The sequence below is a fragment of the Ensifer meliloti genome (assembly GCF_030064585.1).
Lineage (GTDB): Bacteria > Pseudomonadota > Alphaproteobacteria > Rhizobiales > Rhizobiaceae > Sinorhizobium > Sinorhizobium meliloti.
This window is the reverse complement of record NZ_CP120365.1, coordinates 1461511-1519181: the sequence shown is the minus strand read 5'-3', so window position 1 is coordinate 1519181 and position 57671 is coordinate 1461511. Positions and strand designations below refer to the sequence as shown.

The 57671-nt window shown below is 62.1% G+C and carries 52 protein-coding genes and 2 pseudogenes (2 of these 54 only partly in view); 21 read left to right on the top strand and 33 right to left on the bottom strand.

What is annotated here, in order from left to right; genetic code table 11:
* Positions 1–419 carry the end of an FAD-dependent oxidoreductase gene (locus tag PZL22_RS14475; protein ID WP_004434224.1) on the top strand. It extends 1102 nt beyond the left edge of the window, so the window shows 419 of its 1521 coding nt (coding positions 1103–1521); its start codon lies beyond the left edge, outside the window; the stop codon is at positions 417–419.
* Positions 420–475: 56 nt separating this feature from the next.
* Here the strand turns inward: PZL22_RS14475 and PZL22_RS14470 are convergent, their stop codons facing one another.
* Together PZL22_RS14470 and PZL22_RS14465 are read right to left on the bottom strand one after the other, a co-directional pair.
* Positions 476–1201 (bottom strand): aspartate/glutamate racemase family protein, encoded by a 726-nt coding sequence (locus PZL22_RS14470; protein ID WP_004434222.1) that lies wholly within the window; start codon positions 1199–1201, stop codon positions 476–478.
* A gap of 31 nt (positions 1202–1232) precedes the next feature.
* Positions 1233–1859 carry a flavin reductase family protein gene (locus PZL22_RS14465; RefSeq protein ID WP_004434214.1) on the bottom strand — a complete coding sequence of 209 codons (627 nt, stop codon included), beginning with the start codon at positions 1857–1859 and terminating at the stop codon, positions 1233–1235.
* 134 nt (positions 1860–1993) lie between these two features.
* Between PZL22_RS14465 and PZL22_RS14460 the strand changes: the two genes are divergently transcribed.
* Positions 1994–2671, top strand: a complete 678-nt coding sequence (locus PZL22_RS14460) for a GntR family transcriptional regulator (RefSeq protein WP_004434209.1) — start codon at positions 1994–1996, stop codon at positions 2669–2671.
* Positions 2672–2751: 80 nt separating this feature from the next.
* On the opposite strand, the gene PZL22_RS14455 is transcribed toward PZL22_RS14460, so the two are convergent.
* The 9 genes from PZL22_RS14455 to PZL22_RS14415 all read right to left on the bottom strand — a co-directional run bounded on the left by PZL22_RS14455 (position 2752) and on the right by PZL22_RS14415 (position 14423).
* Positions 2752–3756: an ABC transporter ATP-binding protein gene (locus tag PZL22_RS14455; protein WP_004434204.1), complete on the bottom strand. Its 1005-nt coding sequence runs from the start codon at positions 3754–3756 to the stop codon at positions 2752–2754.
* A complete protein-coding gene (locus PZL22_RS14450) occupies positions 3753–4736 on the bottom strand; it encodes an ABC transporter ATP-binding protein (protein ID WP_004434201.1) in 984 nt (327 codons plus the stop codon). The genes PZL22_RS14455 and PZL22_RS14450 overlap by 4 nt, the downstream gene beginning before the upstream one ends.
* Positions 4729–6222 (bottom strand): amidohydrolase family protein, encoded by a 1494-nt coding sequence (locus PZL22_RS14445; RefSeq protein WP_004434197.1) that lies wholly within the window; start codon positions 6220–6222, stop codon positions 4729–4731. The genes PZL22_RS14450 and PZL22_RS14445 overlap by 8 nt, the downstream gene beginning before the upstream one ends.
* Positions 6222–7415, bottom strand: coding sequence for an amidohydrolase family protein (locus PZL22_RS14440; RefSeq protein WP_004434194.1), 1194 nt, complete (start codon positions 7413–7415; stop codon positions 6222–6224). The genes PZL22_RS14445 and PZL22_RS14440 overlap by 1 nt, the downstream gene beginning before the upstream one ends.
* A gap of 5 nt (positions 7416–7420) precedes the next feature.
* Entirely contained in the window at positions 7421–8371 is a 951-nt protein-coding gene (locus PZL22_RS14435; RefSeq protein ID WP_010970062.1) for an ABC transporter permease, read from the bottom strand.
* A gap of 34 nt (positions 8372–8405) precedes the next feature.
* Positions 8406–9374 carry an ABC transporter permease gene (locus PZL22_RS14430; RefSeq protein WP_004434190.1) on the bottom strand — a complete coding sequence of 323 codons (969 nt, stop codon included), beginning with the start codon at positions 9372–9374 and terminating at the stop codon, positions 8406–8408.
* 60 nt (positions 9375–9434) lie between these two features.
* Positions 9435–10997 carry an ABC transporter substrate-binding protein gene (locus PZL22_RS14425; RefSeq protein ID WP_284718698.1) on the bottom strand — a complete coding sequence of 521 codons (1563 nt, stop codon included), beginning with the start codon at positions 10995–10997 and terminating at the stop codon, positions 9435–9437.
* Between the two features lie 277 nt (positions 10998–11274).
* A complete protein-coding gene (locus PZL22_RS14420; RefSeq protein WP_033048147.1) occupies positions 11275–12765 on the bottom strand; it encodes an amidohydrolase family protein in 1491 nt (496 codons plus the stop codon).
* A gap of 77 nt (positions 12766–12842) precedes the next feature.
* Positions 12843–14423, bottom strand: a complete 1581-nt coding sequence (locus PZL22_RS14415) for an ABC transporter substrate-binding protein (protein ID WP_004434183.1) — start codon at positions 14421–14423, stop codon at positions 12843–12845.
* A gap of 188 nt (positions 14424–14611) precedes the next feature.
* On the opposite strand from PZL22_RS14415, the gene PZL22_RS14410 reads away from it, so the two are divergent.
* Complete coding sequence (locus PZL22_RS14410; protein WP_004434180.1) at positions 14612–16087, top strand: amidohydrolase family protein; 1476 nt, start codon at positions 14612–14614, stop codon at positions 16085–16087.
* Positions 16088–16145: 58 nt separating this feature from the next.
* Here PZL22_RS14410 and PZL22_RS14405 read toward each other — a convergent pair whose 3' ends face one another.
* The 9 genes from PZL22_RS14405 to PZL22_RS14365 form a co-directional block, all read right to left on the bottom strand.
* Complete coding sequence (locus PZL22_RS14405; RefSeq protein ID WP_004434178.1) at positions 16146–17459, bottom strand: aspartate aminotransferase family protein; 1314 nt, start codon at positions 17457–17459, stop codon at positions 16146–16148.
* Between the two features lie 14 nt (positions 17460–17473).
* Positions 17474–18142 carry a cysteine hydrolase family protein gene (locus PZL22_RS14400; protein WP_004434175.1) on the bottom strand — a complete coding sequence of 223 codons (669 nt, stop codon included), beginning with the start codon at positions 18140–18142 and terminating at the stop codon, positions 17474–17476.
* Positions 18139–19167, bottom strand: coding sequence for a branched-chain amino acid ABC transporter permease (locus PZL22_RS14395; protein ID WP_004434172.1), 1029 nt, complete (start codon positions 19165–19167; stop codon positions 18139–18141). The genes PZL22_RS14400 and PZL22_RS14395 overlap by 4 nt, the downstream gene beginning before the upstream one ends.
* Before the next feature lie 12 nt (positions 19168–19179).
* A complete protein-coding gene (locus PZL22_RS14390) occupies positions 19180–20070 on the bottom strand; it encodes a branched-chain amino acid ABC transporter permease (RefSeq protein WP_004434166.1) in 891 nt (296 codons plus the stop codon).
* Between the two features lie 3 nt (positions 20071–20073).
* A complete protein-coding gene (locus PZL22_RS14385) occupies positions 20074–20781 on the bottom strand; it encodes an ABC transporter ATP-binding protein (RefSeq protein ID WP_004434164.1) in 708 nt (235 codons plus the stop codon).
* The gene (locus PZL22_RS14380; RefSeq protein WP_004434161.1) at positions 20774–21508 is read right to left on the bottom strand and encodes an ABC transporter ATP-binding protein; all 735 of its coding nucleotides are present in this window, start codon (positions 21506–21508) and stop codon (positions 20774–20776) included. The genes PZL22_RS14385 and PZL22_RS14380 overlap by 8 nt, the downstream gene beginning before the upstream one ends.
* A 51-nt stretch (positions 21509–21559) precedes the next feature.
* Complete coding sequence (locus tag PZL22_RS14375; RefSeq protein WP_004434158.1) at positions 21560–22732, bottom strand: ABC transporter substrate-binding protein; 1173 nt, start codon at positions 22730–22732, stop codon at positions 21560–21562.
* A gap of 119 nt (positions 22733–22851) precedes the next feature.
* Complete coding sequence (locus PZL22_RS14370; protein WP_004434155.1) at positions 22852–23502, bottom strand: cysteine hydrolase family protein; 651 nt, start codon at positions 23500–23502, stop codon at positions 22852–22854.
* Complete coding sequence (locus PZL22_RS14365) at positions 23492–24307, bottom strand: N-formylglutamate amidohydrolase (RefSeq protein WP_004434152.1); 816 nt, start codon at positions 24305–24307, stop codon at positions 23492–23494. The genes PZL22_RS14370 and PZL22_RS14365 overlap by 11 nt, the downstream gene beginning before the upstream one ends.
* A 158-nt stretch (positions 24308–24465) precedes the next feature.
* On the opposite strand from PZL22_RS14365, the gene PZL22_RS14360 reads away from it, so the two are divergent.
* Positions 24466–25368 carry a MurR/RpiR family transcriptional regulator gene (locus PZL22_RS14360; RefSeq protein WP_004434149.1) on the top strand — a complete coding sequence of 301 codons (903 nt, stop codon included), beginning with the start codon at positions 24466–24468 and terminating at the stop codon, positions 25366–25368.
* Positions 25358–26671 (top strand): glutamine synthetase family protein, encoded by a 1314-nt coding sequence (locus PZL22_RS14355; RefSeq protein ID WP_004434142.1) that lies wholly within the window; start codon positions 25358–25360, stop codon positions 26669–26671. The genes PZL22_RS14360 and PZL22_RS14355 overlap by 11 nt, the downstream gene beginning before the upstream one ends.
* 100 nt (positions 26672–26771) lie before the next feature.
* On the opposite strand, the gene PZL22_RS14350 is transcribed toward PZL22_RS14355, so the two are convergent.
* Entirely contained in the window at positions 26772–28985 is a 2214-nt protein-coding gene (locus PZL22_RS14350; RefSeq protein ID WP_284718697.1) for a TonB-dependent receptor, read from the bottom strand.
* Between the two features lie 403 nt (positions 28986–29388).
* Here PZL22_RS14350 and PZL22_RS14345 point away from each other — a divergent pair, with 403 nt between their 5' ends.
* The 15 genes and pseudogenes from PZL22_RS14345 to PZL22_RS14275 all read left to right on the top strand — a co-directional run bounded on the left by PZL22_RS14345 (position 29389) and on the right by PZL22_RS14275 (position 44839).
* Positions 29389–29856, top strand: coding sequence for a group III truncated hemoglobin (locus PZL22_RS14345; protein WP_004434138.1), 468 nt, complete (start codon positions 29389–29391; stop codon positions 29854–29856).
* A gap of 327 nt (positions 29857–30183) precedes the next feature.
* Positions 30184–31089 carry a LysR family transcriptional regulator gene (locus tag PZL22_RS14340; protein WP_004434136.1) on the top strand — a complete coding sequence of 302 codons (906 nt, stop codon included), beginning with the start codon at positions 30184–30186 and terminating at the stop codon, positions 31087–31089.
* 178 nt (positions 31090–31267) lie between these two features.
* Positions 31268–32212 (top strand): ABC transporter permease, encoded by a 945-nt coding sequence (locus PZL22_RS14335; RefSeq protein WP_004434133.1) that lies wholly within the window; start codon positions 31268–31270, stop codon positions 32210–32212.
* The gene (locus tag PZL22_RS14330) at positions 32209–33027 is read left to right on the top strand and encodes an ABC transporter permease (RefSeq protein WP_127516436.1); all 819 of its coding nucleotides are present in this window, start codon (positions 32209–32211) and stop codon (positions 33025–33027) included. Before PZL22_RS14335 ends, PZL22_RS14330 begins: the two co-directional genes overlap by 4 nt.
* Positions 33024–34652, top strand: a complete 1629-nt coding sequence (locus PZL22_RS14325) for an ABC transporter ATP-binding protein (protein ID WP_004434129.1) — start codon at positions 33024–33026, stop codon at positions 34650–34652. Before PZL22_RS14330 ends, PZL22_RS14325 begins: the two co-directional genes overlap by 4 nt.
* A gap of 1 nt (position 34653) precedes the next feature.
* Positions 34654–35517, top strand: coding sequence for a serine hydrolase (locus PZL22_RS14320; RefSeq protein ID WP_004434126.1), 864 nt, complete (start codon positions 34654–34656; stop codon positions 35515–35517).
* Positions 35518–35540: 23 nt separating this feature from the next.
* On the top strand, positions 35541–37085 hold the full coding sequence (locus PZL22_RS14315) for an ABC transporter substrate-binding protein (protein ID WP_127516434.1): 1545 nt from the start codon (positions 35541–35543) through the stop codon (positions 37083–37085).
* A gap of 160 nt (positions 37086–37245) precedes the next feature.
* On the top strand, positions 37246–38706 hold the full coding sequence (locus tag PZL22_RS14310; protein WP_284718696.1) for a M20 family metallopeptidase: 1461 nt from the start codon (positions 37246–37248) through the stop codon (positions 38704–38706).
* A gap of 212 nt (positions 38707–38918) precedes the next feature.
* A complete protein-coding gene (locus tag PZL22_RS14305) occupies positions 38919–39149 on the top strand; it encodes a DUF6429 family protein (protein ID WP_027993412.1) in 231 nt (76 codons plus the stop codon).
* Between the two features lie 124 nt (positions 39150–39273).
* Positions 39274–40266: a LacI family DNA-binding transcriptional regulator gene (locus tag PZL22_RS14300; RefSeq protein ID WP_004434113.1), complete on the top strand. Its 993-nt coding sequence runs from the start codon at positions 39274–39276 to the stop codon at positions 40264–40266.
* Positions 40267–40302: 36 nt separating this feature from the next.
* Positions 40303–41172: pseudogene (locus PZL22_RS14295) on the top strand (NAD(P)/FAD-dependent oxidoreductase); the annotation flags it as partial.
* Between the two features lie 66 nt (positions 41173–41238).
* On the top strand, positions 41239–41568 hold the full coding sequence (locus PZL22_RS14290; protein WP_004434108.1) for a MocE family 2Fe-2S type ferredoxin: 330 nt from the start codon (positions 41239–41241) through the stop codon (positions 41566–41568).
* Positions 41569–41630: 62 nt separating this feature from the next.
* On the top strand, positions 41631–42671 hold the full coding sequence (locus PZL22_RS14285; RefSeq protein WP_004434105.1) for an NAD(P)-dependent alcohol dehydrogenase: 1041 nt from the start codon (positions 41631–41633) through the stop codon (positions 42669–42671).
* A gap of 81 nt (positions 42672–42752) precedes the next feature.
* Complete coding sequence (locus PZL22_RS14280; protein WP_004434102.1) at positions 42753–43478, top strand: SDR family oxidoreductase; 726 nt, start codon at positions 42753–42755, stop codon at positions 43476–43478.
* A gap of 131 nt (positions 43479–43609) precedes the next feature.
* Complete coding sequence (locus tag PZL22_RS14275) at positions 43610–44839, top strand: NAD(P)/FAD-dependent oxidoreductase (RefSeq protein ID WP_004434099.1); 1230 nt, start codon at positions 43610–43612, stop codon at positions 44837–44839.
* Positions 44840–44941: 102 nt separating this feature from the next.
* Here PZL22_RS14275 and PZL22_RS14270 read toward each other — a convergent pair.
* Positions 44942–45341: pseudogene (locus PZL22_RS14270) on the bottom strand (VOC family protein).
* Between the two features lie 252 nt (positions 45342–45593).
* Here PZL22_RS14270 and PZL22_RS14265 point away from each other — a divergent pair.
* A complete protein-coding gene (locus PZL22_RS14265; RefSeq protein ID WP_004434094.1) occupies positions 45594–46436 on the top strand; it encodes a DUF7986 domain-containing protein in 843 nt (280 codons plus the stop codon).
* An 87-nt stretch (positions 46437–46523) separates the two neighbouring features.
* Here PZL22_RS14265 and PZL22_RS14260 read toward each other — a convergent pair whose 3' ends face one another.
* The 11 genes from PZL22_RS14260 to PZL22_RS14210 all read right to left on the bottom strand — a co-directional run.
* Positions 46524–49085 (bottom strand): GcvT family protein, encoded by a 2562-nt coding sequence (locus PZL22_RS14260; RefSeq protein WP_004434092.1) that lies wholly within the window; start codon positions 49083–49085, stop codon positions 46524–46526.
* Between the two features lie 260 nt (positions 49086–49345).
* Positions 49346–49705, bottom strand: a complete 360-nt coding sequence (locus PZL22_RS14255; RefSeq protein ID WP_004434089.1) for a cytochrome C oxidase subunit IV family protein — start codon at positions 49703–49705, stop codon at positions 49346–49348.
* Between the two features lie 11 nt (positions 49706–49716).
* Complete coding sequence (locus PZL22_RS14250) at positions 49717–50439, bottom strand: heme-copper oxidase subunit III family protein (RefSeq protein ID WP_284718695.1); 723 nt, start codon at positions 50437–50439, stop codon at positions 49717–49719.
* A 12-nt stretch (positions 50440–50451) separates the two neighbouring features.
* Positions 50452–51150 carry a cytochrome c oxidase subunit 3 gene (locus PZL22_RS14245; RefSeq protein WP_107608265.1) on the bottom strand — a complete coding sequence of 233 codons (699 nt, stop codon included), beginning with the start codon at positions 51148–51150 and terminating at the stop codon, positions 50452–50454.
* A complete protein-coding gene (gene ctaD, locus PZL22_RS14240; RefSeq protein ID WP_010969991.1) occupies positions 51147–52928 on the bottom strand; it encodes a cytochrome c oxidase subunit I in 1782 nt (593 codons plus the stop codon). The genes PZL22_RS14245 and ctaD overlap by 4 nt, the downstream gene beginning before the upstream one ends.
* A gap of 33 nt (positions 52929–52961) precedes the next feature.
* On the bottom strand, positions 52962–53906 hold the full coding sequence (locus tag PZL22_RS14235) for a cytochrome c oxidase subunit II (RefSeq protein WP_004434077.1): 945 nt from the start codon (positions 53904–53906) through the stop codon (positions 52962–52964).
* 137 nt (positions 53907–54043) lie between these two features.
* Positions 54044–54430 (bottom strand): c-type cytochrome, encoded by a 387-nt coding sequence (locus PZL22_RS14230; protein ID WP_004434074.1) that lies wholly within the window; start codon positions 54428–54430, stop codon positions 54044–54046.
* 200 nt (positions 54431–54630) lie between these two features.
* Positions 54631–55698, bottom strand: a complete 1068-nt coding sequence (locus PZL22_RS14225; RefSeq protein WP_004434070.1) for an ABC transporter ATP-binding protein — start codon at positions 55696–55698, stop codon at positions 54631–54633.
* 6 nt (positions 55699–55704) lie between these two features.
* Entirely contained in the window at positions 55705–56538 is an 834-nt protein-coding gene (locus tag PZL22_RS14220; protein ID WP_004434067.1) for a carbohydrate ABC transporter permease, read from the bottom strand.
* A gap of 4 nt (positions 56539–56542) precedes the next feature.
* Complete coding sequence (locus tag PZL22_RS14215) at positions 56543–57478, bottom strand: carbohydrate ABC transporter permease (protein WP_004434064.1); 936 nt, start codon at positions 57476–57478, stop codon at positions 56543–56545.
* Between the two features lie 97 nt (positions 57479–57575).
* A protein-coding gene (locus PZL22_RS14210) for an ABC transporter substrate-binding protein (RefSeq protein WP_004434060.1) crosses the window boundary here: on the bottom strand, positions 57576–57671 show its end. It continues 1167 nt past the right edge of the window; 96 of the gene's 1263 nt are visible here — the last part of the coding sequence; its start codon lies beyond the right edge, outside the window — the gene reads right to left on this strand; its stop codon occupies positions 57576–57578.

Below are 57671 nucleotides of genomic sequence, written 5' to 3'. Positions count from 1 at the left end.
ATGGCGTTGCAGCCTCGCTGTTGATCCGTGCCCTCGTTCTCGACGGCGACAGCGGGTGGCGGGGGCTTTACGAGCCATCGCGGAAGACCCTAAGGGCGATCGGCGACTACCTGTCGGAGAATTCGACGGCAATCAAGAACTTCTCCGAATATGTCGCGCCGGGCGAAATCGAATCCATCGACGCATTGCGGCCGGGGGAAGGGGCCATTGTCCGCGAAGGCTTGACCAAGGTTGCCGCCTTCCGAGATGAAGATGGCACGCTTTACCGGCGCTCAGCGTCATGCACGCATGTGGGCTGCCACGTGCACTGGAATTCCCTCGAGCGCTGCTGGAACTGCCCCTGCCACGGCTCCCACTTCGCCGTTGACGGCACCGTTCTGAATGGACCGGCTGTGTCGCCGTTGGCGGATCTCGGCTAAGCAAGCCAAGGCGAACGTCAATCACCTCAAAATAATGTCAGCAATGGTGCTGTTCTCTAAGCGCAAACCTTGTGACCGGCCGCGGCTTTGATCCGCGGATAGGCGTAAGTGTTGACCTTGGAGGTCGCGTATCCTGCGCCAAGCAGCGCTTCGGCCATCTTTACAGCAGCAGTCACTCCATCGATCACCGGCACTCCTGTCGCCTTCTGGAGGCGGTCACACAAGGATGACATTCCCGCGCAGCCAAGGACGATCGCTTCGGCACCATCCTCGGCCTTGGCAATCTCGATTTCCTTGAGCAATAGCCGCTCGGCTCTTTGCGGATCTTCCTCGAGGGCAAGGACCGGAAGATCGATAGCACGTACTTTCCGGCAATGACGCTCGGCGCCGTAATCGCTTACCAGATCCTCAATGATCGGAACCGAGCGCGGAAGCGTCGTTATGACGGAGAAGCGACGGCTGATCGTCATGGCCACCTGTACCGCCGCCTGGCAAATGCCGATCACGGGGCCTTTGGCGACTTCGCGGGCCGCGTGCAGTCCCGGGTCGTCGAAACAGGCTATGACATAGGCGTCGACGCCCTGCGCCTCGCCCTGGCGGATCTCCGCCAGCATTCCCGGAACCGACATGGCTTCATCTGCACCACCTTCGATACTGGCCGGCGTATCGGTCGGATTGGAGGCGGAGACGTGAGTGTGGGCATGTTTGACCAGCAAGGCGCTTTCGAGTGCTTGCGCAGTCATGGAGGCTGTGGAATTGGGATTGATGAGATGAATATGCATGATGAAATTCTCGGTTGCCTCCCGTTGATGCCTATTTCGTCGGCTTGACGAAATCGGCGATCGGCGGGGCCTTCAAAACGAACTGGCGGTCTGACGTGATGTAATTGTCGGCATGAAGCCGGGCGATGGGCTGGTAACGTTCCGGGTCCACATAATGACCTTCGGCGTCGAGGCAATCGCGGCGCACATGCATGTGCACCACCTCGCCCAGCACCAGCGTGCGGCGCGGATAGTCGATCAGGCGCTCGACCCGGCATTCGAAGATGCACGGCGCCTCCTCGGCATAGGCAACATCGATCTTGCGGCACCGGGCGGCTTTCAATCCGGCCATTTCCAGCTCGTCGACCTCGCTGTCGAAGCCAAGGCCGCAGATCAACATCTGTTGAGACAACGCCATGTCGACCATGCTGATGGCAAATTCACCGGAACGGCGAATATTGACCATCGTGTCCTTTGGCTCGCCGGTCAAACGCGGCTGGATACCCAGGACGACGATGGCCGGATCATGTGAAAACACGTTGAAGAAACTCATCGGCGCAGCGTTGCTGTGCCCGCTCTCGGAGCGGGTCGTCACGAGCGCGATCGGGCGCGGGCCGATGAAATTCGTCAGCAGCCGATAGCGGCTTTGCGGCTCAATTTCTTCAAAGTCGAATTCCATCGCGGTTCCAAAATGTAGGTCTTATAATCTACAATAAGCTTTCATATTGTAGACAATATTGCAAGCCATTTGAATCCGCGAGTTGACTTTTTCACGCGCTTGGCGATTGTCTGTTTCAGCAAGGAGAACAGGGTATGCGCGAACAAGCCGCGATGTCGGTCGAGCAGATTGTCGAAAGGGTATGGCTTTCCATCGCTGAACGGCGATTGCGTCCTGGCGTGCAACTCAAAGAAGAACAGCTCGCCTCGATTTTTCACGTCAGTCGCGCACGTGTTCGTCAGGCGCTGACCGTTCTCGCACGCGACGGGCTCGTAACGATCATTCCCAATCGCGGTGCTTTTGTTTGCAAGCCATCCGTGGAAGAGGCTCGCGACGTGTTTTTCGTTCGCCAGGCGGTGGAGCGATGCGTCGTGGAGCGTCTCTGCAGTTCGATGTCGAAGGATGGCGTGAAGCGGCTCCGCGATCATGTCAAGAATGAGCGGATCGCCAATGCCGAGGACAGCACCACGGATATCATCAAGCTTTCCGGCGGCTTCCATCTTTTGCTGGCCGAACTGACCGGGTCGGATTTCCTGTTTACGACAATGCGCGACCTTATCGCCCGCAGTTCGCTGATTACGGCCGTTTACCGGAACACCACGCGCTTCAATTGCGGTCCGGACGAGCATGCCGACATCGTTAAGGCGATTGCGGCGAAAGAGGCCCAAAGAGCCGTACATCTCATGTCGCATCATCTGGAACATGTGGAATCCGAGCTCGACTTGAGCGAGATACGCGACTTTTCGCACGATCTTCGCGCAGCACTGGCTTGAAACGGCGGAAAGCCCGCATCGTGATCTATTCCAAGATGTTGAGACGCGGGATGCGGGCGGAAAACCGCACATACTTTCCCTCATCCCGCTTCAGGTAAACGTTCCGCTATCACGTCCTCGGCCAGATGACAGGCTACCCGGGTACCGTTCTGCAAGACCCGCACCTCAGGCACTTCCTTGGAGCAGCGCGCCGTGGCGACCGGGCAACGCGGGTGGAAAGCGCAGCCGGAAGGCGGCTTCAGCGGGCTCGGCACTTCGCCGCTGGCGGGCTCGCGGTTGCGGTTCGGTGCCTCGATGTTCGGAATCGTCTGCAGCAGGAGCCGCGTGTAGGGATGGCGCGGCTGCGCGAACAGCTCTTCCGTGTCGCCTTCCTCCACGATACGGCCCAGATACATCACCGCGATGCGGTCCGACATTTGACGAACGACGCTCAAGTCATGGCTGATGAAGAGATAGGTAAGCCCCAACTCGTCCTGCAGACGGCGCATCAGGTTCAGGACCTGCGCCTGCACCGACACGTCGAGGGCCGAGGTCGGCTCGTCGCAGACCAGAAATTCGGGCTCGCTCGCCAGCGCGCGGGCGATCGAGATACGCTGGCGCTGCCCGCCTGAAAATTCGTGCGGGAACTTCTCGCCATCGGATGGCGAGAGCCCGACAATGCCCAGAAGCTCTTCGACGCGCTCCGTCACCTCGGCCGCGGTCTTGCGCAGCTTCAGTTCGCGCAGCGGTTCGGCGATGATGTTCTTCACCCGCCACCGAGGATTGAGCGAGGCGTAAGGGTCCTGAAAGATCATCTGCGCCGAGAGGGGCGCGCCGCTCTTGCCCGGCGCGAAGCGTATCCCGCCGCTCGTCGGACGATGCAGGCCGGTGACAAGGCGCGCAACGGTGGATTTTCCGCATCCGCTCTCGCCGACAATGCTGAGACAGCCGCCGGCGGGAACGGTGAAGCTGATATCGTTCACGGCCTGCAGATACTGCCGCGGCTTGCGCTCCACTACCCGGTTGAGCCAGGGAGCGGACACGTCGAAAGTCTTGATCAGCCGGTCGACGGTTAAAGCCGGGGTCTTTTGCAACGGTTTGGTCATGCGGTGCCTCCTGCGCTCAGCCAGCAGGCGCTTGCGCTCGGGCCGGCAAATATGAGTTCCGGGCGTTCGCGCCGGCAGCGCGGCCCCGCCATCTTGCAGCGCGGATTGAAGGCGCAGCCGTTGGGTATCGCGTCCAGACGCGGCATGGAGCCGTCGATCTGGTTGAGCCTCTCGACACGCGCGCCGAGCGACGGAATCGAACCCATCAGACCCTGCGTATAGGGATGGCGCGGCTGGTGCAGCACCTGTTCGACAGCCCCGATCTCGATCAGCCTTCCGGCATACATGACTGCGATGCGGTCGGCAGCTTCCGCGATCACGCCCATGTCGTGCGTGACGAGCATGACGGCGGTCTGCTTCTCCTTGCACAATTTGCGCAGGAGCGAGATGATCTGCGCCTGGATCGAGACGTCGAGCGCCGTCGTCGGTTCGTCGGCGATGACGAGTTTCGGCGACGCTGCAAGCGCCAGCGCGATCACGACACGCTGGCGCATGCCGCCCGAGAACTGATGCGGATATTGATTGACCCGCTCCTCCGGCGAAGGAATGCCGACATCACGCAGCAATTGCACGGCGCGGGCGCGGGCTTCGGCCTTGCCGAGACCGAGGTGCCGGCGAATGGTTTCGACGAGCTGTGCGCCAACCGAGAACAGCGGATTGAGCGAGGTAAGCGGATCCTGGAAAATCGCACCGATCTCGCGGCCGCGGATCTTTTCCATGGCGCGGTCATCGAGCGTATCGATGCGACGTTTGCCGAGCCAGACCTCGCCGCCGGCGATATGGCCCGGCGCTTCGAGCAGGCCCTGAATGGCGAGCCCGGTCATGGACTTGCCCGCGCCGGATTCGCCGACGACGCCGAGAATCTCACCCGGCCGGATCGACAGGCTGACATCCGACAGCGCGGTTACCGTGCCGCGACGGCTCGGAAAATCCACACGCAGGTTGCGAACTTCAATGACTGGTTCGTGGATGTCACCCATTTGCGTCCCCCTCTATCGGATAGCTGGGCGGGAAGATTGCGGCGACCGGAGGATTGTTCCAGCTCCGCTCGGGATATTTGGCGATCAGCCCGTCATATTGGGCCTGCGCCCGAATGCGCGCCTCTTGCATGTCGAAGCCGGCCAGCCGGCGATCCAGCATGGAGACGCGGCCATCGACGAAGACCGCATGCGTGATCTTGCCGGATCCCCCGGTGACGATCGTGGTGATCGGATCGATGGACGGAGCCATGACGGTGTCGTCGAGGCGGAAGACCGCGATGTCTGCACGGGCCCCCGGTGACAGATGGCCGAGATCGGAACGGCCCAGTGCCTTGGCGCCGCCGGTCGTCGCCGCATCGAACAGGTCGGCAGATCGCAGGCGGTCCGGTGCGCCGTCGGCGATGCGGCCCGTGATAAGACCCGCAAGCAGGTTCATCAGCATGTCGGCCGGCGTCGTATCCGTCCCCATGGCAATATTGATCCCGCGCCTGATGCAGGCGGAGAAGGAGTTGAGGATCGAGCCGCCACGACCCGAAACCAGCGGACAATGGACGATGGAAACGCCGTTCGCCGCGTAAAGACCGAGATCCTCTTCCGTGGCGTTGGTGGCATGCGGCGCGATGAGGCGGTCGCTCAACAGACCGTGCTTTGCAAGCCAGACCGGCGCGGTCGAGCCGTGCAGCATCCGCACCGTGTCCACCTCCATCGCGCCCTGTGCCATGTGCAGCCGGAATTTGCAGCCGAGATCGCGTGCGGCGGCATCGGTGCGCTGCAAAAGCCTGATCGTCGAGGTCTCGACACGGTCCGGTGCCAGCATGCCGCGCACCAGATCGCCATGGCTGCCATTCTGGCGCTCGATATTGGCAATGGCGTCGTTCAGACCCTGGAAGCCGCGTTCCTCATCGAAGACAGGCACCATCTTGCCCGGTGCTTCCAGCACCATGCCGCCCGAGCGGTAGGCGGGGCTGAGATAGACACGCAGACCCAGTTCGCCCGCGGCCTGTGCAGCGGCATCGAACTCGGCGACCGTTTCACCCCATTCACGGTAAAACAGCGAGGCAATGGGAGCGGCAGTGGTGATACCGTTCAACAAAAGCTGGCCGAAAGCGAACCGCTTCTGAAAGGCCAGCTCCTCCTGCGTGTACATTTCATAAGGACCGGCTTCGACATAGGAGCGCGGCCAGACGCGGCCCTTTGCCCAACCGGGATGATTGTCGATGCCGAGGATGGTGGTATCGAGATCCGACAGTGCATCGAGATCGATCAGGCCGGGGCTGATCAAGGCATTGCCGAAATCGATTCGGCGGGCCACTTCCCCGGAGAAACGGTACCCGACGAACAGAATCTCGCCGTTTTCGAAAACGACTTCGCCGTTGCGGAGAAGCCGATGGCTGCCGTCCTTATGTCCGACCACCCAGCTGGCGGTGATCAGTGTGCGCCCTTCCGGACGACGGCCGAGCGGAAGAGTATCGAAAGCTTCGCTCATTACGGCATCTCCACCACGGCGACGCCCTGACGGGCTGTGACGCGACCGCCCTTGACGACCAGCGGACGCGGAGCGACATCCACCACCGCATGCGCCAGCGTTTCACCGGTCAGCAGGGTGAGATCGGCATTGCAGCCGACTTCGAGGCCGTAATTTTCCAGGCGCATGACATCCGCACCGCCCTGCGAGACGATGTGCAGCACATGTTCCAGATCGTGATCCGAGCGCACGCCGTTCTTCATGCCGATGATCCTGGCGCGGTCGAGCATATCCGGCTGACCCCACGGGCCCCAGGTGTCACGGATGCCGTCGCAGCCGCCGCCGATGCGCACGCCGGCTTCCTTCAGGCGCTTGATCGACGGCACCGTGGCCGAAGGCGCACCTGTCGTGAGGATGGCGACATCCAGAATGGCGAGCTGTTCGATCAGCTGTCCGACGCGCAGATAATCGTTCATGCCGAGCGCAAAGGCATGGCTGATCGCCACCTTGCCTTCCATGCCGTTGGAGCGGATGCGCTCGAAGATGAGCTCCATGGTGAAGGCGCCGAGATCGCCCGTCTCATGCAGGTGAATGTCGATCGGCACGCCATGCTTGGTGGCGAGCGCGAACAGAATGTCGAGCTGGCCCTTCGGATCGCGGTCGATGCCGCACGGATCGATGCCGCCCAGCACTTCGCAGCCTTGACGCAGCGCCTCGTCGAGCAATTCCTTCGTGCCGGGCATGACCATCAGGCCCGACTGCGGAAACGCGACGATTTCGATGTCGATGACGCCTCTGAGCTTTTCGCGCGTTTGCCAGACGCCCTCGACCAGCGACAGGCCGTGAACCGGGTCGATGTCGACATGGCTGCGGATATGCGTCGCGCCATGAGCCGCCAGACCGATCGCATGGCGCATCGACTGGCGATGCGGATCGATGCCGATCTCGAGACGGTGCTCGCGTTCGAAATCGATGCGCTCGCGCAGGATCGCGGCGCGGTTGTTGACATGCCACGGCATGCCCCAGGTCGTCTTGTCGAGATGGGTATGCGCATCGATCAGGCCGGGGACGACGATAGCGTTGCCGCCGTCTTCCACGGCCATGCCCGGCTCTGCTTCAAAACGCCCGAAACCGGCAATCTTTCCGTCCCTGATCAGGACATCGCAGGTTTCGCCTGCCATGGGCCGGACGTTGCGGAGCAAAAGGTCGTTCATATGGCTTACCTCAGTTTCGGATTGAGAGCATCGCGCAGCCAGTCGCCGAGCATGTTGACGGCCACGACCAGCAGGCAGAGCTGAATGACGGGGAAGAGCACGATCCACCAGGATCCGGAAAACAGGAACTGGTTGCCGATGCGGATCAGCGTTCCCAGAGACGGCTGGCTCGGCGGCATGCCGATGCCCAGGAACGAAAGCGTGGCTTCGGTGAGGATCGCCATGCCGAAGTTGAGCGTCGCCGCCACCATGATCGGCGTCAGCGTATTGGGCAGGATATGGTTGGCCATGATGCGCCGGGCAGGCACGCCGATCAGCCGTGCCGCCGACACGTAGTCCTTGCCGGTTTCGACGATGGCCTGCGCGCGCACCGTGCGCGCATATTGCACCCAGGCGGATAGCGAGATGGCCAGGATGAGCACCGCCGACGCGCCGACCTCTCGCAGGCTGACGGGCAGCATCTGACGCACGACCGTCGAGACCAGAATGGCGACGAGGATGGTCGGAATGGACAGCGTGACGTCGCCGAAGCGCATCAGCAGATTGTCGATGAACCCGCCGAAGTAGCCGGCGATCAGCCCCGCGCTCATGCCGATCAGCAGGGAGAGCGCCACCGAGGCGATGCCGATGACGATGGAAATGCGCGTACCGTAGAGAATGGCCGACAGCATGTCGCGGCCCTGCGTATCGGTGCCGAGAAGATAGGGCCATTCTCCACCTTCCTCCCATACCGGCGGCAGTTCGGCCTTCCACATGTCGAGCGCTGCGCCGTCATAGGGGTTCTGCGGTGCGATCAGCGGTGCGAACAGTGCCGTCAGGATCAGGATCGCCAGAAGCGCGGCGCTGAACATCGCCGTCTTGCTATGCGTGAACGACCACCACACATCGCTTTGGCGCAGACGCTGGAAAAGCGAAGGACGCGTGACGGGCGGAGTTTGAGAGGTCTGGATGCTCATCGGTCTTGGCCCCACAGTCGGTTCAACGGGCATTTCAGCGGGCTGTACGCAAGCGGGGATCGATTACCGCATAGGCAATGTCCACCAGCGTGTTGAGCACGACGAAGATGAAGGAAATGATGCAGAGATAGGCCGCCATCACCGGGATATCGAGGAAGGTGACGGCCTGGATGAACAGCATGCCCATGCCCGGCCACTGGAATACGGTTTCGGTGATGAGCGCGAAGGCAATCAGCGAACCGACATTCATCGCGGTCATGGTCACGACCGGCATCAGGCAGTTGCGCAGCGCGTGGCGGAAATAGATGCGCCAGCGCGGAATGCCGCGCGCCCGGGCAAACTTCACGTAATCCGATCGCAGCACTTCCAGCATTTCAGCGCGCACCAGACGCATGACCAGCGTGACCTGATAAAGCGAAAGCGCGACGGACGGCAGCAGGATCGCCGCGCGGCCCGAAGGCGTCAGGAGCCCCGTCGACCACCAGCCAAGCTGCACGACATCGCCGCGACCGAAGGCCGGGAGCCAGCCGAACGTAACCGAGAAGACGAGGATCAGCAGGATGCCGACGACGAAGCTCGGCAGCGAGACGCCGACAATGGAGATGAACTGCAGGCCCTCCGTATACCATTTGCCGCGCTTGATCGCCGTCAGCACGCCGAGGGGAAGGCCGAGCAGCAGAGAGATCAGCGTGGCAACCAGCACCAGCTCCAGGGTCGCTGGAAAGCGTTCGGCGATCAGGCTCAGCACGTCCTGGCCATTGCGGTAGGAAATGCCGAAATTGCCCTGCGCGGCGTTGACCACGAACCGGGTATATTGTGTCATCAGGCCATCGTTGAGACCCAGACGCTCGCGCAGATTGTCGCGGTCGGTCTGCGTCATCTGCTCGTTGGCCATCATCTCGACGGGGTCACCCGCCAGCCGGAAAATCAGAAAGGCCAGCAAAGCGACGGCCAACATCACCATGACGGCGTTTGCCAGGCGCTTTATGATAAAAACCAGCATAGGAGTTCCTCGGTCACGGGACGCTCCGGGAATCCACCTCCCCGGAGCGTCGTGATTGGATTATTCGGCAAACTGCGTCAGCCAGTGGCGCGGCTTGTTGTCCGGCAGTTGCACGATCTTGTCGATCTTGTTCGACATGACCCAGGCCATCGGCTGCTGGTGCAAGGGCAGCATCACGATCTCGTCCTTCACCATTTGCAGCGCCTTGCTTTGCAGCGCCAAGCGCTTGGTGCGATCCATTTCGGTCGAGGCCTGCACGATCAGCTTGTCGATCTCCGGATAGCTCCAGCCGCCCCAGTTGAAGACGCCGGCATTGGCCGTCTTCGTCTGAATCATCTGGAGAAGGATCGAATAGCTGTCGAGCATCGGTTCCGTGGCCCAGCCGATCAGATAGACGTCGGACTTGCCGCTCGTACGCTTCGGCGCCTGTGCGGCGGTGGGGGCAATGTCGAGCTGCGGTTTGAAGCCCGCGCGGCTCAAAAGGTTCACCAGCCCCTGGCAGAGCTCTTCCTCGTTCACATAGGCGTCGGTCGTGCAGACCAGCGTGAACGGATAGTCCGAAGCGCCAGCCTCGGCCAGAAGCTTCTTCGAAAGGGCAGGATCGAATGCCAGCGTCGTGTCCAGCTCGGGAGCGTAACCCGGAATTTCCGGCGCGACCACCGCGCCTGCCGTGCGCGACTTGCCGCGCATGACGCGCTGCTGGATCAGATCCCGGTCGAGCGCATGGGCAAAAGCCTGACGCACGCGCAGGTCGTTGAATTTGTTCTCCGAACCGTTTGCGAGTTCCGGCTTGCGGTTGAAGCCGACCATGACGGTACGCAGATCGGTGCGCTCCATGACTTTCAGGTCGGGCTGCGCCTGCAGCCGCGGCAGATCCTGCGACGGTGCGTTTTCCGTGAAGTTGACTTCGCCGGACAGGAGCGCGGCGACGCGCGTCCCCGCCGAGGTGATCGGCGTGAACTCGATGCGGTCGACGTTGGACTTGGAGGTCTTGTCCCACCAGTCCGGGTTTTTCACGAGGACCGTCTTGGAATCCGGCACCCTGCTTTCCAGCTTGAACGGACCGGTGCCGTTGGTGTGATAGGTGGCGTAGCCTTCGATCTTCGCGCCGACATCGGTCGGCTTTTCCGAATTGTTGGTCTTCAGCCAGCCAGCATCGAAGACGTGGATGTTGGTGAGGTCGTTGAGAAGCAGCGGATAGGGCCCGCTCAGCTCGATATCGATCGTATGGTCGTCCACCTTCTTGGAGGACTTGTAGGCCGGCAGGTTGCCGCGAAGCGGCGAAACCGGATCGCTGACGCGCTTCAGGGATGCGAGCACGTCGTCGGCAGTGAATTCCGCGCCATCGTGGAATTTCACACCCTTACGCAGGTGAAAGCGCCAGACCGTGTCGGAAACAGTTTCCCAGGATTCGGCAAGGGCCGGTTCGATCTTCAGATTGGCGTCGTAGCGCACCAATCCTTCATAGACATGATTGAGAAAGGACAGCGTATAGCTGTCGCCATAGGAATAGGGATCAAGCGAGTAGATATCGCGCGCCGCTCCCCAATTCAGCGTTTCGGCGTGGCCGGACAAGGTCAGGCCCATCAGCATCGTGGCCGCAAGGCCAAGTTTCTTCATCATAAGTTTGCTCCGCTTCTGGAAATTTGCGCCTCCTTTTCGGAGGTCTGTTGTCATGCACCGCCGCATCCGTCGCCGGTTGCGGTATTCTCAAACGCTTGCGCCGGATGGGCGCGCACCGGGGTTGGGTGTGATTTTCCTCCTTACGACATGACCTGCCTCCCAGGTCATGTGAGGATAGTATGGCGATCGGCAAAAAGTTGTCAACGTGATTGTAGACAATATTTGTCCATTCGGCATCACGATGTATGTCGACAAAATGCTCGATCCAGGCGAGTCCCTACTGGATCTTCCATACTGGATAGCTCGGCGAGAAGATTTTCCCGACAGGCGGATGCCGCCAACTGCGATCCGGATATTTGGCAATCAGGCCGTCATATTGTTGCTGCGCCTGCTCGCGCGCCGCAATCATGTCGATGCCGGCAACCTTGCCGTCCAGCATGGAAAGGCGCCCGTCGACAAAGACGGCCTGCGTCACCTTGCCGGAACCGCCGACGACCAGCGTGGTGACGGGATCGACGCTCGGGGTCATATGGACATCGTCGAGACGGAAGACGGCGATATCCGCTTTGGCGCCGGCGGCGAGCCGCCCGAGGTCCCTGCGACCCAGCGCTTTCGCGCCGCCGAGCGTGGCGGCATCGAACAGATCTTTCGAGAATACCGCATCCGAAGCCTTTTCGCCGATACGGCAGGCGATCAACCCGACCAGCAGGTTCATCAACATGTCGGGCGGCGCGGTATCCGTAGCCATGCCGATATTGATGCCGAGGCTGCGGCAGGCGGCGAAGGAATTGAGAATGCTGCCCATGCGCGCCGAAACCAGCGGCGAATGGGCTATCGAAACACCGTGTTGCGCGTAGAGCTGCAGATCCTGTGGCGAGGCGTAGGTTCCATGCGGCGCGATCAGCCTTTCGCTCATGAGCCCATGATCCGCCAGCCATTGCGGCGCGGAAACTCCATGGAGCCTGCGCATGGTCTCGAGTTCCAGATTGCCCTGCGCCATATGAATTCTGACGCGGCAATCGAGATCGCGCGCCGCGGCCATGGTGCGCTGCAACAGGTGCAATGTGCAGGTTTCGATACGGTCCGGCGCCAGCATTCCGTTGACAAGGCCGTTATGTCGGCCGTGGTTGCGCTCGATGAAATCGATCGCGTCCGCAAGGCCTTGCAGTCCCCGCGGCTCGTCGAATGCCGGCTCGATACGCCCTGGACCCTCCAGGATCATCCCACCGGAGCGATAGGCGGGGCTCAGAAAGACCCTGAGCCCGAGATCGCCCGCCGCCTCGGCCGCAGCCTCGAATTCCGCGACGGTCTCGGCCCATTGGCGATAGTAGAGTGAAGCGATGGGCGCGGCGGTGGTGATGCCGTTCAACAGCAGGAGGCCGAAAGCGAACCGCTTCTGGAACGCCAGCTCCTCGGCGGAATACATCTCATAAGGTCCGCTCTCCACGTAGGAACGCGGCCAGATGCGCCCTTTGGCCCAACCGGGCTGGTTGTCATGGACGAGCAGGTAGGTATCGAGATCGGACAGGGCGTCGAGGTCGATCAGGCCGGGGCTGACCAGCGCCGTACCGAAATCGATACGGCGCGCCACGTCCCCCTCGAAGCGCGGCCCGGCATAAAGCACCTCGTTTCGCTCCACGACGATTTCGCCGTCGGGGATCAGAGCGTGGCCGCCATCGCGCCAGGCGAGCACCCATCGTGCGGTTATCAGCGTTCTCCCATCGGGCCGTTCACCCAGAACGAGATGGCTGGATAGATCAGGTTTCATGAGATTTTCGATCCTGCTGCATATCAAAAGAGCGCCTCACCGGGGTGAAACGCTCTGATTGCGGGCTCGAAGTCAGCCTATTCGGCCATTTGCGTGTGCCAGTGGCGCGGCTTGTTGTCGGCGCGGAAATCCACGCTCTTGACCTTGTCCAGCATGCCCCAGGCGATCGGCTGCTGGTGAAGCGGGATCAGGATGGCCTTATCCTTGGCGATTTTCAGCGCCTGTTCTTCCAGCGCGAGACGCTTGGCGGTGTCAGGTTCCTGTGCCGCCTTCTTCACCAGATCGTCGAGTTCCGGATAGGACCAGCCGCCATAGTTGGACACGCCCGTCGAGCCGCTGCGTGTGGAGAGAACCTGAGACAGCAGCGAATAGGCATCGAGTGTCGGTTCGTTTGCCCAGCTCAGATTGAACATGTCGGCCTTGCCATTGGTGCGCTTCGGCTGCTGCACGGCGCGGGGGCCCATGTCGATGGTGGGCTGGAAGCCGGCACGCTTGAGCATGTTTGCAATGCCCGAGCAGATGTCTTCCTCGTTGATGCTCTCGTCGTTCATGCACAGATAGGTGAAGGCGAGATCCTTCTGGCCGGCATCTTCGAGCAGCTTCTGGGCAAGCTTGGAATCGGCAGGCTGATAAGTGTCGAGCGACTTCGCATAGCCGGCGATTTCCGGTGCGATGAGCGAGCCGGAAGGCCGCGCCAGACCGCGCATGATCTTCTTGTTGATGAGATCGCGATCGATGCTTGCTTCCACGGCCTGACGGACGCGAAGGTCCAGGAACGGGTTCGGACGCCCGTCTTCAAGCTTCTCCTTGCCGTTGAAGCCGATGAAAACCGTACGCAGCTCCGTGCGCTTGCTCACGGTGATGCCCGGCGAGGATTCCAGACGGGGAAGATCCTGAATGGGGGCGGAATCGAGCAGATCGATTTCGCTGGAAAGAAGCGCCGCTACACGCGTTGCCGCCGACGAGATCGGAATATATTCGATCCGGTCCAGATTGTGCTTCTTCTGATCCCACCACTGATCGTTGACGAGGAGAACGGTCTTGCTGTCCGGAACGCGGCTTTCCAGCTTGAACGGGCCTGTGCCGTTCGTGTTGTGCGTGGCGTAATTCTCGGTGTTGGACGCAATATCGGTCGGCTTTTCCGCGTTGTTGTCCTTCAGCCATTTGGCGCTGAACATGAAGATATTGGTCATGTCGTTCAGGAACAGCGCACTCGGCGCCGACACCTCGATATCGACCGTGAAATCATCGACCTTCTTGACGCCGACATAGAGCGGAATATTGCCGCGCAGGGGCGAAGTCGGGTCCGAAACGCGGTTCATCGAGGCGACCACGTCGTCGGCGGTGAAATCCGCGCCGTCGTGGAATTTCACGCCTTTGCGCAGGGTGAAACGCCAGTGTTTGCTGTCGATCAGCTTCCACTCGGTGGCGAGCGCCGGCTCGATCTCGAAGTTCGGGCCATAACGGATCAGACCTTCATAGATGTGGTTCAGGAACGCCAGATTGGATGTCGAGGGAACGGAATCCGGATCGAGCGAATAGATATCTGCCCGGCTGCCCCAACGCAGCGTCGCGGCATTTGCCGAAGTGGCCAGCGCCGGCGCGGCAATAGCCGCTGCGGCAAGTGCCGATATCAGAAACCTGTTTAAACGCGACATGAACTTCCCCTTATGACGGTCGATAGACTGGTTGGCCCGCATTTTTGGGCAGTATCATAACCGATTGTTTTATTGTCAACGATATTGTTGCCAATTATGAATCAGAACATCGACAGTTCGAAACGGCACCACGGGCGCTGAAACGCGCATCGAAATACCGCCAACGGCATTTTTGAAGGGAATAGGAAATGGATGGGTTCCTGCTGCTTCACGGGACGATCGTCACCGTCGACGAGACACGGCGGATCATCGACGATGGTGCGCTGGCAATCGAGAACGACAGGATTGTCGACATCGACACATCGCAAGCGCTGGCTCCCCGTCATGCCGGAAAGAAGGTGATCGACTGCCGGGGCAAGATGATCATTCCCGGGCTGATCGATGCTCATGGGCACGCCGGCCATGCCCTGATCCGCAGCATTGGCGCGGACACCAATTCGCTCTGGATGCGCATAGTGACGCCGACCTACTATCACTATGTCACCCGCGACTACTGGTATGCGGATGGCCTCGTCTCGGGCCTGGAAAGACTTCGTGCGGGCGTGACCACCTCGGCCAGCATCATCACATCGATGCCGCGCAGCGACGATCCGGTATTCGCGATCAATCATGCTCGCGCCTATTCGGAACTCGGGCTTCGCGAGATCATCTGTGTTGGCCCAGCGGGTCTGCCCTGGCCGCAATCGGTCACGCGGTGGGAAAGCGGCAAGCCGGAGCGGCGCAGCGTCTCCTTCGAGGAGATGATCGAGGGCGCCGAAGCCGTCATCGAAAGCCTGAACGGAACGGCCGACGGGCGCATCAAGGTCTTCCTGACGCCGTTCACGATCGTGCCTTCGGTCGAACCGTCGAACGCATCGACACCGGACTTTGCCGTCAATCTGACTGAAAATGACCGGATGCAGGCGCGGCGCATTCGCGAAACTGCGCGCAAATGGGGCGTCCGCATTCATTCCGATGCCTTCGCCGGACAGATACGCATGGCCTGGCAGGACAGGGAAAACGCGCTGCTGGGCCCCGATGTGCACCTGCAGCATTGCTGGGGAATTTCCCACGAAGAGATCGACATCCTGGCCGAAACCGGCACCCATGTCACCCACGCGCCACCCGGACGCTCCACCCCGATCATGGAGATGATGGCCCGGGGCGTGCCGGTTGCGATCACTTCGGACGGCGCGGCTCCGAGCCGTCATTTCGATATGCTCCAGATCGCGCGCAGCGCCCAAGCCACCCAGCACATCCTGCACAATCACGACCGCTATATCCTGCCGCCGGGTAAGGTTTTCGAGATGATCACCATCGATGCGGCCGGCGCCATCGGCATGGATCACGAGATCGGTTCGCTCGAGGTTGGCAAAAAGGCGGATATCGTCATCATCGACATGCGCAAGCCGCATCTGACGCCCAACTGGATGCCGGTTCACCGGCTGATCCACCAGGTTCTCGGCAGCGATGTCGATACGGTGATCGTCGACGGCAGGATCATCATGGAGGAGGGCAGGGTACTGACCGCCGACATGCATGAGGCGCTGGCTTTCGGTGAAGCCGAAGCAAAGGCGCTTGTGGAGCGGGCCGGTCTGCACGCTCACATACACGATCCCGGCTGGAAGCAATTACATCGCACGTTCCAAAGTCCGATTCCGCTGCCGCCCGTGCCGGACCACTGAACTCAGCTGATGGGAGACCAGGAAGCCCGCAATGCGTCCGTGAATACCAGCGACGCCGTTACCAGCCGGCAAAATCTCTGAGCAAGGCCTCATCGATCCGCCCAGCCGCCACATCGGCGAGCGCCTGGCCGAGCATAGCCACACCCGACTCGGCCTCCGCCGGCGTCAATGTCAGTGGCGGCGTGAGTTCGAGGACGTTGGACTGCACGCCGACATAATAGAGGACGAGACCGAGTTGGAAGGCGCGGTAGACGGTCAGCGCCGCCTGACGTGAAGCCGGTTCGCGGCTGGCGGGATCGGTCACAAGTTCGATGCCGAGGGCGAGGCCGCGGCCGCGCACATCGCCGATCAGCGTGTGGCGGGCGGTAAGGCGGTCAAGCGCTTCGCGCAGCACCTTGCCGCTTCTTTCCGCATTCAAGATGAGGTGGTCGCGCTCGATCGTCTGCAACACGGCCAGCGCGGCGGCCGCGCAGACGGGATTGCCGTGCACGGTCTGCAGCGAGAAGGCAACGCTGTGGTTCATGATGGCTTCCGGACCGACCACCGCAGAGATCGGCAGGCCGCCGCCAAGGCCCTTGCCGAAGACGACGATGTCCGGTTCGATACCGGAATGCTCGAAGGCGTTGAAGCGGCCGCTGCGGCCGAGGCCGACCTTCACTTCGTCCGAGACGATCAGAATGCCGTGTCTGCGGCAGAGCGCTTCCACCGCCTTGAAGAACCCGTCCGGCGGCACCAGCATGCCGCCGTCCGACTGGATCGGCTCGATGAAGAAGGCTGCGACCTCTTCCGGCGGCACTTCGGTCTCGAAGAGCCGCTCAAGGTGGGCGAGCGCGGCGTCCCTTGCAGCCTCGGGGCTGCCCGCGGCATAGCTGTTCGGATAGGGCACGAGCGTCAGGCCTTCTGCCCGACTGCCCTGTTGTGCCGGATGGCCGGAAACGCCCATGGAACCGATGGTGCCGCCGTGATAGGCCCCGTGGAACGCAAGAATGCGCGGCCGGCCGGTGGCGGCGACGACGATGCGGGCGACCGTCTCATTGGCGTCGGAGCCGGAATGGCCGAACCAGACGCGGCCGCGGGCGCGCTCCGGCACGAGCGAAAGCAGCTTTTCGGCGAGCAGCACGCAAGCCTCGTTGGCCGATGAAAGATAGCTCGCGCCCGCCTGATCGGAGAGCGCGCGGCCCACCGCCTCACGGATCGCCGGGTGGGAGTGGCCGAGGCTTGCCGCGCCCCAGGAGGCGGAGAAATCGAGAAGCTGCCGCCCGTCGTCGGCGGTCAGATAGGCGCCGCTGCCCCCGACGACCGCCTGCGGAAAAAACCGCAGATGCGCCATTTTGGAAACCGAGCGGCTTTCGCGGGCGTAGAGACCGGGCACGCAGGCAATCTCCTCTATTTGAAAAAGGTGAGAACCTCTTCGAGCGAGACGACATGGCAGTAGATCATGTTGATGATTTCCAGTTCCCGCCGGTGCAGATCGTCCGTCGCTGCGGCGCCGCAATCGTCGACGACGACCACGCCGAAACTTTCATCCGCAAGGCTGCGCACTGTCGAGGAGACGCACTGGTCGGTGAAGATGCCGCAGCAGATGACGTCCTTGATGCCCATATTGTGGAGGATGAGGCGAAGGTTCGTACCGGTCAGCGCACTGTCTGTCGTCTTTGTGACGACGATCTCGTCGCTACGCGGTTCCAGCTCCGGAACGATCTGTCCCTCGGGCAGCTCCTTCGGCAGGAGCAGGTAATTGAAGCCGGGCTTCTTCTGGCTCAGCGAGCGGTCGCGCCCGTCCGGCTTCAGGCAGGCGATGCGGGCGAAGATGACCTCCACCTTGCGCTTGCGGCATTCGTCGATCAGCCGCGCCGTGTTCGGTATCACCGTTTTGCGCATACGCTCGTAGAAAGGTTGCCAGCGGGCGGTTTCCTCAGGCGTATCCTTCGGGTCGAGATAGGTGTTCTGGATGTCTATGACCAGCAGCGCCGTCGTCTCCGGATCGAGCGCGATGTCGTCCGGCTCCTCGGCACCGGCATAGTAGAAAGATCGGTAGGCGGTCTTCCAGTTCATGCAACTGTCTCCTTCTTGCGGCGGGCGCGGGTGAGGATGTGGCCTATCTCGCGGTTCGGGAAGAGACCGCCCGGCTTGACGATCATCACGGCGATCATGGCGAGCGCGAGGACGATTTCCGTGAGGCCGACGACCTGGCCGGCGCCCAGGGCGGTGGCGTTGAGCGCGCCTTCCGTGCCGCGCAGCCCCTCATAGGCGAAGGTGACGAGAATCGTGCCGGCCACGGCGCCTGTCACGGTGTTGGCGCCGCCGATCACCAGCATGGCGATGATGAGGAACGTCTCCTTCAGATAGAAGGCTTTCGGCGCGAACGAGGTGATGAAATGTCCCCACAGCGCTCCGCCGATGCCGGCGATGAATGCGGCAAGGATGAAGGCGCGCCAGCGCAGTTGCGGAATGTCGGCGCCGAGGGCCGCCGCGGCGACCTCGTCCTCCCGCGAGGCGCGCAGCAGCTTGCCTGTCCGCGATTCCTTGAAGGCAAGCGCCACGACCACCACGATGGCTGCGACGATCGCGGCGACCGGCATGTCCGTCGTCTTCGGCAGGCCGAAGAGCGTGCGCGGGCCGTTGGTGAAGGCGCTCCAGTTGTTCATGACCGTGTAGAGCACGACGAGCAGCGCGAAGGAGGTGATCACCGACGCCGCATCCGAAAGCCGCATCAGCGGATAGGCGACGATGGCCGCGATGACGGCGGCAAGCACGCCCGCCGCGAACATGGCGAGGAGCGGCGAAACCTCCACGACCTTCATGAACTCGTAGAGATCCGGCAGCGCCATGCCCTTCATCTGAGCCGGGATGGTGAGCACGGCGGACGTGTAGGCGCCGAGGCCCATGAAGCCGATATGGGCGAAGGAGAGCAGGCCAGAATTGCCCATGAAGGTCTGCAGGCCGATGACCAGCACGAGCGAGATCAGCAGGTTGGTGGCGATACGGTCGTAGAGGCGGATTCCGAGGAGCTGGCTTCCGACGGCGATGATAACGATGACGCCGATGAGAATGAGGGCGGTGAAATAGGAGTGTTTCATGGTCGCGCTCCCTCAGGTCCGCTGTCCGCTCGCCGGACCCCTGATGAGGCCGTCGGGGCGCCAGAGCAGGATCAGGATGACGAGGCTGAAGGTGAAGGCGTCGCGGAATTTCAGCAGATCCTGCGACAGGGTGTAGTTGAGCGTGGTGTCGATGAGGGCGAGCAGGAAGCCCCCGACAACCGCGCCGGGCAGGCTCCGCATGCCGCCGATGACCGTGGCGATGAAGGCGACGAGCAGCGGCTCCAGGCCGACGCCCGGAACGACGGTGCCGATGCGGCCGATCCAGAGAATGCCGACGACGCCGGCGAGGAAGCCGGAAAGGGCGAAGGCGGACGAGATGATGAGGTTCGCCGGCACTCCCAGCATGCGCGCCATGGTGAAGTTCGTCGCCGCTGCGCGCATGGCGATGCCGAGCGTCGTCCTGCGCATCAGGAAGGCGACGCCGGCTAGCAGGGCGATGGAGGCGGCGATGGTGATGAGGTTGCGGACCGGGGTGATCGCACCGCCGATCGAGACGGTCTGCGAGAAGATGTCCGGCAGCGGCACGTTGCGAGGGCGCGGCGAGATGAAGAGGAGCGCCGCGTTCTGCAGCAGGTTGGAGAAGGCGAAGGATGTGATCAGCACTGCCGTCACCGATTTGGCCCGCACCGGACGGAAGGCGGCATAGTCGGTGATGATGCCGAAGAGGATGGCCATGCCGACGGCGAGCACCGCCATGACGATCCAGGGCAGGTCCGAGCCGCTGGCGAGAAACATCGTGTAGCCGGCCACCATGATGAGTTCGCCATAGGCGAAGTTCACGAGGCGCAGGATGCCGTAGATGATGACGAGGCCGAGTGCCATGAGCGCATAGGCGCCGCCGAGGCTCAGGACGTCGATGACGAACTGGATCGCGAAAGCCATGGATCAGCCTCCCAGATAATGCGCGCTGAGGTCGCTGGTCGAGCGGATTTCCTCGGCCGTGCCTGATGCGACGATGGCGCCGAGGCGCATGACGAAGGCGCGGTCGGCGACGGCGAGCGCCTGGTTCACGTTCTGCTCGACGAGCAGGATGGTGAGGCCGGATTTCTTCAGCGTCTCGATCATCTCGAAGATGCGTTCGACGATGGCCGGCGCAAGGCCGAGCGAGGGTTCGTCCAGAAGAAGCACCCGTGGCCGCGCCATCAGCGCGCGGGCGATGACGAGCATCTGTTGCTCGCCGCCGGAGAGCGTGCCGGCCGCCTGTTTCGAGCGCTCGGCAAGGCGCGGGAAGAGCGTGTTCAGCTTCTCGAGGTTGTCGCGGTTGCCGGCCTGGTCGCGGCGGTGGATATAGGCGCCGAGCATCAGGTTTTCGGCGACCGTCAGGTCCGGGAAGACGTCGCGGGTTTCCGGCACGGTGGCAAGGCCCGCGCGCACGACCTGTTCGGGGCTCGCCGCGGTGATGTCCTTGCCTTCGAGCGTGATCGTGCCGCCGGAGGCTTTCAGCGCGCCGGCGATGCACTTGATGGTCGAGGATTTGCCGGCACCATTGGCGCCGAGCAGGCTCACCAGCTCACCCTTTCCAAGCGTGAAGCTGATGCTGCGCACAGCGCGGATCGCACCGTAGCTGACGGAAAGGTCGGTTACGTCAAGCATGGGCCGCCCCCTTGCCGAGATAGGCTTCGATAACGGCCGGGTGGCTGCGGACATGGGCGGCGTCGCCCTCCGCGATCGTGCGGCCGGAGGCGAGCACATGCAGCCTGTGGCAGAGGCGCATGATGAGACCCATGTCGTGGTCGATGATCAGAAGGCCGAGGCCGCGTTTCTCGGGCAACTCGGCGAGCGTGTGCAGCAGGGTTTCCGTCTCGGCATCGTTCATGCCGGCGGCGGGCTCGTCGAGCAGCAGAAAGCGCGGCTCGGCGGCGAGCGCCCGGGCGATTTCGACGCGGCGCTTGTCGCCATAGCTGAGGCTTTCGCCAAGCTCGTCCGCCTTCGCCGTCAGGCCGAGTTCGGCCAGCAGGCCTTTCGCGCGTTCAGCCGACACGGTGCGGGAGGCGCCCTTTGCCAGCGCCGCCGCCTCGACATTCTCCATGACCGTCATAGAGTTGAAAATGCGTACGATCTGGAAGGAGCGGCTGACGCCCGCAAGCGCGATCTCGCGCGGCGAGAGACCCGACAGCGTGGTGTCGCCGGCGGCGATCGTGCCGGTCGCCAGCTTCACCTGGCCGGTGATGGCATTGATGAGCGTCGTCTTGCCGGAGCCGTTCGGCCCGATGAGGCCGACGACCTCGCCGGCGGCGACCGAGAGCGAGACATGGTCGAGTGCGCGCAGGCCGGTGAATTCCACCGACACGTCGTTTACCGCGAGACGCGTTTCAGACATGGCTTTTCCGAAGTGATGGGGCCGGCCTTGCGGCCGACCCGAATTGACCGATCAGGGCTTAGGCAGGGATTCCGGCTTACGCCATCCGACGAAGCTCGGCTTGCCGCCCTTGAGCTCGATCACGGCCGCAGCCTTGTTCGGCACATGGCCTTCCTCGTTCGTGCCGTAGTCGAGATCGCCGGTCAGCAGCTTGAACTGGCCATCTTCCAGTGCCTTGGCGAGCGCTGCGCCTTCGGTCGTTCCGGCCGCCTTGACCGCCTCGGCGAGCAGCATGATCGTATCCCAGCCCGTCGAGACGAAGGACGTGTCCGGCGCCTTGCCGAACATCTCCTTATAGAGCTCGATGAACTTCGGCATGTCCGGATGTGCCTCCGGGCCCATCCAGGTATGCGTGACGAAATAGACGTCGTTGCCGAATTTTTCGCCGAGCGCCTCGTGCATGGCCGGGTCGTCATAGGCGTCACCGCCGAGAACCGGCGCATCGTAACCGACCTCGCGCAATGCGCGGATGATCACACCGATGTCGGTTCCGTAAGAGGAGACGAAGATCACGTCCGGCTTCTTGCCGAGCGCCTGGAGACGGGCGAGCTGGGCGGAAAAATTATTGTCGCCGTTCGTGTAGGTGTCTTCGAGCAGAATCTCGCCGCCATCGGCCTTGAATTGCTCCACGAAATATTTCGAGAGCGACTTGGTATAGGCGATGAACTGGTCGGTGACGACATAGGCCGTCTTCCAGCCCTTTTCTTTCACGGCGAAATCGGCGGCCGTCGCGCCCATCGTAGTATTCCACATGGAGAGCGTGAACTGCTTGTCGCCGAGCGACCAGGAGGAATAGAGCGGGTCGGAGGCGCAAGTCGAGATGCCGACGAGGCCTGCCGATTGCGCCTCCCGGCTCGCGGGCGAACCGAAGTCGAAATCGCACGGTGCGATGATGATCTCGGCACCCTTGTCGATCAGTTCGACCGCGACATTGCCGACCGTCACCGGATCCGACTTGCCGTCGATGTTGATGAACTCGATCTGCTTGCCCAGCAAGCCGCCATTGTCGTTGAGATACTTCACGGCGACCTTCGCGCCGTTGTAGCCGGGCGTGTCGAGGGGAGCCTGAATGCCCGTCATCGAGAGTGCGCCGCCGATCAGGATCTTGTCGTCGTCGGCAATGGCTGTGGAAGAGGCAAGCGCGAAGCTCGCCGCTGCGAGAAACAGTCTGGAAGTCTTGTTCATGGTCGTTCCCCTTATTGATGCCATTCGGCAGTGATGGTTCTGCGGCCTGGTCTTTTGACCTTCTTGTGCGGACCGCTCTCGTATGCTCCTTATTTGCCTCCCGTCGGCCGTTTGCGCAGTTACTGCCCGATTTCCTTCAAAAGATCGTCGGTCGATATCTGGCGGCAATAGCCCTTGATTGCGCTCAGCGAGGTGCAGTGACGTTCCTCGGAATAGGTGCCGCAGGCATCCGGTACGAGCGTCACCAGATAGTTGAGGTCGCAGGCGTCGCGCACTGCCGATTCCACGCATTGGTCGGTCAGGAGGCCGCACAGTACGATCTGCCTCACCCCGAGATTACGCAGCACATAGTCGATATGGGTGGAGACGAAGACACTGGAGGAACTCTTCGGGAAGACGATTTCGTCCTCCAGCGGTTCGAGCTCATCGATTACCTTACCATCCCAGGAGCCCTTCGGCACGTTGAAGCCGGTGATCTTGTAGTCGAGGCTGCGGTCGCGGCCGTCCTTCGTCAGGCTCTCGATCGTCGTGTGCAACACCTCGATGCCGGCCTTGCGGAAACCGACGAGCAGGCGCTGCATGTTCGGTATCGCCACCTCGCGGATACGGTTGAAGTAGTAGCCGTACTTGCCGGCAATATCCGCATCGGAGACATCCTTGAACTCGCCCCCCTCGCGGCTGACCGAAAAGTTCTGCACGTCGATGAACAGGATGGCGGAAGCGGCCGGGTCTAGCGGCACGTCGCGGGTGGTCAGATGGTCAGCGGCCATCATTGGTTCCTTCGATGCTTTCTGCCGCAAGTCGGAGGGGGCCGGCCAGCCGGTCCGCCCATTCCTGTTGCCCGCGGGCGTCGTTGATGAGGTCGTTGCGCACTTCGAGAAGCACATGCGGAATGCCGCGCCGCTCGCCGTGCACGGGGATCGTGTAATCGGAGAGATCGTCGACGTGGTACGGCTCGTTGAGCCTGACGGTAACGTCCGGATTGGCGGCGCGGAAGGTTTCGGCCAGTCGTTGGGCGAAACGGGCGTCGCGATTGTAGAGAAGGCCGAGTTCGAAATTCCGGACTGCGCCGGTCGCGCGCATCACGGGCGTGAAGCTGTGTACCGAGACGAGGAAGAGCGGCTTGCCGGTCGCCTGTCGCTGATCGAGCCCGCCGGCGATCGCCTCGTGCAGCGGCTGATGGATTTCCACGTAGCGGCCGAGGCGTTCGCGGTCGGACAGGTCCGCATTGACCGGAACGACGGTCCCGTCGCTCTGCGCCACGAAGCAGTCCGTCGCTTCGAAGGGACGGTTGCAGTCGATGACGAGCCGGCTGTATCGCTGCAGGACGAGCGCTGCATCGAGGCGTTCGGAAATGCCGCGCGCAACACCCTCGGCGCCGACGTCGTAGGCGATGTGGCGCTCCATTTCCTCGGGTGCAATGCCGAGATCGCCAAGCGCTGCAGGCAGGGCACGGCCCGCATGTTCGCAGGTGAGGAAGATCGTCGATCGGCCGGTGGGATTGATCCATTCTACGGGATCGGGGTCACCCGCCTGCAGCAATCCGGTCGTGTCGCGATCTGCGAGCCTGAGCATGAGATGAGATCCGTCGTGCGGTCCGGCGCGGGCCGGCGGCGCGGGCTTCGATGGCGATCAGTCAAAGAAATTTTTCAATCATAGTCAATCTGATTTTTCTATTTGACTAATTTTTTTCATGACGCGAATATTCGTTCCAACAAGGGGAAGAGACGCCGATGAGCGATGGGAAATCGTCGACGACGATCCGCACGAGAATCCGCGAGGCCGCCGGGCAGCTGACGGCCAGCGAGCGCAAGATCGCCAATGCCATTCTCGCCGATTACCCATTCACCGGCCTGGAAAGCATTCAGGAACTGGCGGCCAAGACCGGCGTCAGCGCGCCCTCCATCACCCGTTTCGTCAGTAAGATCGGCTGCGGCGGCTTTCAGGACCTGCAACGCCAGTTGATCGCCGAGCTGAAGGAGGGCCGGCGCTCGCCCCTCGACCTCAAATCCAGCCAGAGGCCGGTCGGCCATTCGGAGTTCCTGTCGGAATATGTAGCGCGTGTTTCGGCCGTCATGGGGGAAATGACGGGGATGGTCTCGCAGGCACAGTTCGACATTCTGGCCGAGCTTCTCGCCGACCCGTCGCGCAACATCTTCCTGCTCGGGGGGCGCGTCAGCGACAGCATCGCTTCCTTCCTGTCGATCCATCTCCGGCAGATCCGCAGCGGCATCTACCACATGGCCGACAACCCGGAATTCTGGCCGGAGCATGTCCTGCGCATGCGCAGGAAGGATGTCGTGCTGCTGATCGATTTCCGGCGTTACCAGCTCAGCCTCGCACGCCTCGCCGAGAACATCGCCCAGAAGCGTGGCGCGACCATCGTCGTCGTCACCGACAAGTGGATGTCGCCGGCTGCCCGCAGCGCCGATCACATCGTCGCGCTGCCGATCGACGCCGGCACGGCCTGGGACACGGTTTCGGCTGCCATGGCGCTCGTCGAGGCACTCATCGTGCGCGTCTCGGAGGCCGATTGGGAGGCAACGCAGAAGCGTATCAAGGATTGGGACGGCATCCGCTTTGCGATGCCGGGCTACGACCAGGACAGCATCAACGGGGACGCAGATGAAACGTGAGGAAATGATGGTCGCCTGCTGCGGCGATCTCTCGGGCAAGGTGCGCGGCAAGGCCTTTCCGCTGGCGCAGATGGACAAGCGCTTGCGGCGGGGCGTCGGCTGGACGCCGACCAATGTGCAGATCACCTGCTTCGACGCGATCGCCGAAAGCCCCTTCGGCTCGCTCGGAGACCTTATGCTCATTCCCGATCCGTCGACCTGCGTCAGCTTCGAAAGCGAGGAGGGGGCGCCGAAGGAGAACTTCGTTCTCGGTAACATTCGCTATACCGACGGCCGCCCGTGGGAATTCTGCACGCGCTCTATTCTCGAGGCCGCCCTGCAGCGGTTGCAGAGCGTGGCGGGTGTCACGCTTTACGGTGCCTTCGAGCATGAATTCCAGCTCAAGCACCGCCTTGGCGATCTCGGCAAGGCCTTCACGCTCGGAGGGTTTCAGGAGGAACGGCATTTCTGCGAGGCGATCATAGCGGCAATGCGTGCGGCGGGCGTGACGCCCGATACGATTCTGAAGGAGTTCGGCGCCGGTCAGTTCGAGGTGACGATGGGCCCCCAGAGGGGCGTCACCATCGCCGATCATTCGCTGATTACCCGCGAACTTGTCGGTCTCGTCGCCCGCGAGCTTTCTTATGAGCCGACCTTCACGCCGATCCGCGATCCGGCCGGGGTCGGCAACGGCGTGCATGTCCACATGAGCATGCTGGATTCGGCGGGTGACCCGGTCACCTACGATCCGAACGGCAAACATGAGCTTTCCGATGTTGCGGGAAAGTTCGTCGCCGGGATTCTGAAATATCTCGACTCGATCATTGCGATCACGGCGCCGAGCGTGGTCTCCTACCTGCGTCTCACGCCGCATCGCTGGAGCGCAGCCTTCAACAATCTCGGTTTTCGCGACCGCGAGGCATCGGTGCGCATCTGCCCGGTTTCCGACATCAGCGACATCGCCCGCGCCGCCCAGTTCAACTTCGAATTCCGTGCGGCCGATGCGACCGCCAACCCGCATCTTGCCCTCGCGGCAATCGTTCATGCCGGGGTACAGGGCATCGAGGAGGGTCTCCCGGTGCCGGAGGCGACACAGGAAGATCTTTCGCTCCTGAGCCCGGAGGCCCTTGCCGCCCGTGGCTACGTCCGCCTGCCGCAGACACTCGAGGCGGCCCTCCAGCGCTTCAAGGATGATGCGACGGTGTGCAGCTGGTTCCCCGAAGGCTTTGCCGACGTCTACGTCAAGCATAAGGAGGGCGAGATAGGTTATCTTGCGGGCAAGACCCAGGCGGAGGTCTGCGCAGCCTACGAAAGCGTCTACTGAAAAGGATAGGGACAAGCGGCATCTCCCGGAGCCAGGTGCCGCCGCTGTGCAAGTAAACGGCCGCGCCAACAGGCGCGACCGTTCTGCCTGGATTTCAGGTTCAGAAATCGAACGATGTCGAGAGCATGAGCGTGCGCGGCGCGCCGGCGGAAAGGAAGCCGCGCGCCGACGTCGCCCAATAGTTTTCGTTGAAAACGTTCGCGACGCTAGCGCGAAGTTCGATCGGCTTACCGTTTTGCCGCTCATAGATGTAGCGAGCCCCCAGGTCGACGCGCGTCCAGTCGGGAACCTTTTGGGTGTTGGCCCTGTCGTAATAGGTGCTGCCGCCATAGACGACGCGACCCGTCAGGGTCAGATCTTCCACCCAGGGCGTGTCATACTCGCCATAGATGCTGACCGCAGTCTGAGGCACGCCCGGAACGTCGCTGCCGTCGAACGCCCCGCCTGCCGTGTTTTTCAGCTCCGCATTCAAGAACGTCACGCCTCCCAGAACACGTATGCCGTTCACAGGCTCACCGAACACGGAAAGCTCGATGCCACGGTTGACCTGTAAACCGTCGACGCCGAAGGTCTTGTCGGCGGGATCCGTGTAGCCGCTCGCCTGGCGGATTTCGAACAGGGCTGCCGTCAGCATGAACGAGCCCAGATCGTATTTCAGGCCGATCTCCTTCTGGTCGTGGACATAGGGCGGGAAGATCTCGTTCGCGTTCGTCGCGGTGGCCGGCGCAATCTCGCCTTCCGACAGAGCTTCCACGTAATTGGCATAGACTGCCAATTCGTCGGTAATGTTGACCACCCCGGCAACCGCGGGACTGAACCGGCCCTCCTCGTAGAGATAGTTTCTCTTGCCGACCGGGAAGTCAGGATTGCCTGGCCGCGTGTTGAAGCCGCGTGATCGGACGTCCTGGTAGCGGCCGCCAGCCGTCAGCATGAATCTGTCGTCAAAGAAGGACAAGGTATCGGAGATCGCGACGCTGGTGGAAAGAAGGTCGGCAAAAGGAACAAGGTCGCTGGAGCGCGGGAAACCACTCGTGTCGACCGAACCATCCGGCAGATAGACCGGATCGTAGATGTTGGTAGGATATTCCGGCGGCAGGCCGAGCGCACCCCGCAGGAAACTGCCGCGATCGTTTTCGTTGAGGCTTCGCGACACCGCGATCGAAAGCTGGTGGCCGACGGGGCCCGTGTCGAAATCCGAGCGCAGGCCGATTTCGCCGGAAAATCCCTGGATCTGCTGCGGCTGGATGGCAAGGCTGGACATAGCATCGCCGTTCGAATTCAGGATGGTGTAGGAGGACGTCAAAAAATCCTCCCGGTAGCGGCTTGCTCCACCGGCGGCATAAAGGGTCGTGTTGTCGAAAACGTCGAACTCGATCCGCCCCGCAATCATGCGATATGTGCTGTCGTGATATTCGAAGGGGTTGGCGGTGTTGATTTTTCCGTTAGGTGCAGCCGGGATTTCGATGCCCGGAACAGCGCCATTGAACAACGATGTGGGCGCGTCGATGTCCTGCTTGGACTGGTTGAGGTCAAGCGATGCGCGAACCCGGTCGCCACGATAATCCAGCCCCAGCGAAGCGACGCCCACTTCGTTTTCGCTGTGCTCGAGCCTTGTATCGTCGCCCCGGTAGGCACCGTTGAAGCGGACACCCCACTCGCCCTCGGGGCCGAAGCGACGACCGACATCCAGATGCGTCCCGAGTTGCGAGTCGGACATGTATGTTGTCGTCACACGCGTCAGCGGCTCATCGGTGGCGCGCTTTGGAACAAGATTGAGGGTGCCGCCGACCCGACCCATGCCGCCATTGACGAGCGCCGTCGGTCCTTTCAGGATTTCGACCCGCTCGATGCCTTCGAGAAAACTGCGCCTCGGATTGGTGAGATAGGGAAGGCCGTCATAAAGCGTGTCGAGATTGGTAACCGAAAAGCCGCGAATGAAGAACGAATCACGCTCGCTGAATGCCGGCGCATCCTGACGCACGGACGGATCGTTCAGCGTAACATCCGCAACCGACTGCGCCTGCTGATCGCGGATCAGCTTTGACGTCAACGCCGTGATGCTGAACGGCGTCTGAAGAACGGGACGGTTCCCCAGCATGCCGATCCGCGCCCCGGTCGCAACCTGGTCGCCGGCGTAAGGCGCAGGAGGCTGCCCGATCGTGCTCGTTGGAGCGGTCCCTTTATTCGACTGCCCCGTGACCACGATCGTTTCCAGCGCCGTCGCATTGCCATCGGAAGCATTGCCGTTCCTGGTCCGACTTCCGGTTTGCCCGTTTGGTTGCTGTTCCTGCCCGACTGCGGATGCAACCGACATAGCAAGAAGCGACACCCCCGCAAAAGCTACACGGCTCCATCGATGCGACGCAACGCTCGAAATACCCCTCGACACTCTCTTACCTCTCGATCTGCGATTGACATAAGTCCTGCGCCTGCTCGATCTTGGTACAGTTCAAACGGGCATCCACGCTGGTAAGACGATCGAAGTCGGATGATTTTTCAGGGGCTGAAGCGATTCCCGGAAAACAACCAAAAGCTGTCAGCTCGAGCTGGGAAGGTTGATCGGCCCGCCATCGGACACTCGTCTGGCGGCACGCCGGAGCGAACCCCCGTGTGCCGCCTTGTCGGGCGGATTGCCGCATTCTGCAGTTCGGCTTTTGGCGCGACGTCCGCAGCACCTATATAACGGGCAGCAGATGCGACCGAACCGGGCGGATGGTATGAGCGACGAATTGAAGGGCCACGCTGTGCAAAGCGCGGCTATGCGCGAACGCGCAGAAGCGGAGATGAAAGCACTGGGGATCGATGAAGCGTTCATCGGAAAGCTGGTCGACACGTTCTATGCGCGGGTGCTCGCGCATCCGGAGCTTGGGCCGGTGTTCGACGCAAGGCTTTCGGGACGCTGGCCGGAGCACATGGAGAAGATGAAAAGCTTCTGGTCCGCCGTTGCCTTCCGCAGCGGCGCTTACGGCGGAAAGCCGGTGCAGGCGCATCTCGGCGTCGCCAATATGTCTCCGGAGCTCTTCCCGAAATGGCTGGGGCTCTTTGCCGCGACGCTCGACGACATTGCACCGAATGAGGAAGCGAAGGCCTGGTTCATGGCCACAGCAGAGCGCATCGCGCGTAGCCTGACGCTCTCGCTCTTCTACAATCCGGCACTCGACGACCCGGCACTCAATCGCTCCTGAAATTGGCGCCTTTGGCGATGAGGTGCCGCGAGCGGACTTCCATCGACCGACTTCGATGCGCGCAGTCGATGTTCCACACCCGTGCTGACCGGCAAAGAATCCTTGCGCCAGCACTCTCACGCCAATGATATCTACGCGGAGCCGTTCAAACGAAAATTATTGTCTACAAAATGTGTTTAAATGAACACTGAAAACGCTCGATCTGGTGGCCACCTATTGCTTTGTCGGTGACGAAAAGCATGCTTCTGTCGAAGACACCGCCGGCCTTCCAGCAGGGCATTTCCGGCTGGTTGTGACGAAACATGCTGCCACCGAGGTGTTGACCCCATGAACATCAAGCACCTGGAAGTCCTGCGGACACTCCTTGCAACCGGTTCGACCATCGCGGCCGCGAAGGCCATGGGTCTCAGCCAGTCGGGAGTGAGCCGCATGCTGCAGCAGCTTGAAAGCGATTTGGCGATCACGCTTTTCGCCCGCGACAAGGGCCGGTTGATTCCGACGCCGGAGGCGACGGTTCTTGGGCGTGATGCGCAAAACGTGCTACTGGCCATCGAGCGCATGTCCGGCCATGCGGAGGACCTTCGCAACGGCTCCGCCGGGCCGGAGATCGTCCGCATCGGGCTGCCGAGCAGCATGTGGGAAAATTTCGCACCCGCCATGTTGATCGACTATGTCAGGGATTTTCCCGGCGTTCGCATCGAGACATTCTTCGAGACGACGACGGCGATCACCAAACTGGTCGAGGAACGCGTAATCGACCTCGGTTTTTTGCGCATCGAAGGCGAAACGGGGCCGGGCATTGCGATCGACAAGGTTGCGAGCGGTGAAAGCGTCTGCGTCGTTCCGAAGGATCACTCGCTCGCCGAGTTGCCCGAGATCACCGTCAAGCATCTGCGAAACGTGCCGCTGATCCTGATCGGCCGGCAGCGGCCGAACCGCATGGCGCTTGACCAGGCCTTTCAGCGGGCAGGGGTAAAGCAGATGGTAAAGATCGAAACCCACACCAACAGTTCGGCCTGTTCCTATGTCGCGCATGGACTGGGCGTCTCGATCATCAGCAGCTTCTATGCGAATCTCTACCGTCACCTGCCCGTCGTATACCGGCCGTTCGTGCCTCGTGCGACACAGGAATTTGGGTTGGTGCGTGCAGCCGGAGTTCCGCTCTCCATCGCCGCCCAGGCGCTCAGCGACGCCCTGACGAAGCAGATCCGGCTTTCGCAAGAAGAACAATAAAACCAACATATTGGCTCTTTTGAGAGCTCCGCTCCATTGCTCGGCAATCTTCCGAAGTCCGCATAAGGCTATGACGAATATGCATAATATTGCGCGTCATTCCTCATTCCCGCATAGTCTGGGCCGAAGAAACCGATGATGGCTCGATTTCAACCCGACCATCAATCGTGGGGAACCGATGCTACGCTTTATCCTGAGCCGTCTGATGATGGCTATTCCGACGATCGTGCTTGTCGCCGTGGCGGTCTTTGCACTGATCCGCTTCATTCCCGGTGATCCCGCCGCGCTGATGCTGGGGGACATGGCTCAGCCCGATCAGATCGCAGCGATGCGCGTAGAGCTCGGTCTTGACAGGTCCATGCCCCAGCAATTCCTGATCTGGGCCGGCGATGTGCTGCGAGGCGATTTCGGCCGCTCGATCGTCAATGACGAGGCGGTGCTGCCGCTGGTCGTTTCGCGCTTTCTGGTGAGTGCGGAGATTGTGGTCGTCGCCGTGCTTCTGGCAAGCCTGATTGCCGTACCGGCAGGCGTGATTGCCGCCTGGCGTCAGAACAGTCTGACGGACCTGGCTCTGGTCGGAACGGCAACGGTTCTCCTGTCCATCCCGACTTTCTGGCTCGGCTTGCTGCTGCTGTTGCTGTTCGGGCTTGAACTCGGCTGGCTGCCTGTTCTGGGCTATGTCTCGATCGGCGACAATCTGACCGCTGGTTTGCTCTATCTCGTCCTGCCCGTCGTGACGCTCGTCATCCATGAAGCGGGAGTGCTGATCCGCATGGCGCGTGCCTCCACGTTGGAAGTGCTGCGTCTCGATTACATTACCCACGCCCGTGCGAAAGGGCTGTCGGAAAGCGCCGTGCTCTGGCGCCATGCGTTCAAGAACGCCTTTGGTCCGATCTGGACGATGATCGGCCTCATCCTGGGCAATCTGCTGGGCGGAATTGCCGTCATCGAGACGGTCTTCACCATTCCGGGGCTCGGCCGGCTGATGGTGGACAGCATTTTCGCGCGCGACTACCCCGTTATCCAAGGATGCCTTCTGTTCGTTTCGCTCTCCTATGTGCTGGTCAACCTCGTCGTCGACCTTCTCTACCCTCTCTTCGATCCGCGTGTTGTCGCCGAATGAAAAAGTTGACCCTCAACGGACTGATCGGCGGCATCCTGATCGCCATCCTGCTCGTCACCGCTGCCGTCGGTCTCTTCTGGACACCGTTCGACCCGATGAAACTCTCCTTCACGGCGCGGCTTGCAGCTCCCGGCCCCGCGCATCTGCTCGGCACCGACGAATTCGGCCGCGATGTCTTGAGCCGCCTGGTGGTCGGCGCCCGCGCCAGCGTCTGGATCGGCGTGCTCACCGTCGGCTTCGCCACTGTCTGCGGGACGCTCATCGGCCTCATCAGCGGTTATGCGCGCGGCTGGGTGGACGGCGTCATCATGGCTGTCAACAACGCGCTTCTCGCTTTTCCCGGCATCCTGCTGGCGCTCGGGCTGCTCGCCGTCTTCGGCGCCAACCAGTACGGCATCATCTTCGCGCTCGGCATCGCCTATACGCCTTCCATGGCGCGCGTCGTGCGAGGCGCCGTGCTTTCGCTGAGGGAACGGGAGTTCATCGAGGCCTCGCGGGTAATGGGCAATGGCGAACTTTATACGATGTTGCGCCATATCCTGCCGAACTGCGTGGCGCCGATCACGGTTCTCGCCACCTCCATGTTCGGCTGGGCCATCCTGTCGGAAAGCGCGCTCTCGTTTCTCGGCCTCGGCGTGCCGCCGCCGGCGCCGACCTGGGGCAACATGCTGGCGGCCGGGCGGCCATTCCTCCAGCAGGCCGCATGGCTCGGATTGTTCCCGGGTCTGTGCATCGCGCTGACGCTGCTTGGCATCAATCTTCTGGGCGACGCGCTCCGCGACAGGCTCGACCCGCGCATGAGAGGCCTGAAATGACGATGGACAAGCTTCTCACCGTTTGCGGCCTTTCGCTTGAAGTCGCAAGATCCGGCCAGCAGGTCGTCAAGTCGGTCTCCTTCGACCTGGCGCCGGGCGAGATCTTCGGCATCGTCGGCGAAAGCGGCTCCGGCAAGACGCTGGCGACCCGAGCGCTGATCTCGCTGCTGCCGCCGACCATCAAGGTCGCTGGCGGGTCGGTGTCCTACAAGGGCCGCGACGTGCTGAAGATGAAGGAAAATGAGCTTCGCCATCTGCGCGGCGCAGAGATCGGCGTCGTCTTCCAGGAGCCGATGACCTCACTCAACCCGTCGATGACGATCGGCCGGCAGCTGGAGGAAGGACTCATCCTGCACACCAAGGCCTCGGCGCAGGAGCGACGTTCCCTCATACTCGACATGTTGAAGCGGGTCGGCATCCGTGATCCGGAGGGGGCGCTTTCCTCCTATCCGCACGAGTTTTCGGGCGGCATGCGCCAGCGCATCATGCTTGCCTCCGTCATGCTTTTGAAGCCGGCGCTGCTGATCGCCGATGAGCCGACCACGGCACTCGATGCCGTCATCCAGCGCGACGTGATGGAACTGATGGTGGAACTGACGCGGGCCGAAGGTACGGCCGTTTTGCTGATCAGCCACGATCTTCCGATGGTGGCGCGCTACACGAGCCGTATCGTCGTGATGGAAAAGGGCGCGATCGTGGAAAAGGGCCGGACCGAGGACCTGCTCAAGGCACCGCAGCATCCCTACACGAAGAAGCTCCTCTCCTCGCTGCCCTTCCGCGGCCGGCCGCGCCAGATCGATCTGACGAGCGTGCCCATGATCTCGGCCCGCGATATCATCGTGGACTATGCAGGCCGAAAGTCGCTGTTCAGGAAGAACAAGCCGAAGCGCGCGCTGCATGGCGTCAGCATCGACATTCACGAGGGCGAGGTCGTGGCACTCGTCGGCGGTTCCGGCTCCGGCAAGACGACGCTCGGCCGCACCATTGCCGGTCTCGTCACGGAAAGCGAGGGCCGCATCCGGTTCCAGGGACGGCCGCGCACTGAAAACTGGACCGATTATCGCCTCAACTGCCAGATGGTGTTCCAGGATCCTTATTCATCGCTCGATCCGCGCATGACCATCGAGGCGCTGGTCGAAGAGGCGCTGAGGCCGGTGCCGGGCCTGGATGGCAAGGCCAAGCGCAAGCGTACCCTGGAAACGCTGGAGGAAGTCGGGCTCGGGGTCGACTATGCCGGCCGTTATCCGCACGAACTCTCCGGAGGCCAACGCCAGCGCGTCGCCATTGCGCGTGCGATCGCGCGGCGCCCGCGATTCCTGATCGCGGACGAACCGGTTTCCGCGCTCGACGTGACGGTCAGGGCGCAGGTCCTCGATCTCTTCTCGGATCTGCAGAAACGCTACGGCTTTTCGTGCCTGTTCATCAGTCACGACCTCGGCGTCGTCGAACAGGTGGCCGACCGCGTCGTCGTCATGCAGGACGGCCGGATCATCGAGGAGGGTGACCGCGACACGATTTTCGACAGTCCGAAGGAAGCCTATACGCGCCGGCTTCTCTCGGCCATTCCCGCCCTCGACCAGAACGAAAAGGGCGGCGTGACACTCAAATGGCGTCTGGAGAATTGATGTGAATAGGCTAACCGATTCTGGCGCGGTGAAGGAAAGGCTTGCGCATATCTGCGACGCGCAGCCTTTCGTGACGCGCTTCGTTGTGCGCAACCTCAAGACCGGAGAGACGATCGAACGCGGCGCCGACGAGGAAACGCCTTCTGCCAGCACCCGCAAGACCTCGATCATGATGGCGGCGCTGAAGGCCGTGCACGAGGGGCGGCTGGATCTCGACGAGCCCATCACTTACGAAGCCCGCTTTGCCGAGGAAGTCGCGAGCGGCATGTTCCGGTATCTGACGCCGGGGATCGTGATTTCGTTGCGCGATGCCATAACCGGCATGATGGTGCTGAGCGACAATGTCTGCACCAAGATGGTTTTCGAGCGTCTGACGCTGGAGGAAGTCGACAGCTACTGCAAATCGATCGGCATGCACGGTACGCATCATCGCTTCCTCATTCCGCCGCTGGCCCTACCGCCGGATCATTCGCTGACCTCGGTCACGACCACGACAGCCCGCGATCAGGCCTTCCTGTTGCAGACGATCCTGGGCGCGCAGACCTCTCCCGAGGCGATCGCGAAGCTCGGCACATCGCCGGAGTTGTGCGCTTATGCCTTGCAGACGCTGAAGAACCAGATCCTGCGCTATGCCATCCCGTCGCGCCTGCCGTTCGGCACGGTGGTTGCGCACAAGGGCGGCACCGGCAAGCGCGGCCGCATGAATGCCGGCATCGTCTACCGCGACGGCGCCCCCTTCTACATCATCTCCGCCTATACCGACGAAGTGCCGCAGGTCATGCCGGACGGCACACCGGGCTACACGATGGCGCTCGAGACAATCGGCAGGCTCTCGCGTGCCTGCTGGGACGGATTCCACTCATAACGATCAATAAAGAGGGTAGAACAATGAAAAAGCTTCTTCTTGCGGGCGCCGCGCTGCTCGCCACGGCCAATACAGCAGCAGCACGCGACATCACCATCGCGCAGAGTTCCGACCTGCGCAGCAACAATCCGGGCGTCAACCGCGACGGCAATACCGACAGCATCATCCTGCACATCGTCGAAGGCCTCGTCGGCTACAACAATGTCGGCGAAGTGAAGCCGCTCCTCGCCAAGAGCTTCGAGATGTCGGCCGATGGGCTGACCTATACTTTCAAGTTGCGCACCGACGTGAAATTCCACAACGGCAAACCGATGACGGCCGACGACGTGGTGTGGAACTGGACGCGCTACCTCAAGCCCGAGACGAAGTGGACCTGCCTGAAAGATTTCGCAGAAGGCGGGGCCGCGCCTGTAGCCGGCGTCAAGGCCACCGATGCGGCGACCGTCGAGATCACGCTCGCAAAGCCGTCGGCCGTTTTCCTTGGCCTGATGTCGCGTCCCGAATGCGGCTTTACCGGCATGATTTCGCCTGATTCCGTCGCTGCCGACGGCAGCTTCGCCCAGCCGATCGGGACCGGCCCCTTCATGTGGGGGGAGTGGAAGAAAGGCGAGTACATCCATCTCGAGAAATTCGCGGATTATGTATCGCCGGAAAACGAAGGAAAGCCGGACGGCATGGTCGGTTCGAAGCGGCCCCTTGCAGACGGTGTCAAGTTCATGGTCATTCCGGATGCCTCGACGGTGAAGGCAGGTCTGGAATCCGGTGTGCTCGACACGGCGGAAATCTCGCCGGATCTCATTCCCGAATTCCAGGCGACCGACCCGATGCAATTGATCGTCGCGCGCAATAACGGCAAGAATCTCTTCTACATTCAGACCCGCGACAAGGTCCTGAGTAATCCGGGCGTGCGCCGCGCCATGGCGATGGCGCTCGATCTGGATCAGCTCGTTGCTGCCGCCTCCAACGGCACGGGCGAGGCGAACGGCTCGATGGTGTCGCAGGACTCGATCTATTTCAGCGAAACGCAGAAGAAGCGTCTTCCCTACGACATCGAGGCCGCCAAGAAGGAGCTGGCGGATGCCGGCTACAACGGCGAGCCGATCTCGATCATCGCCAACAAGCGCGGCAATGTGCCGAGCTTCCCGGCCGCCGTCATGGCGCAGGCGATGATGCAGCAGGCCGGCCTCAACGTTCAGATCGAGGTGCTGGACTACGCAACCCAGGTCGACCGACGCCGTTCCGGCAATTACCAGGTCATTTCGCAGTCGGTCGCGCCGCGCCTCGACCCCGCGCTGATGTATTCCTTCTACGTCGGCGACAAGGACGAGAACGCTTCTCTGATGTGGGACGATCCGAAAGCCATCGAACTGATGAACGCAGCCTATGCCGAGGCCGATCAGGTCAAGCGCCAAAAAATCTTCGACGAGTTCCATGAGCTCATGCTGAAGGAAATGCCGGGCATCTTCCTTTACGACATGGTCGATGTCTGGGGCGCGACCAAGAAGCTGAAGGGCCAGCCGGTCTGGCAGTCGAACGCCCGCCTTTGGGAAGTGTCGGTCACCGACTGAGCCCCTGTTACCTGTGCCGGGCGGCAGAACCCCGACCCGGCCAATCCATCATCCATCGGACCGATCCGGCGAAGCGACCTTTGCGCGTCTGAAAAGACGCGCAGCGCTGCAGGCGCCGGGCGATCTCCTGCGCCCGCCCATCGAAATACGAGGACATGTCATGAACCGAGAGGACGTGATGTCGATTGCCGCGGCGATCGAATCGATGAAACCGGAGTTTACCCGCTTGAGCGACAGCATCTGGGATTTCGCCGAGCTGAAATTCGAGGAGCAGCGCTCGTCCGGGCTGCTTGCCAAGGCTCTCGAAGACAATGATTTTTCCGTTCGGCGCGGCGTGGCAGGCATGGACACGGCCTTTATCGGCGAGTCCGGCAGCGGCAAGCCGGTGATTGCCTTTCTCGGAGAATTCGATGCACTCGCCAGCATGAGCCAGGCCGCCGGGATTGCCGAGGCGAAGCCGCTTGTCGAAGGCGCCAGTGGCCATGGCTGCGGCCATAACCTGCTCGGCGTCGGCTCGCTGATGGCGGCAATCGCACTCGCCCGGCATCTGAAGGCCAACAATCTGCCCGGGACGGTGCGCTACTACGGCTGCCCTGGCGAGGAGGGCGGCTCCGGGAAGACCTTCATGGTGCGTGCCGGCCTGTTCGACGACGTCGACACCGCGCTCACCTGGCATCCGGCACCGTTCAACGGAGTGCGCTCCACCAACAATCTTGCCGTTCTCGAATATTTCTACCGCTTCAAGGGCGTGGCCGCGCACGCCGCGAATGCTGCCCATCTCGGCCGTTCGGCACTCGACGCTGTCGAACTCATGAATGTCGGCGTCAACTTTCTGCGCGAGCACCTGCCGCAGGATTGCCGGGTGCACTATGCAATCACCGATGCCGGGGGCAGGGCGGCGAATGTCGTGCAGGCGAACGCCGAAGTGCTCTACCTGATCCGCGCGCCGGAAATGCCGCAGGCGCTGGACCTCGCCACGCGCGTCGAGAAGGTGGCGCGTGGTGCAGCCATGATGACCGAGACGGAGGTGGAGATCGTCTTCGACACGGCCTCGACCAACCTCCTGCCCAACATCACGCTCGAGACCGCCATGCATGAGAACATGGTGGCGCTCGGCCCGATCGCCTTCGACGAGGCCGACATCGCATTCGCCAGATCCATTCAGGAGACGTTCTCGCAAGAGGCAATCAAAAGCAGCATCCGCCTCTACCAGATGAAGCGCGACGTCTTCTCCAACGCCAATGTCGATGGGTCGTCACCACTGCATCTCGGCCTGCGCGAATTCGAAGGCCATTCACACTTCCGTGCCGGCTCGACCGATGTCGGCGATGTCAGCTGGGTGACGCCGACGGCGCAGTGCTGGGCGCCGGTATGGGCGATCGGCACCAACCCGCATACCTGGCAGGTCGTGGCGCAGGGCAAAAGCCCGATCGCCCACAAGGCCATGGCGCATGCCGCCAAGACGCTCGCCACGACGGGTCTGTCGCTCATGACTTCCCCGGACCTGCTTGCCGCCGCCAGGGCGGAATGGCTGGAGAAGACGGACGGGAAATCCTATGTCTGCCCCATTCCGGCGGATGTCACTCCGGGATCGCATCCGCATGGTCGACCCGTCCGATGATGGCGTTTCGGCTTCGATCCTTCCGTCAGGCGTCGACCGTCCCCGCCACCTCCATCTTCGGATTGCGAAATCCCATCGCGATCCACGCTCCCAGCAGCTTTGCGTAGAACGGCACGGTATGGCTTTTCAGATTGGGGATGCGAACAGGGTTGTGCGGAGCATAGTAGTGCGGAGTATAAAAGAGGAACGGAGCGCAACGAATGGATTCGCCGATGGAGATCGACAAGGATAGGATAGACGAAACGGTCCTGGCTTTGCTTTACCTCACCCTCGACGGTGACGGCCGCGCCTGGAAGGGATTCGACTGGAAAGTCCTGGATCGCCTCCACGAGAAGGGTTTCATCGGCGATCCGGTCAACAAGGCGAAGTCCGTTCGGCTTACCGACGAAGGAATCGCCCGGTCCGAAAAACTCTTCCGTGAGATGTTTTGCATCGGCAAATAAGCTTCCCCGGGCGTTCTTCTCTTCTTCGAATCGCAAAAATACTCTAGCTCTTCTGCTTTGACGCAATTGCTGGCGGGAATCGCTAGGCGGGTCTCCCGGAATTGCTGCAGAGGCGGCACGGGGTATGAAGCGGAAACTCATTGACGTCGCGAGGCGCGCCGGCGTCGGGCATGCGACGGTCGATCGGGTTCTGAACGAGCGCGGCGGGGTACGGCCCGAGACGGCGAAGCGGGTTCTGGACGCGGCACGGGATCTGGGGTTCGATCGCAAGCTTCCCACGCTCTACCGGCAAGGTCTGCGCTTCGAGGTGCTGCTGGGGCGACGGCAGATGCCGCTCTGCGCCAGATTGAGCGACGCCATCGTCCGCTTCGGCCGGCCGTTTGAGGATATCGTCGCGATCGAGCGGACCTTCGTCGACGAGACCCGGCCCGAACTGGTCGCAGAGGCCATTCTCAAAAGCCGCGGCAACGCGCTGGTCGTCTACGGCCAGGATCATGAACTGATCATCGATGCCATAGCCGAGGTCACATCGGCCGGAAAACCCGTCGTCACCATCGTGTCGGACGTCCCCTCGGCGCCGCGCCTCAGCTATGTCGGCATCGACCACTACAAGGCCGGGCGCTGTGCGGCCTTCTTCCTGGCGAAAATGGCGGGGGAGGGCAGCATCGTCCTGCTGTGCAGCAGCCTCTACTATCGGGCACAGGCGGAGCGGATCAGCGGTTGCCGGGACGGCATGGCGGATCATGCGGATCGGCAGTCGGTCTCGGCGCTCGTCGAACTCGATGAGAACGATCCGTTTGCGGACGAGGAGTTGTCCAAGGCGCTCGAGGCCGGCAAGGTGACGGGCATATACAATGCCGGCGTGAGCCATGCCGTCCTCGGACGCGCTCTCGCGGCCAACTACCTCGGCCCGCCCCCTGTTCTCGTCGGCCACGACATCTCGCCGGATGCGGAGCGCATGCTGCAGGAGGGGGCCATGACGTTGGTGATAGATCAGAATCCCGACCTGCAGGTCCGCAAAGCCCTGCTTATCCTTGCGTCGCGCTTCGGACTGCCGGGAGTAGTCGCCGAGAGCCCGGTCGTGCCCTTCACCGTGCTCGTCAGGGATAGTCTCTGACGCGAGTGCTCCGTTCTCAGTCGACATGTTGCGACCGGTAGCCACACGCTGCGGAGCGCGGACGACGCCGCCCGGATCTTTCCTTACCTGCGGCCCGGGGCGGAGATCGTCATTGTCGGAGGCGGGCTAATCGGCCTGGAAGCGGCTGCGAGCGCCACCGTCCGAGGATGCAAGGTTACCGTGGTCGAAGCAGGGCCCAGGCCGATGATGCGCGCGGTGCCGGCAGAGCTGTCCCACGAAGTCCGCCTGTTCCATGAAAGCAAGGACGTGCGCTTCGTTCTTGGACGCCAGGTGAGCGAGTTGGAAGGCGATGGTCGCGTCCGTTGCGTTCGTCTCGACGACGGCACGGTCCTGCCATGCACAGCCGTGGTGATCTCGGTGGGCGTCTCCCCCCGGACGGCGCTTGCGGAGGCCGCGGGACTGGAAATCGACAACGGCATCGCTGTGGACCGTTTCCTGCGGACCTCTGACCCCTTCATCTATGCCGCGGGAGACGCCTGCGCCTTCGAGCAGGTCTCCGGCCCGCGCATGCGCCTGGAGTGCTGGAAGAATGCGGAGGATCAGGGAACGCTTGCCGGCCGGAACATGCTTGGCAGCGACGAAGCGTACGTGCCGTTGCCATGGATGTGGTCCGATCAGTTCGACCGGACGATGCAGATTGCCGGCCAGGCCGGAGGCAGCGCGGAAGACGTGCGGCGGCGTTGCCCGGACGGTACGCTGCTGATCTATCACCTCGACAAGGACCAGATGATCCTCGGCATCAGCGGCTTCGGCTCCATTCGCGAGGTTTCAAGGGGGGTCCGGATGGGTCAACTCCTCATGGAAAGGGGAATCCGGCCTGGAAGAAAGGCGCTGGCGGATCCAGAATTCGACCTGCGGCCACTCGCCAAGGCGGCCGTGGCCTGAAGAGCGCCGCTCCGAAGGAAAGGGGCAGAACGTTGTGGACGTGCATAGTGAAAAGTGGAGTTGGGAATGTTGGACGATAGGAACTGGGTCAAGGCATGCGACGCGAAGAAGGTCGGCCGAGAGGATGTTGCACGGTGGGACCACAGCGGCCGCAGTTTTGCGATATTCCGGACCGCTGACGATCAATATTACGCAACCGATGACATCTGCACTCACGAATATGCTCATATTTCGGATGGTTTCGTAGAGGGGACGACCGTCGAATGCCCAAGGCACGCCGGCTGCTTCGATTTCCGCACCGGCGAGGCGCTTAATCCGCCGGTTTGCGTCAACCTGCGCACCTTTCCCGTGAAAGTCGTGGATGGCGCGGTATACATAGACATCGACGAGCGATGATGCTGGCAGGCTCGTTTGGCCTGCGGCGGTAACGGCGACCCACAGCACGAGGAGATCAGATAGTGGCAAAGGCGCTTGTACTTGAAAAGAAGGGGCAGTTGTCGCTGCGCGACATCCCGGTCCGGCGGGATCTGTCGCCGACCGACGTGTTAATCGGAATCCGCACCGTCGGCGTTTGCGGCTCCGATGTCCACTATTATACCCATGGAAAGATCGGGCCCTTTGTCGTCAACGAGCCGATGATATTGGGCCACGAGGCCGCGGGCGTCGTTCTGGAGGTCGGCTCGCAAGTCCGGCATCTGAAGAAGGGTGACCGTGTCTGCATGGAACCCGGCATTCCGGACCTCTCCTCCCGGTCGTCCAAGCTGGGCATCTACAATGTCGATCCGTCCGTACGGTTCTGGGCCACGCCGCCGGTCCATGGATGCCTGACCCCCGAGGTCGTTCATCCGGCGGCCTTCACCTATCGTCTCCCCGACCACGTGTCCTTCGCGGAAGGGGCGATGGTCGAGCCGTTCGCCATCGGCGTGCAGGCCGCCCTTCGCGCGGGCATCAGGCCAGGCGATGTCGGCGCCGTCATGGGGGCGGGCCCGATCGGCATGATGACGGCACTGGCCGCGCTCGCGGGGGGATGCTCCAAGGTCTACGTGGCCGACCTCGCCCAGCCGAAGCTGGATGTCATCGGGGCCTATGAGGGTATCGAGACAGTCAATGTCCACCAGCAGGCGGCTTCCGAGGCTCTCGCGGAGGCGACGGGCGGCTGGGGGGCGGATGTCGTCTTCGAGTGCTCCGGAGCCGCACCCGCAATCCTTGCTCTTCCGAGTCTTGCGCGCCCGGGCGGAACCGTCGTGCTCGTCGGCATGCCCGTCGAACCCGTCCCCTTCGATATCGTCGGTATGCAGGCCAAGGAACTGCGGATCGAGACCGTGTTCCGCTATGCCAATGTCTACGACCGCGCTATCGAACTGATCGCCTCCGGCAAGGTCGATTTGAAACCGCTGATCTCGGCGACCATTCCGTTCGACGAGAGTATCGCGGCCTTCGACCGCGCCGTCGAGGCGCGCCCCACGGACGTGAAGATACAGATCGAGATGCCGGCTTAAGGGCCGGCGGCTCGGCTCTCCGAACGCCGGCAACGTTGCCGGCCGGTACCAATCGCAAACCGACAAGCGTCTGGATTCAACATGGAATTCTCCGGAAAATCGGTCATCGTCACAGGCGGCGGCAAGGGCATCGGACGGGCGACGGTGGCGCTTCTGGCCGCGCGCGGTGCTCAGGTCGTGGCGCTCAGCCGCACGCAGTCCGATCTGGACGAACTCTCCAGTCAGACCGGCTGCCACGGCATCGTGGCCGACCTTGCCGATGCGGCGGCGGCGCGTGCCGCCATGGTGGAAGCGGGAACCTGCGACATCCTCGTCAATTGCGCGGGGACGAACGTGCTGGAAAGCCTCATCGACATGACGGATGACGGTTACGACGTCGTCATGAACACAAACCTGCGTGCCGCACTCATCTGCGCGCAGGAATTCGCCCGAGCCCGCATGGCGGCCGGTGGCGGAGGAGCGATCGTGAACGTCACCAGCATCGCGGGCCACCGCGGGTTTCAGAACCACGTCTGCTACGCGGCGTCCAAGGCCGGTCTCGAAGGCGCGACGCGCGTGATGGCAAAGGAACTTGGCCCATACGGGATCCGCGTCGTGGCCATAGCGCCCACGATCACGATGACTGAGCTTGCGGCCGCGGCCTGGGCGGATCCGCAAAAGAGCGAGCCGATGATGGTCCGTCATCCCGCCGGGCGTTTCGCGACGGTCGACGATGTCGCAAGGAGCATCGCCATGCTCCTCTCCTCGGATGCCGAAATGGTATCGGGAGCCGTCCTGCCGGTCGACGGCGGGTTCCTTGCCGTGTGAGGGATCGAGCCGAGCGAGATTTCGCCGAGCAACTTCGACGTCTGACGCCTTTCCTCCGGGCTTTCCTGCCGGTTCCAGTTTATGCCCATACATGACATTGTGCGAATCTGGAGCAAACTCTGAAGACCGGGATGATGCCTGAAAGAATCGTGATCGTGGGGGGCGGGCAGGCCGGCGGCAGGGTCGCCCAGATACTGGCCGGTTCTCCCGCCAATCTCGATATTGCGCTGATCGGGCTTGAGCCGCATCCGCCGTACAACCGCCCCCCGCTTTCCAAGGGCGTGCTTTTGGGAAAGTCCGAACTGAAGGATTGCGTGATCTGGCCGCAGGGCGACGCGACGGCGGGCAGGGTGCGGTTCTATCCTGGTCGCAGGGCGGAATCGCTCGATATTCATGCGAGACATGTGATCACGGATGATGGGGCGAGGCTCGATTACGACAAGCTCGTCCTAGCAACCGGATCACGCGTGCGCCGCCTATCGGTTCCAGGTGCGGAATGCGACGGCGTCTTCACCTTGCGCACCTTCGATGATGCCGTCGCGATCGCACGGCGATTTCACAGGAGCAAGCGTCTTCTCGTCGTAGGCGGCGGCTTCGTCGGGCTCGAGATCGCCGCGGCAGCCCGTTCGCGCGGGCTCGAAACGGTCGTCGTCGAAGCGACCAACAGGTTGCTTTCGCGAATAGTCCCTCAGGAGATCGGCGCGGCCCTGGCGCGCTACCACGAGGCTGCCGGCGTCTCGTTCCGCGTGGGCTCGATGGTCGAGAAGCTTGTGGCCAACCGCTCCGGAAAACTGAAATCGGCAGTTTTGTCCAACGGCGAAACAGTTCCATGCGACCTGGCGGTGATCGGTGTCGGCGTCACGGCGAATACCGAGCTTGCCAAGGAGGCGGGATTGGAAGTCCAAGTCGGCATCCGCACCGATTCGGCGCTGCGTGCCTCTGCCGACGGTGTCTACGCATGCGGAGATGCGGTCTCTGTCTGGCATCCGTTGTTCGAGCGCTATGTACGCGTCGAGGCCTGGCAGAATGCGGAGGACCACGCACGGGTCGTGGCGTCTCAGCTTCTCGGGCAGGACATGGTCTGCGACACCGTGCCCTTCTTCTGGTCGGACCAGTATGAGTGGTCGATGCAGATTGCCGGCATTCCCTATTTCGGCAGTCAACTCGTCACGAATACCGTGGAAGAGGCCAAGATCCTTTACCACCTCGATGCCCGCGGCCGCCTCGTCGCCGCGACCGGCCTGGGCCATGACAGGCTCATCGGCAGGAAGATCGCCGAGGCGCGCCGGCTGATCAAGCGGCGCGCCCGGCCGAATCCGCAGATGCTGAAGACAGGGCGGATTCAGTTGGAGGATGGTTAAGCGTCAGTTCCCGCCGAACCGCACCCGCAACGATCTCAGGCGCGCAGCCCGGGTCGAAATGCGCGAACCAGGAGGCGCTTCGGAGCCAGCCTCGTTGCGACGTCAGGATTTTTGGTTGCTGCCTGGAAGTAGACTTTGCGGCTCTCCGATTTCTACCGCATGCCTGTCTGGATCAAAAAAGCGGAACACCCGCTGCCCCCATGCTTGACGCTCTATGGGATGTATCACTTCCACGTGCGGTGCGATGTTTTCGAAGGCCGCCTCGATGTCCTCATGTTCGAAATACAACAGGAGATTTCGTCCGCCCATAGGGTTCTTCCGCGACAGTCGCCTTCCCCCAGATTGTTTCTTCAAGGGAACTCCCCTCGTGGATCGCAAAGCCGGTCTCAAAAAGGACGAAGCTTCCGAAGTCCTCCAATACCTTCAGACCCAGTCTCTTCTGGTAAAAGTCCTTGGAGCGATCGATGTCTCGGACGAACGGGATCGGGTTGATAAAGCGCATTGGACTCCCCGTGTAAGTGCAAAGTCGCCCGGATCGGCTTCGCGCCGTAACAGCGCGCAACGGATGGTGCTTCCGCACATCTTACTGGCTGTGTCCTACACGACAACTGAACCGCAGCCTTGGACGCGACGAGGGGCCGAAACTGTGAACTGTTGCACCTTTTCCAGTCTGCGAATGACAATTCGAGTGCGGAGCGTTTAGCTCCGGAGGGAGAAAGTGAATGGGATTTCCCCTAAACGGAAGGAAGCAGCGATGGCGACCGCACACAAACTCGAGCGACTGACGAAATGGGCATCACGTCCGGAATGGCACAAGGCGATGGAGAACTTGCTCGACAGCCATGTCTTCCTGGTCACCGGACGTTACGACCTCGACCTCGATGAGCTTGCGGATATTATCGGAGAGACTGCTGTCATGAACCTTTGGGCGTGCACGTTCGAAGACATGCTCTCGCGCGATTTCGACGGGCGCAATCTTGCCCAAGACTATCTCAAGCGCCGGGGCTGGAAGGAGAGTGCCAGCAACCGCGCCTATATCAAGGCATTGAGCGATGCGCGCATGAGCCTCTACGAAGTCAGCGGTATCAAGCGGGGTCAAGGCTTTTTCGCGCGCGATCTTATGCGCGGCGGCGAGCCGGTCTGGGTCAATGAGGGGTTGAGGACCCATGACCTCGCCGAGGGGGATCGGCTGGCTGCGCGCATCGTCGAGGTCAACGGACGCGCGGAGCTCGGCTTGGCTACCTTGTGGTTTTCGCTGGTGGCGAGCGAAGAGGTCATCGAGACTTTCGAGGAACTGAAGAACCTGAGCCGGAAGGAAATGGCCGGCATGATGACCGGCCTGGTCGAAGCCCTGGAGGCCGAGGGCGGTATGGCCGATGCGGTGGACGGGATCAGCCTCGAAGAGTTCAAACAGGCAATCGCTGGGGATGCCGGGGACGCGTCGGACGAGCCGATGGGAATCGAAGCCATTCTCGCATCCAGTCCCGAGCAGTTCACCAATATCTGGCTGGAGCACATGCTGGACAGGCTCCTCGGCCCGCCGTCGGGTCTGGAGGACGATGCCGACGAGCCTGAAGAGATCGACGACCGAAAATAGGAAGGTGCGCGCGGCAGGCGCATGCGATCACGTCCGTGGTTTCACGCCGGATCGGCCTGAAACCACGGATACGTTATCCGGCCCCGGTTACGTCCGCGGCTTCAGGTTCTCCGGATCGTAGAGCGGCTTGTAGCCGACGCCGGCGACCTCGACCGGGTAGGTCTCGGCGAAATACTCGACACTGAGCTTGCGGCCGACCTGGCAATGGGACCAGGGCAGATAGGCGAGCGCTATGTTCTTCCCGATCGTCGGACCGTAGGCGATGGAAGTGGTGTAGGAGCGGCGGCCGAGTTCGTCCACCAGCACCTCGCCGGTCTCCGGGTCCATGACCGGCAGGTTGCCGACTGGGTAGCGCTTCACGCCGTTCCTGTCGGTGTTCTCCGTCATGACGAGCGTGCAGAGCATGGCGGGCTGGTGCTCGCGCGCCTTGTACTCCAGATGCTTCGCCTTGCCGCGGAAGTCCGCTTCCTTGACCTTCGGACGGGCAAGGTCGGCCTCGATAAGGTTATAGTGGGTGAGAAGATCCGCGTTCTGCAGGCGGAGGCTCTTTTCCATGCGGCGCGAGTTCGCATAGGTCTCGACGCCGAAGGCCATGACGCCGGTGGCGCGCAGCGCATCCCAGACGGCCAGGCCGTCCTCGTATTTCATGTGCAGTTCCCAGCCCTGCTCGCCGACATAGGAGATGCGGAAGGCGGAGACCGGCCTGCCGGCGATCTCGATCTGCTTGATCGAGGCGAAGGGGAAGTTCTCAGGATCGAGGCCCGCCGGTTCCGCCACCACCTTCTTCAGCGTCTCGCGGGCATTCGGGCCCCAGATGCCGATGGTGACGAACTTCTCCGAAACGTCCGTGATGGTGACGTCTAGGCCCCGGTCTTCCGCGACACGGCGCATATAGTGGAAGTCGCGCGGGCCGGCATCGGCGCCGTTCACGAGGCGGCAGCGGTCGGCCATGCGGAAGACGGTGAAGTCGGCCCGCACCATGCCCTCGTCATCGAGGAAGTGGGTGTAGATGCCCTTGCCGATATTGCCGTCTCCACCGATCTTGGCGGCGCAAAGCCATTCGAGAAGCTCCACATGATCCGGACCTTCGATATCCACCATGTGGAAGTGCGAGAGGTTGACGATGCCGCAATCCTCGCTCATCGCCAGATGTTCGGCGTTGGAAACGCGCCAGAAGTGGCGGCTGTCCCACTCGTTCTCGCGTACCGGAATGCGGTTGCCGTATTTCTCGAGCAGGTGCTCGTTGGCGGCATAGCCGTGCGCACGCTCCCAGCCGCCGAGTTCCATGAAGTAGCCGCCGAGCTCCTTCTCGCGCTCGTAGAAGGGTGAGTGCTTGACGTTGCGGCCGCTGGCATAGGGCTCGCGCGGATGCACGGCCGGGAAATAGATCTTCTGCGCCGCCTCGAAGCAGCGGCCTTCGATGAACTTCTCTTCGAGCTGGTGCGGATAGAAGCGGGCGTAGTCGATCGAGGCGTGGTCGGTATGGGTGCGCCCGTCCGTCATCCAGTCGGCGATCAGCTTGCCGTAGGCCGGGCCGTCCTTCACCCAGATGGCGACGCAGTACCAGAGGCCGCGCACCTTCTGGCTCTCGCCGCAGGAGGGGCCGCCGGCAGCCGATACCTGCAGCAGGCCATTGAAGGAGTGGCCCTCGTTATAGCCGAGCTCGCCGAGGATCGGCGTCAGTTCCATGGCGCGCTCGAGCGGCTCGATGATCTGCTCCATATCGAGGTCGCGCTGCGAGGGCGACAGGCGTGCCTCGTGCTTTTCGAGAATGTCGCGCGGATGGCAGAGGCGCGGATTGTCGGTCTCGTAATAGCCCCATTCGATCTGGCCGCCCTCGGTTGTCTTCGGGTCGCCGGTGTCGCGCATATAGGCCGAGTTGCCCTGATCGCGCAGCAATGGGAAGCCGATTTCCTTGCCGGTACCTTCGAATTCGTTGTACGGGCCGAAGAAGGTGAGCGGATGATCGACCGGCATGACGGGCAGGTCCTCGCCGACCATTTCAGCGATCAGGCGACCCCAGATGCCGGCGCAGACGACGACATGGTCGGCCATGATCGTGCCGCGATGCGTGACGACGCCCTTGATGCGGCCGTTCTCGACAAGCAGCGCAGTTGCCGGAGTATTGCCGAAGATCTGCAGCTTGCCGGACTTTTCCGCCGCATCGACCAGCTTGCCGGCAACCGTCTGCGAGCGCGGGACGACGAGGCCGGCATCCGGATCGAACATGCCGCCCATCACCTGATCTTCCTCGATCAGCGGGAACAGCTTCTTGATTTCGGCCGGCGAGACATAGTGTGCGCGGGTGCCGAAGGCCTTGGCGGAGGAAAGCTTGCGCTTGATCTCCTCCATCCAGACGTGGTCGCCGGTGCGTGCGACTTCCAGGCCGCCGATGCGGGCGTAGTGACCCATCTTCTCGAAGAAGTCGATCGAATATTGCGTCGTCCAGACCGAGAGATAGTCGTGGCTGGTGGTGTAGCAGAAGTCGGAGGCATGTGCCGTAGAGCCGATATCCGTCGGAATGCCCGACTTGTCGATGCCGACGATATCGTCCCAGCCACGCTCGATGAGGTGGTGGGCGATCGATGCGCCGACGATGCCACCCAGTCCTACGATTACGACCTTCGCCTTTTCCGGAAACTCTGCCATTGATGCGACCCTGGTTAATTTTGAAGCCGGATATTAGAGCCTGCCGCGCCGCGAGTTGAGCCTGTCTACGACATAATCATCGTGCTGCACGACCAGAATGTTGCCGGTGGCGGGCGGGGAAGGCCGCGGCCGCTGGTATGCTCATCTAGCTGATATCGCGAGAAAATACACCCAGCGGGGCGGCGAGGTACAAGCTTTTCCTCGAACAGGGAGTCGGCAGGCTGATGCGTCGCCGAAACGCGACCTTTCGGCAGTCGCTTTTACTCGCCGCCACCGAAGAAGGTGAGGCGCGTGAAGAGGACATAGTTCGATTCCGACACCATCAGCGCCACGAAGACGAGCACCAGCAGCGGGGGCAGAATGATCGCGTAGATCAGCGCCAGGCGCTCCCACGCCATATGCATGAACACAGCCACGATGAGGCCCGCCTTCAGCATCATGAAGATGAGGATCAGCGACCAGCGGAGATAGCCCTGAAGACCGAAGTAATCGACGAGGTATGAAAGAGCGCTGAGGACGAACAGCAGCCCCCAGACCAGGAGGTAGAGCTTGATCGGGTGCTGCTGATGCTCCGTATGGGCCGCCGCATGTTGTGCCGGATGTGTTTCCGCGTGAGCCACGATGCCCTCCCTCACCACAGATAGAAGAATGCGAAGATGAAGACCCAGACCAGATCGACGAAGTGCCAGTAGAGGCCGGTTATCTCGACGATCTCGTAGCGGCCCTTGCGGCTGGTGAAGAAGCCGCGCCGCTCCGTTTCGAAATCGCCGCGCCAGACCTTGCGGGCGACGATCAGCAGGAAGATCACGCCGAAGGTGACGTGGGTCCCGTGAAAGCCGGTGATCATGAAGAAGGTAGAGCCGAATTGGGCGGCGCCCCAGGGGTTGCCCCAGGGCCGCACGCCCTCGGCGATCAGCTTCGACCATTCGAACGCCTGCATGCCGACGAAGGCGGCGCCGAAAAGCGCCGTCAGAAGCATGAGCGCCGCGGTCTTGCGCCGGTCGCGGCGGTAACCGTAGTTGACGGCCATGGCCATGGTGCCGCTGCTCGAAATGAGAACGAATGTCATGATAGCGATCAGGATCAGCGGCATGTGTGTTCCGCCGATTTCGAGTGCGAAGACCTCGCTCGGATTGGGCCATGGAACGGAGGTGGACATCCGCGCCGACATGTAGGCAAGCAGGAAGCAGCCGAAGACGAAGGTGTCGCTGAGGAGAAAGATCCACATCATGGCCTTTCCCCAGGAGACATCCTTGAAGGTGCGCTGGTCGGAGGCCCAGTCCGACGCGAGCCCCGCCAGACCGGCGGCGCGCGGGAGCGTTTCTGCTGCGGGCTTCTTCATCGGTGCAGACATGTTCAACGGTTCCTATGTCAGCAGTTGGCGGCAGAACTCGATCACGCCGCTGGCCCAGCCGGCAAAGAGAGCGAAGAGAACCAGCCAGACAATCAGCATGAAATGCCAGTAGATGGCGCAAAGCTCGATCGACAGGCGCGTTCTGTTGCCGAGCGGTGTTTGCGAGGCATGTGCGGTTACCCGGCCGAGAGCGAAAAGCCCCCCGATGATGTGCAGGCCGTGCATGCCCGTAAGCAGATAGAAGAAGCTGTTGGCCGGATTTCCGGCTAGGAAATATCCGGCGTCCGACAGCGCACGCCAGGCGAAGAGCTGACCCACGAGGAAAGCGAGGCCAAGGGCGAGCGCCGCCAGGAGGCCGATCCGGGCTGCCTCGTCGTTCCGCCGCTCTGCCTCAACCTTTGTCCAGTGCAGGGTGATGCTGCCGGCGGCGAGGATGCCCGTATTGAGCCAGAGAAGGCCGGGCAAAGGCAGCGCGCCCCAGTCGGATGACGCCATCCGCATGAAATAGGCGCTGATCGCAAGTGAAAACAGCGCGCCGACGACGGCGAGAAATACGCCGAGGCCGATTTTTGCCGGCGGCAAACGTGTTGCGCCCCGGCGGTCGTGGAAGTGACCGACCTCGAGCCAAGGGCGCGATGTCAGGCGCTGCCCTGCGAGCCACCAGGCGATGATGGCGGCGATCGCCGCCAGAAAGAAAGCGACGATGCTCATGAGACGGTCTCGTGACTGAGGCGGCCGGGCGTCGGCTGGTTCTGCGGGATGAAATCTTCCGGCGCGCCGGGGACGCTGTAGTCATAGGCCCAGCGATAGACGACGGGCAGTTCATTGCCCCAGTTGCCGTGAGGCGGCGGCGTCTCGGGCGTCTGCCATTCGAGCGTCGTCGCTCGCCAGGGATTGCCCCCGGCCTCCCGGCCATGGCGCAGGCTCCAGGCGAGATTGAAGAGAAACACGATCTGCGCAGCGCCGACGAGAAGCGCCATGACGCTGATGAAGGCGTTAAGCTCCGCGATCGAGGTCGTCACGAAAGACGCTTCGCCGAGCTCGTGATAGCGGCGCGGGACGCCGATGAGGCCGAGATAATGCATCGGAAAGAAGATGGCGTAGGCGCCGATGAAGGTGACCCAGAAATGGATCTGGCCCATCGCCTCGTTGAGCATGCGCCCGGTGATCTTCGGATACCAGTGATAGATAGCGCCGAAGATCACCATGATCGGCGCCACGCCCATGACCATGTGGAAATGCGCGACGACGAACATCGTATCGGAGAGCGGCACGTCGACGACGACATTGCCGAGAAAGAGGCCCGTCAGTCCGCCATTGACGAAGGTGACGATGAAGGCGAGGGCGAAGAGCATCGGCAGGGTCAGATGGATGTTGCCGCGCCAGAGGGTGAGGACCCAGTTATAGACCTTGATCGCCGTCGGCACCGCGATGATCAGCGTGGTCGTGGCGAAGAAGAAGCCGAAATACGGGTTCATGCCGCTCACATACATGTGGTGCGCCCAGACGATGAAGGAGAGGCCGCCGATGATGACGATCGCCCAGACCATCATGCGGTAGCCGAAGATGTTCTTGCGGGCATGGGTGCTGATGAGATCGGAGACGATGCCGAAGGCGGGCAGGGCGACGATGTAGACTTCGGGGTGGCCGAAGAACCAGAACAGGTGCTGGAAGAGGATCGGGCTGCCGCCGCCATATTGCAGCTGCTCGCCCATTTCGACGATGGCCGGCATGAAGAAGCTCGTGCCGAGCAGCCGGTCGAAGAGCATCATGACGCAGGCGACGAAAAGGGCAGGGAAGGCAAGCAGCGCCATCACCGTCGCGGTGAAGATGCCCCAGACGGTCAGCGGCAGCCGCATCAGCGTCATGCCGCGCGCGCGGCCCTGCAGCACGGTCACGACATAGTTGAGGCCACCCATGGTGAAGCCGATGACGAAGATGATCAGCGAGGAGAGCATCATGATGATGCCCCAGTCCCGGCCTCCGGGCGTGCCGGAAAGTACCGCCTGCGGCGGATAGAGCGTCCAGCCGGCACCGGTCGGTCCTCCGGGCGTGAAGAAGCTTGCGGCCAGGACGATCACGGCGAGCAGATAGATCCAGTAGCTCAGCATGTTGGCGTAGGGAAACACCATGTCGCGCGCGCCGACCATCAGCGGGATCAGATAGTTGCCGAAGCCGCCGAGGAAGAGGGCAGTGAGCAGATAGATCACCATGATCATGCCGTGCATGGTGATGAACTGGTAGTAACGCTCGGCATCGATCAGCTCGAATGTGCCGGGAAAACCGAGTTGCAGCCGGATCAGCCAGGACAGCACCAGCGCCACCATGCCGATGGCGATCGCGGTCATGCTGTATTGAATGGCGATGATTTTGGCATCCTGGCTGAAGACATAGCGCGTCCACCAGCTATGCGGATGATAAAGCTCAACATCCTCGACTTCGGGAGGCGGAAGTGCCTCGCCAATACCGGACCGGACGTCGACCATCATATCTCCTCCCCAGGGGCTACTTCACGGCGCCTCCTACTGCGCCGCTGAGGCGGCGACCGTGGTCGCCGCCGGGCCGAAGCATTCTCGCTCTTCTTTGAAAAGCGCGAATGCTCCGGTTCCTTGTTCGGTCGCAATTCCGGACGGAAAACCGCTACACACTTTTCCTGGAACTGCTCTTGTTTCCGATGATGCGGACAGTTGCGAAAAGGTCTGCTGCTCGGCGAGCCAGGCCTGGTAGTCTTCCTCGGTGTCGACCACGACGGTACCGCGCATCTGCGGGTGGCCGACGCCGCAGAGCTCGGCGCAGAGTATCTCGAAGGTTCCGGTCCGCGTCGGCGTCAACCAGAAATAGGTGATCATGCCGGGCACCATATCCATCTTGGCGCGGAATTCGGGGACGTAGAAATCGTGCAGGACGTCGACCGACCGGAGCAGCATCTTGACCGGCTTGCCGACCGGCAGATGAAGCTCCCCGCCTTCGATGATAATGTCGTCCTGCCCGGCGGCGTCGTCCCGATTGACCCCGAGGGTGTTTTCGGGGGCGATATCGCGCGTTTCCGTCGTGCCCAGCTTACCGTCCGCGCCGGGCAGCCGGAAGCTCCACAGCCATTGCTGGCCGATCACCTCCACTTCGGACGCATCCTGCGGGACGGTGACGAACTGGTTCCAGACGAAGAGGCCCGGCGCCAGCATCGCCGCGACCCCGAAGGTCGTGCCGGTCGCGAGCCAGCCTTCGAGCCGCCTGTTCTCCGGCTCGTAGGCGGCGGTATTGCCCGGGCGGTGGCGGAAGCGCAGGACGCAATAGGCCATGAACAGGACCACGGCGGTGAAGGCGATGCCGGTGATCCAGAAGGTTATGGTGATGGTATTGTCGATGTAATTCCAATTGGAGGCGATCGGGGTCCACCACCAAGGACTAAGCAAATGGAACAACACTGAGCCGACGGCCAGCAGAACCAGAATCACTACCACGGCCATTCCCTGTCCCTCCCCGCCGTGATCGGCCGTGAGACGAATACTTAAATCCGCAGAGTTCCAATCACAATTATTGCACGAACGGAAAATACTGGCAAATCATCGGGAAGAGATCGAATTCTCACTTCCCGCAAGTATTCCTATTTGGGATGCTGCTTCAGGTAGGCGATCACATTGGCAATCTCCTCGTCCTTCTTGAGGCCGGGGAATACCATCTTGGTGCCTTTGACCTTGGCCCTGGGATTACGGAGATATTCGGCCAGCGTCGCGTCGTCCCAGACGAGGCCACCCTTGCCCGCATCGATCATGGCTTGCGAATATTTGAAGTCAGCATGGGTGCCGGCCGTCCGGCCGATGACGCCTTGCAGCGAAGGGCCGACCTTGTTCTGGTCCTTGTCGATCACGTGACAGGTGGCGCATTTCTTGAAGACGGTGGCGCCGGCCTCGGCATCGCCCTCTTGGGCGAGCCCGGCGACCGGACAGAGCGAGAGTGCCGAAAAAGACAGGGCAGCAAGTGCAATTCGCATGATACTTCCTCAATTTCGCCCGGCGCGGGGCAAGGAAGGCTATCGTCAAATCTGCTTTGGCGGTGCTTGCTTCTCTTAAGGAATGGTGCGCCGGGGCGGTTGATACGTGCGACAGGAAAGAAGCTAGTCCATGCCGTAGAGAAGTCAATTGCTCCTTCTAGGTAAGCCTGAACCTGCTGGGCCGCCATTCGGGGCTTGCGTCAGACGCGTTTGCCCTCCGCATCGAAGAAATGCAGGTGGTGAGCGGGGAAGTGGACGGGGATCGTGCCGGACGCCGTCAGGAAGGATCGGTCGTTGGTGAAGACCTTGAAGGTCGCCCGCCCGAGCGAGAGATGCAGGATGATGCCGAAGCCGGTCGGCTCGACCAGGTCGACGCCGGCAAGCAGCGTCTCCGGGCCGTGGCCGGCAAGCACGACATGTTCGGGACGGATGCCGAGCGTCACCTTTGAGTTATTCGAAACGGGCGCGGCCGCGTCGAGCGGAATGCCGATCTCATCCGACATCTCGAAGCGCGGCGCGTCGCCCGCGTGGTAGGCACCCTCGAAGAAATTCATGCCCGGCGAGCCGATGAAGCCGGCGACGAAAAGGTTGGCAGGACGGTCGTAAAGATCGAGCGGGCTTCCGACCTGCTGGACCACGCCGCCATTCATGGCGACGATCCGGTCTGCGAGCGTCATCGCCTCGATCTGATCGTGCGTCACATAGATGGAGGTGGCGCCGAGATCCTTGTGCAGTTTCTTGATCTCGGCGCGCATCTGCTCGCGCAGGCGCGCATCGAGGTTGGAGAGCGGTTCGTCGAAGAGAAACGCCTTCGGCTGGCGCACGATGGCGCGGCCCATGGCGACGCGCTGGCGCTGGCCGCCGGAGAGCGCCTTGGGGCGGCGGTCGAGCAACGGGTCGAGGCCGAGCTTGGCAGCGGCGCCCGCAACGACCGTCGTTATCCTGTCCTTGGCCGTCTTGCGGAGCCTCAGGCTGTAGCTCATGTTCCTGGCGACCGACATATGCGGGTAGAGCGCATAGGACTGGAACACCATGGCGATGTCGCGGTCCTTCGGGGCGAGTTCGTTGACCCGCCTGCCGGCGATGCGGATCTCGCCGCCGGTCACGCTCTCAAGCCCGGCGATCATGCGCAGAAGGGTCGACTTGCCGCAGCCGGAGGGACCGACGAGCACGACGAATTCGCCGTCGCTGATCTTGAGGTCGACGTCGTGCAGCACCGGGTGGGTACCGTAGGACTTCTTGATGTTGGCGATGTCGATGGAAGCCATTGCGTATCAGCCTTTCACCGCGCCGGCCGTGAGGCCCTGGACGAGATAGCGTTGAATGAGGAGGAAGAAGAGGCAGGCCGGTATCAGCGCCAGCACGCCGGCGGCCATCATCTGCCCGAAGTCGACCGAGAATTTCGAAACGAAGGACAGGAGCCCGACCGGGAAGGTCGCCTGCGCGTTGCCGGAGATCAGCATCAGCGAGAAGAGCAGTTCGCTCCAGGCGGCGGTGAAGACGAAGCCGAGGGTGGCGGCGATCCCGGGCAGGGTCAGCGGCAGGATGATCTGGCGGAAAGCGACGAACTGCGTCGCGCCGTCGATCATTGCCGCCTCTTCCAGGTCCTTCGGAATGCCATCGAAGAAGGACTGCATCAGGAATGTCGCGAAGGGAACGTTGAAGGCGGTGTAGACGACGGCGAGCCCGGTGAGGCTGTTGGTCAGCCCCAGCGGCGAGAGTATCTTGAAGATCGGCGCGACCAGCATCACCAGGGGAAACATCTGCGTCAGCAGCATCAGCGTGACCAGCCAGTATTTGCCGCGGAACCGGAAGCGCGAGAGCGCGTAGCCGGAGAGCGAGGCGAGGATGGTGACGATGACGGCGGTCGACCCGGAAACGATCAGGCTGTTGCGGAAGAACACCGGGAAGGCGCTGTGCCGCAGCACGAAGTCGAAGTGTTCGAGGCTCGCCCGCGACGGCCAGAGACGAATGCCCTCCGAATAGAGGAGATCGTTCGGCGTGACGGCGACCTTGAGCAGCCAGAAGAGCGGGAAGAGCGCGAAGGCGATATAAGCGAGGATCGCCAGGCGATGGGCAATGGTCAGAAATGCTTGCTTGGCGCGCATGGTTTCAATCCTTGCTCAGGAGCCACTGCCTGAGGATCACGATCAGCAATGAATAGGCGAGGAGCAGCGCCAGCAGCACCAGCGCGATCGCCGAGGCATAGCCGAAATCCAACCGTTTGAACGCCTGGGTGAAGATGTAGCTTGCGACGATCTGGGTTCGGTCCGCCGGTCCGCCATTGGTCATGACGATGATGAGATCGGCGAAATTGGAGATCCAGACCGTGCGCAGCAGAATGGTGATCGCGATCGTCGGCGCCAGGAAGGGAAGCGTGATCGAAAGGAAACGCTGCAGCGGGCCGGCCCCGTCTATGCTCGCCGCCTCGTAGAGGTCGCGCGGGATCGCCTGGAGTGCTGCGAGCAGGGTGATCGCGAAGAAGGGAATGCCCCACCAGATATTGGCGACGATCGGTCCCCACATGGCAAGCTGGGGATCGGACAGGATGTTGGTCGGCTGGCTCATGATGCCGAGGGCGAAGAGCCAGTGCGGCAGCGGGCCGACGACGGGGTTGAAGAGCCAGGCCCAGTTGAGGCCGGCCAGGAAACTCGGCACCGCCCAGGGCAGGAAGACGAGCGCCTGCGCGATCGCGCGGCCATGGAACGGTTTGTCGAGCAGGAGCGCCAGTATGAGGCCGAAGGCGAATTGCAGGAAGACCGAGGCGCCCGTCCACCAGAGCGTGTTGCGCAGCGATCGGAAGAAGGCCTGGTCCTGGGCGAGCGCACGGAAGTGATCGAGGCCGACGAAACCGCCGGAGAAGGGGTTGAGCAGCTGGATATCGCGGAAGGCGTAGGAGATGCCGAGCACCAGAGGCACGAGCATGACCGTAACGATCAGGATGAGCGCCGGAGCGGTATAGAGATAAGGCGCAGAGGCGTCGGCGATCCGCTTCATCAGCGGCGGACGGGTTGCGGGCAGGCCGTCATGGCGTGCGGCATAGGCCATCGATCGAAATTTCCCCTTTTTTGACCGCCGTTATCGATCGGCGTGCCTTTTCCTGCGTCGGACGACCGGCGGCGGCTGACCGCCGCCGGTGCCTGCGTTACTTCTTGTTTGCGAGGTATTTCTGCTGCGCCTTGGTCAGGTAGTCGGCCCATTGGTTGGCGAGCTCTTCCGGCGTGATGTCGCCGAGCAGGGC

Excerpts from the sequence above, each read along its gene's own strand:
- ctaD (WP_010969991.1), bottom strand. The coding sequence starts at position 52,928 with ATGATGGTCGACGTCCGGTCCGGTATTGGCGAGGCACTTCCGCCTCCC.
- PZL22_RS14250 (WP_284718695.1), bottom strand. The coding sequence starts at position 50,439 with ATGTCTGCACCGATGAAGAAGCCCGCAGCAGAAACGCTCCCGCGCGCC.
- PZL22_RS14460 (WP_004434209.1), top strand. The coding sequence starts at position 1,994 with ATGCGCGAACAAGCCGCGATGTCGGTCGAGCAGATTGTCGAAAGGGTA.
- PZL22_RS14400 (WP_004434175.1), bottom strand. The coding sequence starts at position 18,142 with ATGAACTGGAAGACCGCCTACCGATCTTTCTACTATGCCGGTGCCGAG.
- PZL22_RS14235 (WP_004434077.1), bottom strand. The coding sequence starts at position 53,906 with ATGGCCGTGGTAGTGATTCTGGTTCTGCTGGCCGTCGGCTCAGTGTTG.
- PZL22_RS14350 (WP_284718697.1), bottom strand. The coding sequence starts at position 28,985 with ATGTCGGTTGCATCCGCAGTCGGGCAGGAACAGCAACCAAACGGGCAA.
- PZL22_RS14325 (WP_004434129.1), top strand. The coding sequence starts at position 33,024 with ATGACGATGGACAAGCTTCTCACCGTTTGCGGCCTTTCGCTTGAAGTC.
- PZL22_RS14380 (WP_004434161.1), bottom strand. The coding sequence starts at position 21,508 with ATGTCTGAAACGCGTCTCGCGGTAAACGACGTGTCGGTGGAATTCACC.
- PZL22_RS14450 (WP_004434201.1), bottom strand. The coding sequence starts at position 4,736 with ATGGGTGACATCCACGAACCAGTCATTGAAGTTCGCAACCTGCGTGTG.
- PZL22_RS14415 (WP_004434183.1), bottom strand. The coding sequence starts at position 14,423 with ATGTCGCGTTTAAACAGGTTTCTGATATCGGCACTTGCCGCAGCGGCT.
- PZL22_RS14390 (WP_004434166.1), bottom strand. The coding sequence starts at position 20,070 with ATGGCTTTCGCGATCCAGTTCGTCATCGACGTCCTGAGCCTCGGCGGC.
- PZL22_RS14305 (WP_027993412.1), top strand. The coding sequence starts at position 38,919 with ATGGAGATCGACAAGGATAGGATAGACGAAACGGTCCTGGCTTTGCTT.
- PZL22_RS14245 (WP_107608265.1), bottom strand. The coding sequence starts at position 51,150 with ATGAGCATCGTCGCTTTCTTTCTGGCGGCGATCGCCGCCATCATCGCC.
- PZL22_RS14220 (WP_004434067.1), bottom strand. The coding sequence starts at position 56,538 with ATGCGCGCCAAGCAAGCATTTCTGACCATTGCCCATCGCCTGGCGATC.
- PZL22_RS14265 (WP_004434094.1), top strand. The coding sequence starts at position 45,594 with ATGGCGACCGCACACAAACTCGAGCGACTGACGAAATGGGCATCACGT.
- PZL22_RS14445 (WP_004434197.1), bottom strand. The coding sequence starts at position 6,222 with ATGAGCGAAGCTTTCGATACTCTTCCGCTCGGCCGTCGTCCGGAAGGG.
- PZL22_RS14435 (WP_010970062.1), bottom strand. The coding sequence starts at position 8,371 with ATGAGCATCCAGACCTCTCAAACTCCGCCCGTCACGCGTCCTTCGCTT.
- PZL22_RS14355 (WP_004434142.1), top strand. The coding sequence starts at position 25,358 with ATGAAACGTGAGGAAATGATGGTCGCCTGCTGCGGCGATCTCTCGGGC.
- PZL22_RS14375 (WP_004434158.1), bottom strand. The coding sequence starts at position 22,732 with ATGAACAAGACTTCCAGACTGTTTCTCGCAGCGGCGAGCTTCGCGCTT.
- PZL22_RS14230 (WP_004434074.1), bottom strand. The coding sequence starts at position 54,430 with ATGCGAATTGCACTTGCTGCCCTGTCTTTTTCGGCACTCTCGCTCTGT.
- PZL22_RS14385 (WP_004434164.1), bottom strand. The coding sequence starts at position 20,781 with ATGCTTGACGTAACCGACCTTTCCGTCAGCTACGGTGCGATCCGCGCT.
- PZL22_RS14420 (WP_033048147.1), bottom strand. The coding sequence starts at position 12,765 with ATGAAACCTGATCTATCCAGCCATCTCGTTCTGGGTGAACGGCCCGAT.
- PZL22_RS14310 (WP_284718696.1), top strand. The coding sequence starts at position 37,246 with ATGAACCGAGAGGACGTGATGTCGATTGCCGCGGCGATCGAATCGATG.
- PZL22_RS14470 (WP_004434222.1), bottom strand. The coding sequence starts at position 1,201 with ATGCATATTCATCTCATCAATCCCAATTCCACAGCCTCCATGACTGCG.
- PZL22_RS14280 (WP_004434102.1), top strand. The coding sequence starts at position 42,753 with ATGGAATTCTCCGGAAAATCGGTCATCGTCACAGGCGGCGGCAAGGGC.
- PZL22_RS14215 (WP_004434064.1), bottom strand. The coding sequence starts at position 57,478 with ATGGCCTATGCCGCACGCCATGACGGCCTGCCCGCAACCCGTCCGCCG.
- PZL22_RS14300 (WP_004434113.1), top strand. The coding sequence starts at position 39,274 with ATGAAGCGGAAACTCATTGACGTCGCGAGGCGCGCCGGCGTCGGGCAT.
- PZL22_RS14465 (WP_004434214.1), bottom strand. The coding sequence starts at position 1,859 with ATGGAATTCGACTTTGAAGAAATTGAGCCGCAAAGCCGCTATCGGCTG.
- PZL22_RS14370 (WP_004434155.1), bottom strand. The coding sequence starts at position 23,502 with ATGGCCGCTGACCATCTGACCACCCGCGACGTGCCGCTAGACCCGGCC.
- PZL22_RS14455 (WP_004434204.1), bottom strand. The coding sequence starts at position 3,756 with ATGACCAAACCGTTGCAAAAGACCCCGGCTTTAACCGTCGACCGGCTG.
- PZL22_RS14360 (WP_004434149.1), top strand. The coding sequence starts at position 24,466 with ATGAGCGATGGGAAATCGTCGACGACGATCCGCACGAGAATCCGCGAG.
- PZL22_RS14340 (WP_004434136.1), top strand. The coding sequence starts at position 30,184 with ATGAACATCAAGCACCTGGAAGTCCTGCGGACACTCCTTGCAACCGGT.
- PZL22_RS14440 (WP_004434194.1), bottom strand. The coding sequence starts at position 7,415 with ATGAACGACCTTTTGCTCCGCAACGTCCGGCCCATGGCAGGCGAAACC.
- PZL22_RS14430 (WP_004434190.1), bottom strand. The coding sequence starts at position 9,374 with ATGCTGGTTTTTATCATAAAGCGCCTGGCAAACGCCGTCATGGTGATG.
- PZL22_RS14425 (WP_284718698.1), bottom strand. The coding sequence starts at position 10,997 with ATGATGAAGAAACTTGGCCTTGCGGCCACGATGCTGATGGGCCTGACC.
- PZL22_RS14275 (WP_004434099.1), top strand. The coding sequence starts at position 43,610 with ATGATGCCTGAAAGAATCGTGATCGTGGGGGGCGGGCAGGCCGGCGGC.
- PZL22_RS14365 (WP_004434152.1), bottom strand. The coding sequence starts at position 24,307 with ATGCTCAGGCTCGCAGATCGCGACACGACCGGATTGCTGCAGGCGGGT.
- PZL22_RS14345 (WP_004434138.1), top strand. The coding sequence starts at position 29,389 with ATGAGCGACGAATTGAAGGGCCACGCTGTGCAAAGCGCGGCTATGCGC.
- PZL22_RS14290 (WP_004434108.1), top strand. The coding sequence starts at position 41,239 with ATGTTGGACGATAGGAACTGGGTCAAGGCATGCGACGCGAAGAAGGTC.
- PZL22_RS14315 (WP_127516434.1), top strand. The coding sequence starts at position 35,541 with ATGAAAAAGCTTCTTCTTGCGGGCGCCGCGCTGCTCGCCACGGCCAAT.
- PZL22_RS14225 (WP_004434070.1), bottom strand. The coding sequence starts at position 55,698 with ATGGCTTCCATCGACATCGCCAACATCAAGAAGTCCTACGGTACCCAC.
- PZL22_RS14260 (WP_004434092.1), bottom strand. The coding sequence starts at position 49,085 with ATGGCAGAGTTTCCGGAAAAGGCGAAGGTCGTAATCGTAGGACTGGGT.
- PZL22_RS14330 (WP_127516436.1), top strand. The coding sequence starts at position 32,209 with ATGAAAAAGTTGACCCTCAACGGACTGATCGGCGGCATCCTGATCGCC.
- PZL22_RS14335 (WP_004434133.1), top strand. The coding sequence starts at position 31,268 with ATGCTACGCTTTATCCTGAGCCGTCTGATGATGGCTATTCCGACGATC.
- PZL22_RS14395 (WP_004434172.1), bottom strand. The coding sequence starts at position 19,167 with ATGAAACACTCCTATTTCACCGCCCTCATTCTCATCGGCGTCATCGTT.
- PZL22_RS14410 (WP_004434180.1), top strand. The coding sequence starts at position 14,612 with ATGGATGGGTTCCTGCTGCTTCACGGGACGATCGTCACCGTCGACGAG.